The organism is Enterobacter sp. 120016, assembly GCF_018383635.1.
Classification (GTDB): Bacteria; Pseudomonadota; Gammaproteobacteria; order Enterobacterales; family Enterobacteriaceae; genus Enterobacter; species Enterobacter asburiae_D.
Genome location: NZ_JAHAWC010000025.1, coordinates 1 through 44,381 on the forward strand (window position 1 = coordinate 1; position 44,381 = coordinate 44,381).

The following is a 44,381-nucleotide window of genomic DNA, read 5'->3' on the forward strand; positions in this document are numbered from 1 at the left end:
AGGTGCATCATGCTGATACTGCAGGGATAAATCAGCCGCTGCGCTTTCAGGGGCAGTATCATGACGGGGAAAGTGGGTTATACTACAACAGGCACGGTATTACGATCCGGGCGTGGGGCGGTACCTGAGTCCGGACCCGGTGGGGCTGGATGGTGGGCTGAATCTGTATGCGTACGTGCCGGACCCGCTGGGTTGGATCGATCCGTTAGGGCTTACTGGATGTAGTGCTCTATTTAAGTCGAGAAATGAAGCGTTCAGGGCTGCGAAAAGGGATACCGGTATTCCAATGAGCCAGCAACCGATAACCATAAAAAAAGCTCCACTAACTGATAGAGACGGACATGCAATAAAAGACAGCGATTTTAATATACTAGAATCAAGAGAATATCATTATACACGACCAGACGGTTCCAGAGTCGTTATTCAGGAACATTCAGCCGGGCACACGTACGGTCCTGTAGGTACTCAGGGAAATCAAGGGCCGCATTTTAACTTAAGACCATTAAACTCTGAAACCGGGAACGGTTCGAAAAATGGTTCTGTCAGTGGTTCATATGACCATTATAACTTTCCCAGAGGATTATAATTATGTGGTTTGATTTTGCTCATGGAAAAGAAAAAATTAAATACATGTTTAATAATGAATTATCCCTTGATAATTCTGAACTTGAGAGCTTTCTATTTTATGACATCTCAAAAATAAATATATGTTTTAATACGAAATCCATACCAAAAAAAACACCAGACAAATGGAGAGACATAGAGTTTAATGGGTTGTCTATAACGTTAACACTTGTCGGGGTAAATAAGTTGAATTTACGAGGTGAGCGAGTAGGTTTTATATGCTCACCAGTCATTAAAAGAATAGGTAATGAAATAATGATTTCTATTGATAACGGAGAAAAATATCATTTATCCTGTACCGCGGAAATAATTGTTATTGATTCAATCGAACCATATTTAGACCAACGCTGGAAATGATATAAATACTTTAATTACGGGAAGAATTTAAACTTCCCGTCTTTTGTTATTCAACTCTCGTTCAGTACACTAACCACCCTCCCACTAAAGCAGCTGTTTATCCTTACACAGCTGCTCGCGTAATTCCTGCACCTCGTTACACTTTGTCCGATCACAAACTCATTGTAGCCAATATAAAAAAGCAATCCAGTTAGCAATAAAAAGAAAAAATCTAAAAACGCCTAAATAAATTAAAATTTACTGTTAATTTCAGCATCCCATTTACAACAGCATGTAACGGTCGAGCAACATATATCAGGCACAATTCTGAATTTACATGCAATCTCTTTTTTGACGTTATTCCCCCAATATCATTGGCGTATACAGGATTAATCTCCACAGTCTTCGGTAGCTATCCCGCTATCAGGTACCCGTTGACCGCGGGCCTTGGTGGGAGTCCTTCACGCACGATGCCGCCGGCAACCTGACCGGCTACCGCTGCCGGGTACGGGGTCAGGAGACCGCGCATTATCGTTATCAGTACGATGCCCTGGGGCGCCGTATTCTGAAGGAGGATGTACTTGCCCGCACTGCCCGCCGCTTTTTCTGGCAGGGAGAGCGCCTGCTCGGCGAGTGTGATGCCGGACGCTTCTGGCCCGGCAGGCTGCCGGATAATCCGCAACTGCAGGAGGCACTCCGCGATGCGTCCTGCCGGGTGTGGCTGTATGAGGATGAACATGACTTCCGCCCGCTGCTCATGCTCTGCGGACGGGAGGCGAACGCCGGGGTGTATCACTACGTCTGCGACCACCTCGGCACGCCGCTTGAGCTGCGCGATGTCCGGGGCGGCGTCGTGTGGTCAGCCATGCTGCGCAGCTACGGTCAGGTGCATCATGCTGATACTGCAGGGATAAATCAGCCGCTGCGCTTTCAGGGGCAGTATCATGACGCGGAAAGTGGGTTATACTACAACAGGCACCGGTATTACGATCCGGGCGTGGGGCGGTACCTGAGTCCGGACCCGGTGGGGCTGGCGGGGGGAACTAACCCGTATGCGTATGTGCCGAATCCACTGAAATACACCGATCCGCTTGGGTTGTGTAAAACAAATATAAATAATTCTTACCCCGGGCCTAAACTGCCTGATAATATAGCAGAGACGTTTGAGGGTGGAATATATAAAAATAGAAAACTTACACAAGATGATTTTCTTTATAAATATCATGGCGTAGATAATAGAACAGGCAGAAAATACTCCTAGCTGTCTAATGAAAATTTCTCATCTGAAAATGCCTTGAGACAAGGTCTTGCCATTCGACATGACTGGGGGATAAATATTACAGATGTATCTAAATTCAAGGTTCCTCAAGGTACATGGCTAAGTGAAGGACCCGCAGCGGCTCAAGGTCCAGGTTATCCTGGTGGAGGGTATCAGGCTGTTATATTAAATGTGCCTAAAGTTTGGGTAACAAACACAACAAGGGTACTTTGGAAATGAAAATAGAAAACTTATTAAATGCTATAAATGAACTGATAGTTGAATTAAATAATAGTAGCAAGAAAGCATCGGCTGATTTTTTCATGTTGAAATATGAGGCTATAAAAAAACAAAATGATGCACTGGAATCTATTAAAGAATTATCTATGTGTCGAGCAATGGCTCAGTATGCAAATTTCTCTCTGGCTGAAGAAAGTAAACTTGATACAGTCGTGGAGTGCGCCATAGATATTTTAAAAAAACATAAGCCTTAATGTTCAAAACAAAAGCTGGGAAAGAAATTAAATCTTCCCGGCTTTTTATTATTTAACCACCGTTGAGTACACTAAACACCCCGTCCTTAATTCCATTAACCAATTGTTTAGCCTGATAAAACTGCTCGCGCAGCACCTGCAACTAGCCACCGTCCACCATCAACCGTCAACCGTCAACCGTCAACCGTCAACCGTCAACATAATACCCACTCCGAAATCTTCACACTCACGCCCGTTCAGATCTCAAATCCCGCGTCCGGCAGCGAGTTGTCCATAAGGGACATACTGGGCATGCTTGAGCATTCAGTTGGAATTTTGGAAAAAATCACATCTGAAACAATATCCATTAACATTCAAAAATAATTTTATTCATGTCCTCTCAGTAAATTAAAATAATCTGTAACAGGTTGCCTGATATATATCAGGCACAATTCTGAATTTGCGTGCTCTTCTTTTTCTGATCGCGCCCACCTAATAATATCAACATATGCAGGGATCATTTCCACAGCCTGCGGTAGCTATCACCAGGTTCTCAGTTCGTTCTGATTTTCCACTACCGTTGTCTTATTACTTGCGGGGTGACGGCAAAAAATTCAGTGTCGGGCGGCTGATTAGCGCTGGCGTTGGTGGATAGCCAGTGTCATGGAACTATGACTGGCGTCCCCGGAATCTGCTGTCGCGCATCACCGACACCGCCACCGGGGAATGGCACTTCAGCCATGACGAACGGGAGCGTCTGACCGCCATTGCTTTCACGCCGCGCCGGGTGTGGCTGTATGAGGATGAACATAAGTCGAGAAATGAAGTATTCAGGGCTGCGAAAATTGATGAAATATATCAGGCACAATTGAGAGTTTATGGGCAACAGCATCTTTACGATCCTTAACCGATATCTAAATTAATCATTAAGCAATTTCCTCTCAGGAAATCACCATTGTCCAAATGGCAACTCGCCTAATCCCTTTTCACCCCCTATCCTGCATGCCTGCATCTATGGGGGGTTTATGGCGCGTTTTCTGTTTTGTAGTTTCGCATTAGTTCTGCTTTATCCGTCTGGTATTGATATGTATCTGGTGGGATTGCCCCATATCGCCCGCGATCTGGGTGCCAGCGAAGCGCAGCTGCACATCGCGTTTTCGGCCTACCTTGCGGGGATGGCGTCGTCGATGGTGTTTGCCGGGAAGATCGCGGATAAGGCAGGCCGTCAGCCTGTCGCCATAACGGGTGCCATCATTTTTGCCCTGGCCTCTCTTCTCTGCTCACAGGCGCAGAACAGCACCGTGTTCCTGTCAGGCCGCTTCATTCAGGGCATTGGAGCCGGTGGCTGTTACGTCGTCGCTTTTGCCATTTTGCGAGACACCCTAAGCGCCCAGCGTCGCGCTAAGGTGCTGTCGATGCTGAACGGTATTACCTGCATCATCCCGGTGCTGGCCCCGGTCGTGGGTTATCTGATCATGCTGAAATTCCCGTGGCAGAGCCTGTTCTGGACCATGGCGGCAATGGGCGCGCTGGTGTTTATCCTGTCCATCACTGTGCTGAAAGAGACCCACCCGGGCTCGCAGAATACCGGTCATACTCCAACGATTCACCCCGCCGAGAAGCTGCTTAACCGCTTTTTCCTCAGTCGTCTGGCCGTGACCACCTTAAGCGTGGCGGTGATCCTGACCTATGTAAACGTTTCCCCGGTTTTACTGATGGAAACCATGGGCTTCGATCGCGGCGAGTATTCAACGGTGATGGCATTAACCGCCATGGTCAGTATGGCGGTCTCGTTCTCTACCCCGTTTGCACTAAATGTTTTCAGCCAGCGCACATTGATGCTGACCTCACAGGTTTTATTCCTCACGGCGGGCGTGCTCCTGGCGACCGCCAGCTCACATGCGGTAATGCTGGTGGGTATTACCCTCATTTGTGCCGGGTTCTCGGTTGGCTTTGGCGTGGCGATGAGCCAGGCGCTTGGCCCCTTCTCGCTGCGGGCAGGCGTGGCAAGCTCGGTGCTGGGGATCGCGCAGGTCTGCGGCTCGTCGCTGTGGATTTGGCTGGCGGCGGTCATCGGGCTTAACGCGCTGAATATGCTGATCGGGGTTCTGATTGGCTGTAGCATACTGTGCATTACCTTACTTATGGTCATCCGGCCCGCGGCGCATTATGAAGAAGCCCATCAGCAGTCTCGATCTTAATCTCTTGCTTTGCCTGCAGCTTTTGCTGCAGGAGCGCAGCGTCACCAAAGCGGCGAAGCGGATGAACGTGACGCCGTCGGCGGTGAGTAAATCACTGGCCAAGCTGCGCGACTGGTTTGACGACCCGCTGTTTGTCAAAACGCCGTTAGGGCTGCTGCCAACCCCGCTGACGGTAAGCCTGGAGCAGGATCTGGCCGAGTGGATGCAGATCGGCAACCAGATCCTCGATAAATTTCACCATGATTCGCCAGGCGGGCTGACGTTCGTGCTGGCCGCCGAAACGCCGCTGATGCTGATCCGCTTTAACGCCCTGCTGGAGCAGGTGAACCAGCGCTATCCGCAGGCGACGGTGAAGATGCGCCACTGGGATTACGATTCGCTGGATGCCATAACGCGTGGAGAGGTAGACCTTGGCTTTACCGGCCGAGAAACGCATCCGCGCTCCCGCGAGCTGCTGAAGCTGTTGCCATGGTTTATCGACTACGAGATCCTGTTCAGCGACCGTCCGTGCGTGTATCTGCGCGAGGACCACCCCGCGCTTCAGGATGAGTGGAACCTCGAAACCTTCCTGCGCTATCCGCATATCAGCATCTTCTGGGAACGCAGCGACACCTGGGCGCTGGACGAAGTGCTAAAGGAGATGGGTCGAGAGAGAAATATTGCCATGTGCGTGCCGGGCTTTGAGCAGTCGATGTTTATGGCAGCCCAGCCCGGGCATAGCTATATCGCCACGGCTCCGTACTACTGTCATCACTACAATCAACTCCACCAGCGGAAGCTGATCGCGCTGCCTATTCCCATTGATGAAGCGCAGGCTGAAAAGCTTACCGTTCCCTTCACGCTGATCTGGCATAAACGGAACAGCCATAATCCGAAAATCCTCTGGCTGCGGGAGACCATCAAGGCGCTGTACGGTGCCAGCGATCCAATTTTTGCCTAAGAAAATGTAAAGTTCGGTCCTAAGGCTTCTCTTACTCCCATTTACTGATTAAAACAGGAGTCAAGTTAAGCGATAATCATGTAACCGTTTAACCGATTACGACCATTATCAAGGAGCGAAAAATGGCTACGCACTTTGCAAGAGGGATACTTACGGAAGGACGTCTCGTATCGGCAAGAATTTCTTCGGCCTGTCACAGTGAAGCACTCACTCTCCCGGAGCACCGCAGAACGCGGTTTTTAGCGTCCAGAGCGCTTCTCGCAGAACTGCTGTTTATGCTGTACGGCACCAGCGAGCTGCCGGACATCATTACCCAACCCGAAGGCCGCCCGGTCTTTGCCGACCCGGATCTCCCTCGTTTTTCGATTGCCTACGCGGGCAATATCATTGGCGTCGCGCTGACCACCGAAGGGGATTGTGGGCTCGACATGGAACTTCAGCGCGCGACGCGCAGCTTCCATGGCGGTAATGCGCATGAAGACTATCCGCTATCCAGCAATGAGAAGCTGTGGGTCCGCAACCAGAACGATCCTGTCGAAGCCAGAGCCCAGCTCATTACCTTGCGCCAGAGCATTCGCAAGCTCTGTGGATGCGCCTCAGACGACGCCAGCCTGCTGCAGCTGCTGCCAGGCTCCGGACGTCTTCGTGCCACTCAGGCCACGCTGGTAGAGGCGCTCAGTGACGCAGAGGATGTGCTCATTTGGTCCATTGCGGTTACCCCCGCCATCGAACGCATGAAAATCTGGGAATTTGACAGTCAACAGGGATGGCGTAGCCTTCCTGATGTGCCCGAGCGCGCCAACGAGCCCGCCGCGCGCCTGATGCGTTTAACCAGTTTACCGGCAGAAAAAGCATTCACCCTTAGCTGATCCAATCAGGGTCATCATGATGAAACAGGAGTAATCATGTCTGATACGTTGAAAGTAGTTACGTTACTGGGAAGCCTGCGCAAAGGTTCATTTAACGGGATGGTTGCCCGCACGCTGCCACAGCTGGCACCGGCAGGAATGGAAGTTAGCGCCCTGCCGTCTATTGGCGATATTCCGCTGTATGATGCGGATGTCCAGCAGGAAGAAGGGTTCCCGCAGAGCGTTGAGGCGCTGGCAGAGCAGATCCGCCAGGCCGACGGGGTGGTCATCGTCACGCCGGAGTATAACTACTCGGTTCCGGGTGGCCTGAAGAATGCCATTGACTGGCTGTCCCGTTTACCCGAGCAGCCGCTGTCAGGCAAACCGGTGCTGATCCAGACCAGCTCAATGGGCGCGATTGGCGGCGCGCGCTGCCAGTATCATCTGCGCCAGATCCTGGTATTCCTGGATGCGATGGTCATGAACAAGCCGGAATTTATGGGTGGTGTGATTCAGAACAAGGTCGACCCGCAAACGGGTGAAGTGGTGGATCAGAGCACGCGCGATCATCTGTCTGGCCAGCTGACGGCGTTTGGGGATTACATTAAGCGGGTTAAAGCCTGATAAAAAAGCCCGGTGGCGCTAGCGCTTACCGGGCCTACACTCGTCAGTAGGTCAGGTAAGCGAAGCGCCACCTGACACCACAAACCGCACCTTAGTGCGCGTCAATAAACACAATCTTCAGCACAAACAGCAGCGCCACAACAATCACGCATGGGCTGAGGTCGCGGAAGCGGCCGGTACCGATCTTCATTACGCAGTAAGAGATAAAGCCCAGCGCAATACCTTCGGTAATCGAGAAGCTGAACGGCATCATCACGGCGGTAATAAACGCCGGCACCGCTTCGGTTAAATCATCCCACTTCACGCGTGACAGGCTGGAGGTCATCAGCACACCCACATAAATCAGCGCGCCGGCTGCCGCATACGGTGGAACCATACCCGCCAGCGGAGAGAGGAAGATCACCAGCAGGAACAGAATACCCACGACCACCGCCGTCAGGCCGGTACGGCCGCCCACGGACACGCCGGAAGAAGATTCAATGTACGCGGTAACAGACGAGGTTCCGATAAAAGCACCGGTCACAGAGGAGACGCTGTCCACAAACAGCGCCTGCTTCATGCGCGGGAATTTCCCTTTTTCATCCGCCAGACCCGCTTTATCGGTCACGCCAATCAGCGTGCCGGAGGAGTCAAACAGGTTGACCAGCATGAAGGAGAAAATCACGCCCGCCAGGCCCAGGTTCAGGGAACCCGCCAGATCGACGTGACCAATCACGGTAGAGACGCTCGGTGGCGCGGAGACGATACCGTTATAGTGAACGTCGCCCAGCATCCAGCCCAGCAGGGTGGTCACCACGATGGACACCAGCACCGCCGCGTGAATATTGCGGGAAGCCAGGATCGCGATGATAAAGAAGCCCAGCACGCCCAGCAGCACGTTATGAGAGGTCAGGTGACCGATGCTCACCAGCGTATCCGGGTTAGCGACGATAACGCCGGCGTTTTTCAGCCCCATCATACCGATAAACAGACCAATACCGCTGGTGATGCCCACGCGCAGGCTCACAGGAATGTTAGCAATCATCCAGTAACGCACGCGGAAAATGGTCAGCAGCAGCAGGCCAACCGCGCCCCAGAAGATGGCACCCATGCCAACCTGCCACGGCAGACCCATCGCCTGAACGACCACGAACGCGAAGAACGCATTCAGGCCCATCGCCGGTGCCAGCGCAACCGGCAGGTTCGCGAACACACCCATCAGAATGCTGCCAAGGGCCGCAATCAGGCAGGTGGTTACAAAGACGGCGCTGGTATCCATGCCAGCAACGCCCAGAATTTGAGGGTTCACAAAAACGATATAGACCATCGTCAGGAAGGTGGTGAAACCAGCGATCACTTCGGTGCGTGCCGTTGTGCCGTGCTCGCGCAGTTTGAAAACGCGCTCAAGCAGACCCTGACCAGATGTCTGGGTAGTGTGTTGTTGACTCATCATCAATTTCCGAACAAGGAGGGAAAATTCGTCGCTATCCTATACCAAAATGCGACAATAGTGGCGGTTACGTGATACTTTTTTCATTGATTTTGCTTATACGGCAACGATTGCGTCCCGGTGAACTGCCGTACGTAAACGTTAAACCTGTTAAAAGGGAAAGGCATGTCCGGAATTGAAGCGGTATTTTTCGACTGCGACGGAACGCTGGTCGACAGTGAGGTCATTTGTTCCCGCGCGTATGTCACTATGTTCCAGGAATTTGGCATTACGCTGGAACTCGAAGAGGTGTTTAAACGCTTTAAGGGCGTGAAGCTCTACGAGATCATCGACATCATTAACGAAGAACACGGTGTGGATCTGGCGAAAGCGGATCTGGAACCGGTGTACCGCGCCGAGGTCGCACGCCTGTTTGACTCCGAGTTGGAGGTTATCTCCGGGGCTAACGCGCTGCTGGATGCGATGACGGTGCCAATCTGCGTCGTCTCTAACGGCCCGGTCAGCAAAATGCAGCACTCGCTGGGCAAGCTTGAGATGTTGCACCATTTCCCGGAAAATCTGTTCAGCGGCTACGATATCCAGCGCTGGAAGCCAGACCCGGCGCTGATGTTCCATGCGGCAAAAGCGATGAACGTTAACGTAGAGAACTGCATTCTGGTGGATGACTCATCTGCGGGCGCGCAGTCGGGGATTGATGCGGGGATGGAGGTGTTTTACTTCTGCGCCGATCCCCACAACAAGCCGATCGATCATCCCAACGTGACGACCTTTACCGATCTGGCGCAGTTGCCTGAATTGTGGAAGGCACGCGGGTGGAATATTACTCGCTGAAAAAACAAAGCCGGATGGCGCTAGTGCTTATCCGGCCTACAAGACTCGTAGGGCGGGTAAGTGTTAGCGCCACCCGCCACAAACATCACTCTTTCGGATCTTTACCCGCCAGCAGCTTGTCCAGCTCGTCGCCGCCCACGTGACGGAAGTCCTGACCTTTCACGAAGTAGAAAATGTATTCGCAAATGTTCTGGCAGCGGTCGCCGATACGCTCGATGGAGCGCGCGCAGAACAGGGCAGTCAGTACGCTTGGGATCGTACGTGAATCTTCCATCATGTAGGTCATCAGCTGACGCACGATGCCTTCATACTCCTGGTCGACCTTCTTGTCTTCACGGTAGATACGCACCGCTTCGTCCAAATCCATACGCGCAAAGGCATCCAGCACGTCGTGCAGCATCTGCACGGTGTGGCGGCCTAGCGACTCCAGGCTCACCAGCAGCGGCTGGTGCTGCTGAGAGAATTTCTCCAGCGCGGTGCGGCAGATTTTATCCGCAACGTCACCAATACGCTCCAGCTCGGCGATGGTTTTGATGATCGCCATCACCAGACGCAGGTCGCTCGCCGTCGGCTGACGTTTCGCGATAATGCGCACGCAGGCCTCGTCGATAGCGACTTCCATCATGTTGACGTTTTTGTCGCCTTCAATGACGCGCTTCGCCAGCTCGCTGTCCTGGTTGTGCATTGCCGTAATCGCATCAGAAAGCTGCTGCTCAACCATGCCGCCCATGGTCATCACCTGCGTGCGAATGCTTTCCAGCTCTGCGTTGAACTGGCCTGAAATGTGTTTATTAAGATTGAGGTTGTCCATGGTTTCTCCACATGCACTAAGGCAAATCAACCGTAGCGGCCAGTAATATAATCTTCGGTTTGTTTCTTCGCGGGCCTGGTGAACAGCGCGTCCGTATCGCTGAACTCAATCAACTCGCCCAGGTACATAAACGCCGTGTGATCGGAACAACGTGCAGCCTGCTGCATGTTATGGGTCACGATAACCACGGTGTAATCCTGCTTCAGCTCGGTAATCAGCTCTTCAATACGGCCAGTTGAGATCGGGTCCAGCGCTGAACACGGCTCATCCAGCAGCAACACTTCCGGGCGAATAGCAATACCGCGCGCAATGCACAGACGCTGCTGCTGGCCACCGGAGAGAGAGTAACCGCTCTGGTGCAACTTATCTTTGGTTTCGTTCCATAATGCGGCCTTGGTCAAAGCCCACTGTACGCGCTCGTCCATATCGGCACGGGAGAGCTTTTCGAACAGGCGAACGCCAAAGGCGATGTTGTCATAAATGGACATCGGGAACGGCGTTGGTTTCTGGAACACCATCCCCACTTTGGCGCGCAGCAGGGCGATATCCTGAGCCTGGGTCAGAATGTTTTCGCCGTCCAGGATGATTTCACCTTCAGCGCGCTGCTCCGGATAGAGCGAATACATTTTGTTAAAGGTACGCAGCAGCGTGGATTTTCCACAGCCGGACGGACCGATAAATGCCGTGACCTGGTTCTTTGCGATATCCAGGTTGATGTTCTTCAGGGCATGGAATTTGCCGTAGTAGAAGTTCAAATCACGAACCTGAATCTTACCCGGGGCAGTATCAACCATACTCATTGACTCATTTCCTCATTCGGCGCCACGAGCTGCCGCGCCGTAAAAAATTAACCGTGTTTCTTCTTCGCGAAAATGACGCGCGCCAGAATGTTCAGCAACAGTACGCAAAGGGTAATGATCAGCACCCCGGCCCAGGCCAGCTGCTGCCATTCCGCGAATGGGCTCATCGCAAATTTAAAGATCGTCACCGGCAGGTTGGCGATCGGCTGCATCATGTCCGTGCTCCAGAACTGATTGGAGAGGGACGTAAACAGCAGCGGCGCCGTTTCACCCGCGATACGCGCAACCGCCAGCAGGATACCGGTCATGATCCCGGAGACGGACGCCTTCAGCGTAATCGCAGAGATCATCTTCCATTTCGGCGTACCCAGCGCATAAGCCGCTTCACGCAGGCTGTCCGGCACCAGTTTCAGCATGTTCTCGGTGGTACGAATAACAATCGGCACCTGCAGCAGCGCCAGTGCAATCACACCCGCCCAGCCGGAGAAGTGCTCCATCTGCGCCACCACCACGGTGTAAACAAACAGACCCACGACGATAGACGGGGCTGACAGCAGAATGTCGTTGATGAAGCGAATCACTTCCGCCAGCCAGGATTTACGACCGTACTCTGCCAGGTAGATGCCCGCCATGATGCCCAGCGGCGTGCCGAAGACCGTCGCCCAGAGGATCAGCAGGCCGCTTCCCGCCAGGGCGTTCGCCAGGCCACCACCCGCCGTGTTCGGCGGCGGCGTCATTTCGGTGAACAGCGACAGTGACATCCCGTCAATCCCGCGAACGACCGTCGAGAAGAGGATCCAGACCAGCCAGAACAGGCCGAATGCCATCGTCGCCATAGAGAGCGACAGGGCAATACGGTTTTTCATGCGGCGTCTGGCCTGCATTTTACGGCGGGATTCCGCCAGTTCAGCGGTAGCTTGCATTTCGAGAGTGGCCATTAGCGTGCTCCCTCATTTTTAGCGAGGCGCATAATCATCAGCTTGGAAATCGCCAGAACAATGAAGGTGATAACGAACAGAATCAGACCCAGTTCCATCAGCGCCGCCACGTGCAGCCCTGATTCCGCTTCCGCAAATTCATTCGCCAGCGCCGAGGTAATACTGTTACCCGGCATGTAGAGCGACACGCTGTCGAGCTGGTAGGTGTTACCGATGATAAAGGTGACAGCCATGGTTTCACCCAGCGCGCGACCTAAGCCCAGCATCACACCCCCGATCACCCCATTTTTGGTGAACGGAAGGACAATGCGCCAGATAACTTCCCAGGTGGTGCAGCCGATCCCGTAGGCCGACTCTTTCATCATCACCGGTGTTTGTTCGAAGACATCGCGCATAACCGCCGCAATGTACGGAATAATCATGATGGCGAGGATCACACCTGCCGCCAGAATGCCGATACCGAAAGCCGGGCCAGAGAACAGGGCACCCACAAACGGAATGGCAGAAAGAACGTTACCGACCGGTTCCTGGAAGTATGTGGCAAACAGCGGAGCAAAGATGAACAGGCCCCACATGCCGTAAACGATACTCGGAATGGCCGCCAGCAGTTCGATGGCAATACCCAGCGGGCGTCGCAGCCAGCCCGGCGCCAGCTCCGTCAGGAACAGGGCAATACCAAAGCTCACCGGAACCGCAATCAGCAGGGCGATGAACGAGGTCACCAGCGTGCCGTAAATCGGCACCAGGGCACCGTAGATGTCGTTCGGTGCGTCCCACTCTTTGGTCCACAGGAAGGAGAAACCGAATTTCTGGATGCTCGGCCATGAGGAGAAAATCAGAGACACGATAATGCCGCCCAGCAGCAATAGCACAATCAGCGCAGCCAGTTTTACCAGCGCGCTGAAAATCATGTCACCTTTTTTACCCGGAGGGTTAAATGCAGGCTTGGTTGCAGCCATAAATTACTCTTCTGTTTGAGACGTTTTTACGAATATGCCCGGTGGCGCTGACGCTTACCGGGCCTACAGCTTAAACCGTAGGGCGGGTAAGCGTCAGCGCCACCCGCCATCTTCGTTAAATATATCCTGTTAGTACAGCGCTTTACCGCTGCTGTCTTTCACGTTGGTTTTCCATGCAGCACGAATCTGCTCAACCACGCTGTCCGGCAGGGTGGCGTAATCCAGGGCGTTAGCCTGTTTGCCGCCGTTTTTGTACGCCCAGTCGAAGAACTTCAGCACTTCGGTGCCCTGCTCAGGTTTCTTCTGCTCTTTGTGAACCAGGATGAAGGTGGTAGAGGTGATTGGCCATGCACCTTCGCCTTTCTGGTTAGTCAGATCCTGCGCGAACGATTTGCTCCAGTCAGCGCCTTTAGCAGCGTTAGCAAAGTTCTCTTCGGTCGGGCTAACCGGTTTGCCGTCGGCTGAAACCAGTTTGGTGTAGGACAGGTTGTTCTGCTTAGCGTACGCATACTCTACGTAACCAATTGAGCCAGGCAGACGCTGTACGAACGCGGCGATACCGTCGTTACCTTTACCGCCCAGACCGGTTGGCCAGTTAACGGTAGAGCCGGAGCCGACTTTAGACTTCCACTCTTCGTTCACTTTTGCCAGGTAGCTGGTGAACACGAAAGAGGTACCGGAACCATCCGCGCGGCGAACCACGGCGATGTTCTGAGAAGGCAGCTTCAGGCCTGGGTTGAGTTTAGCGATCGCTTCGTCATCCCATTTTTTGATTTTGCCCAGGTAGATGTCACCCAGGGTTTTGCCGTCCAGCACCAGCTCACCCGACTTCACGCCCGGCAGGTTGATGGCCAGGACCACGCCACCGATCACGGTCGGGAACTGGAACAGGCCTTCCTGAGCCAGTTTGTCGTCAGACAGCGGAGCGTCTGATGCGCCGAAATCAACCGTGTTCGCGGTAATTTGTTTAACGCCACCGGAGGAGCCGATACCCTGATAGTTAACCTTGTTACCGGTTTCTTTCTGGTAGGTATCCGCCCATTTGGCATACACCGGCGCAGGGAAGGTTGCACCAGCGCCAGTCAGGCTTGCTTCTGCAAATACAGAGAACGCGCTCAGAGATAAGGTCGCGGCGACAACAGTTGCGACAGTGGTACGCATAACTTTCATAATGTCTCCTGCAAGATTTTCGTAAATCGTTGTTTAGTGGCTACGATGAGCAAAATAGGACAAACAAGTGACAGATAAATGTACGAATTATGACAGTTTTATGACAACGAAAATTTCACTTAAAAACCAGCAAAAGAAAGCTTAATTTTCATCGTGTTAGCCACTTTTATGACAAGACGTTTTCAGAAATATTTTCTTTATGTGACACTGAAAAAAGTAGCTGAAGATGACAAATTGTCATTATTAAAAATGAGAAAGGATTGATGAAAAACAAACCGGGCGGGATAAAAAAGCTCCACCCGAAGGTGGAGCCTGAAGGGATTATTCTACGGTAACCGATTTCGCCAGGTTACGCGGCTGGTCAACGTCGGTGCCTTTGATCAGCGCAACGTGATAGGCCAGCAGCTGCAGCGGAACGGTGTAGAAGATTGGTGCAATCACCTCTTCCACATGCGGCATCTCGATGATGTGCATGTTGTCATTGCTGACAAAACCGGCATCTTTGTCGGCGAAGACGTACAGGACACCACCGCGGGCGCGGACTTCTTCGATGTTAGATTTCAGTTTTTCCAGCAGTTCGTTGTTTGGTGCCACAACGATGACCGGCATATCCGCGTCAATCAGCGCCAGCGGGCCGTGTTTCAGCTCGCCTGCCGCATAGGCTTCAGCGTGAATGTAGGAGATCTCTTTCAGCTTCAGCGCGCCTTCCAGCGCAATCGGATACTGATCGCCACGACCCAGGAACAGGGCGTGATGTTTGTCAGAGAAATCTTCCGCCAGCGCTTCAATGCGTTTGTCCTGAGACAGCATCTGCTCAATACGGCTCGGCAGCGCCTGCAGGCCGTGAACGATATCGTGCTCAACGGAAGCATCTTCGCCTTTCAGGCGCGCCAGCTTCGCCACCAGCATCAGCAGAACGGTCAGCTGAGTGGTAAACGCTTTGGTGGAGGCCACGCCGATTTCGGTACCCGCTTTGGTCATCAGCGCCAGATCGGATTCACGCACCAGCGAGGAGCCAGGGACGTTACAGATGGCCAGCGAGCCCAGGTAACCCAGCTCTTTAGAGAGACGCAGCGCGGCCAGCGTGTCCGCCGTTTCGCCGGACTGGGAAAGGGTGATCATCAGGCTGTTACGACGCACAGCGGATTTGCGATAGCGGAATTCAGATGCGATTTCCACATCGCACGGCACGCCCGCCAGGGATTCAAACCAGTAGCGAGAAACCATACCGGAGTTGTAGGAGGTGCCGCAGGCCACGATCTGAATATGCTCGACCTTGCCAAGCAGTTCGTTCGCGTTTGCGCCCAGCTCGCTCAGGTCAACCTCACCGTGGCTGATGCGCCCGGTCAGGGTGTTTTTGATGGCGTTTGGCTGCTCGTAAATCTCTTTCTGCATGTAGTGACGGTAAGCGCCTTTGTCGCCCGCGTCGTACTGCAGATTCGATTCGATCTCCTGACGTTTCACCTGCTCGCCTTTGGTATCGAATACGGTCACGCTGCGGCGAGTTACTTCCGCGATATCACCCTCTTCGAGGAAGATAAAGCGACGGGTAACCGGCAGGAGCGCCAGCTGGTCAGAAGCGATGAAGTTTTCGCCCATGCCCAGACCGATAACCATCGGGCTACCGGAACGCGCGGCCAGCAGCGTGGACGGGTCGCGGGAATCCATGATTACCGTACCGTACGCACCGCGCAGCTGAGGGATAGCACGCAGCACCGCATCACGCAGTGTGCCGCCCTGCTCCAGCTCCCAGTGCACCAGGTGAGCAATCACTTCGGTGTCAGTTTCAGAGACGAAGGTGTAGCCGCGCGCTTTCAGTTCTTCGCGCAGCGGTTCGTGGTTTTCGATAATGCCGTTGTGCACGACCACGATGTGTTCAGACACATGCGGGTGCGCGTTACCTTCAGACGGTTCGCCGTGCGTCGCCCAGCGGGTGTGCGCAATACCGGTACCACCGTGCAGCGGATGTTCTTCCGCGGCCTGGGCCAGCATCTGCACTTTACCGAGACGACGCAGACGGGTCATATGACCTTCTGCATCGACGACAGCCAGACCGGCTGAGTCGTAACCACGGTATTCCAGACGACGTAAACCTTCGAGAAGGATTTCAGCAATATCACGCTGCGCAACTGCGCCAACAATTCCACACATAATTTTAGATTCCGAATTTAGGCATTATGCCTGCGTTGTCGCTGACCTGTATTTGCCCTTTCCGGGCGCCCCGAGCCTTGTAGAGAGTGGGGTTATTTTTATGGGTACTGCTTGTGGGGGGAGGATTATATTATCCCCTCACCCCGGCCCTCTCCCCAAAGGGGCGAGGGAGAAAAACACCGCACCGAACGATCCCCTCTCCCCTATGGGGAGAGGGTTAGGGTGAGGGGTAAATCCGTTACTTTTTCTTCACCGGGCGTTTCCAGCCCTGCTTGCTGACCTGCGGAACGCGGCTTAACACCAGCTCGTTCTCGGCCACATCGCGCGTAACGGTTGTTCCGGCGGCAATGGTCACCCCGTTACCCACGGTAACAGGCGCCACCAGCTGCGTATCGGAGCCAACGAACACGTCGTCACCGATGATGGTTTTAAACTTATTCGCGCCGTCATAGTTACAGGTAATAGTCCCTGCACCAATATTCACGTTATTGCCAATTTCCGCGTCGCCCAGGTAGGTCAGATGACCGGCTTTCGAGCCTTTACCCAGACGCGCTTTTTTCATTTCCACGAAATTACCCACGTGAGCGCCTTCCAGCAGCTCAGCGCCCGGGCGCAGACGCGCAAACGGGCCGATGGTACAGGCGGCATCCAGACGGGCATCTTCCACCACGCTGTACGGGCTGATTTCGCAGTCGTCACCGATGACGCTGTTTTTAATCACGCAGCCGGCGCCAATTTTGACGCGATTGCCCAGCGTGACGTGACCTTCGAGGATAACGTTAGTATCAATTTCAACGTCACGCCCGTGAGATAACGAACCACGCAGATCGAAACGTGCCGGATCGCGCAGCATCACGCCCGCCAGCAGCAGTTTTTCGGCCTGCTCGGACTGATAAATACGCTCAAGACGGGAAAGCTGCAGGCGGTTGTTCACGCCGTCCGTTTCGCTAATGCGCGCCGGATGAACGGCGGCAATTTCACGCCCTTCGTGGTACGCCATCGCAATGATGTCGGTGATGTAGTATTCACCCTGCGCGTTGTTGTTGTTGAGTTTGGACAGCCAGCGCTTCATATCCGCGCCATTGGCAATCAGGATACCGGTGTTGATCTCCTGAATCTGGCGCTGTTCGTCGCTGGCATCTTTATGCTCAACAATACCCGTGACGTTGCCGTTTTCACGGGTGATGCGGCCATAACCGCTTGGATCGTCCAGCACGACGGTCAACAAACCGATGCCACCCTGCGGTTTGGCTTCACGCAGGCGAGTCAGGGTTTCAACGGAGATCAGCGGAACATCGCCGTAGAGCATCAAAATGTCTTCGTCATCCGCAAAGAAGGGCGCTGCCTGCTGCATCGCATGGCCTGTACCCAACTGTTCGGCCTGAAGCACCCAGTTGAGCTTGTCATCGCTCAGCGTCTTTTTAAGCAGATCGCCGCCGTGGCCGTAAACCAGGTGGACCTGACTGGCACCCAGTTCATTCGCTGCATCAATGACATGCTGCACCATTGGCTTTCCTGCAAGCGTGTGGAGCACCTTAGGCAGATCGGAATACATGCGGGTCCCTTTGCCAGCGGCAAGGATCACCACGCTCATCGCACTGTTTGACATACGCATCCTGACGGTAGTTTGAGTGTGAAGTAAAAACGTTTGATGCTTAAAATTCTACATCTTTTTCATCATGAATTAAGGCCGAAAAAAAAAGCCAGCCTGGTATCCAGACTGGCTTTTGTGCTTTTCAAGCCGGTGTTACATCGCTTTTTTGGTCAACTCGATAACGCGCAGTTTCGCGATCGCTTTGGCCAGCTCCGCAGACGCCTGAGCGTAATCCACGTCACCATGAGAGCTGCTAATGTGCTCTTCAGCCTTACGCTTCGATTCCAGGGCTCGCGCTTCGTCGAGATCCTGGCCACGGATAGCGGTATCGGCCAGAACGGTCACACTGCCAGGCTGCACTTCAAGAATGCCGCCGGACAGATAGATAAACTCTTCGTGACCGAACTGTTTAACGATGCGGATCATACCAGGCTTAATGGCGGTGAGCAGCGGTGCGTGACCCGGGAAAATACCCAGTTCACCTTCACTACCCGTTACCTGGATTTTCTCGACCAGACCAGAGAACATTTGTTGCTCTGCGCTGACGACGTCCAGGTGGTAAGTCATTGCCATATCACCCTCCGATTAAGGCGTTAAAGTTTTTTGGCTTTTTCCACGGCTTCGTCGATGGAACCAACCATGTAGAACGCCTGCTCCGGCAGGTGATCGTATTCGCCTTCCATGATGCCTTTAAAGCCACGGATGGTGTCTTTCAGGGAAACGTATTTACCCGGAGAACCGGTGAATACTTCCGCAACGAAGAATGGCTGGGACAGGAAGCGCTGGATCTTACGCGCACGTGCTACCACCAGTTTGTCTTCTTCAGACAGTTCATCCATACCCAGGATGGCGATGATGTCTTTCAGTTCCTGGTAACGCTGCAGCAGGGACTGTACGCCACGCGCGGTGTCGTAGTGTTCCTGACCCACAACCAGTGGATCCAGCTGACGGCTGGTGGAGTCCAGCGGGTCAACGGCTGGGTAGATACCCAGAGACGCGATCTGACGGCTCAGTACCACGGTTGCATCTAAGTGCGCAAAGGTGGTTGCTGGAGATGGGTCAGTCAAGTCATCCGCAGGTACGTATACCGCCTGAACGGAGGTGATAGAACCGGTTTTGGTAGAGGTGATACGTTCCTGAAGAACACCCATCTCTTCCGCCAGCGTAGGCTGATAACCTACCGCTGAAGGCATACGACCCAGCAGTGCAGATACTTCCGTACCGGCCAGGGTGTAACGATAGATGTTATCAACGAACAGCAGAACGTCACGGCCTTCGTCACGGAACTTCTCAGCCATAGTCAGACCGGTCAGCGCAACGCGCAGACGGTTTCCTGGTGGCTCGTTCATCTGGCCGTAAACCAGGGAAACTTTGTCCAGAACGTTGGAGTCGGTCATTTCGTGGTAGAAGTCGTTACCCTCACGAGTACGTTCACCTACGCCCGCAAACACAGAGTAACCGGAGTGCTCGATCGCGATGTTACGGATCAGCTCCATCATGTTTACAGTTTTACCAACACCCGCACCACCGAACAGACCGACTTTACCGCCCTTCGCGAACGGACACATCAGGTCGATAACTTTGATACCGGTTTCCAGCAGTTCCTGAGAGCTGGACAGCTCTTCGTAGGAAGGTGCCGCGCGGTGGATAGCCCAACGCTCTTCTTCACCGATGTCGCCTTTCATGTCGATTGGTTGACCCAATACGTTCATGATACGACCCAGTGTTGCTTTACCTACCGGGACTTCGATCGGGTGCTCAAGGTCTTTGACTTCCAGACCACGACGCAGACCGTCGGAAGAACCCATCGCGATGGTACGCACGATACCGCCGCCGAGCTGCTGCTGAACTTCCAGCACCAGGCTCTCGTTACCATTCTGTACCTCAAGCGCGTCGTACACGCGTGGTACGGCGTCCTGAGGGAACTCGACGTCCACCACGGCGCCGATTACCTGGACAATCTTTCCAGTAGCCATCTTGAATCCTCTACGTAATTCGTAAACCTGGTTAAACCGCGGCGGCCCCCGAGACGATCTCGGTGAGTTCCTGAGTAATGCTGGCCTGACGAGCTTTGTTGTAAACCAACTGCAGCTCTTTAATCAGGCTGCCGCCATTATCGGTCGCGGCTTTCATCGCCACCATTCGTGCGGCCTGCTCGCTGGCCAGGTTTTCTACAACGCCCTGATAAACCTGAGATTCAACGTAACGACGCAGCAGGGTATCCAGCAGCGGTTTCGGATCGGGTTCATACAGGTAATCCCAGGCTTTTTGCTTCAGCTCGTCATCTTCTGATGCCGGTAACGGCAGCATCTGAGTGAGCGTTGGAACCTGAGACATGGTGTTAATGAATTTGTTGCTGACAACGTACAGTCTGTCCAGACGGCCTTCATCATAGGCCTGCAACATCACTTTAACCGGGCCGATCAGTTCGGACAGGGACGGGTTATCACCCATACCGGTCACCTGAGCGACAATGTTGCCACCAACGGAGTTAAAGAAAGAGACGCCTTTAGAGCCGATCATTGCGATATCGCACTGAACGCCTTTTTCAGACCATGCTTTCATATCCGCCAGCAGTTTTTTGAACAGGTTAATGTTCAAGCCGCCACACAGACCACGGTCGGTCGACACCACCAGGTAGCCCACGCGCTTAACATCGCGTTCTTCCAGGTAAGGGTGCTTATATTCCAGATTACCGTTTGCAAGGTGACCAATCACTTTGCGCATGGTTTCTGCATAAGGACGGCTGGCCGCCATGCGATCCTGCGATTTACGCATTTTGGAAGCGGCGACCATCTCCATCGCTTTAGTGATCTTTTGCGTGTTCTGGACGCTTGCGATCTTACTACGTATCTCTTTTGCGCCGGCCATGAGCTTCTCCTCAATGCCAGGCGGCTTGTCCTGAGACAAGCCGCCGGACGATTACCAGGATTGGGTTGCTTTGAAGGAATCGAGGATAGCTTTCAGCTTGCCTTCGATTTCGTCGTTATAGCCACCGGTCTGGTTGATCTCTTGCATCAGCGGAGCGTGATCACGGTCGACGTAAGCCAGCAGAGCGGCTTCGAAGCTACCGATTTTCGCCAGTTCCACATCTTCGAGGTAACCGCGTTCAGCCGCGAACAGTACCAGGCCCTGCTGAGCAACAGACATTGGTGCGTACTGTTTCTGCTTCAGCAGCTCGGTCACTTTCTGACCGTGGCTCAGCTGTTTACGGGTTGCTTCGTCCAGATCGGATGCGAACTGAGAGAACGCAGCCAGTTCACGATACTGTGCCAACGCGGTACGGATACCACCGGACAGTTTCTTGATGATCTTGGTCTGAGCAGCACCACCAACACGGGATACGGAGATACCCGGGTTAACCGCCGGACGAATACCGGAGTTAAACAGGTTGGTTTCCAGGAAGATCTGACCATCGGTAATAGAGATTACGTTGGTCGGAACGAACGCAGAAACGTCACCCGCCTGGGTTTCAATGATCGGCAGAGCGGTCAGAGAGCCCGTTTTACCCTTCACTTCACCTTTGGTGAAGTTCTCGACGTATTCCGCGTTAACGCGGGAAGCACGCTCCAGCAGACGAGAGTGGAGGTAGAATACGTCGCCAGGGAACGCTTCACGTCCAGGTGGACGACGGAGCAGCAGGGAAACCTGACGATAAGCAACAGCCTGTTTAGACAGGTCATCGTATACGATCAGCGCATCTTCACCGCGGTCACGGAAGTATTCGCCCATTGCGCAACCGGCGTATGGCGCCAGGTATTGCAGTGCAGCGGATTCAGACGCAGTTGCTACCACAACGATGGTGTTAGACAGTGCACCGTGCTCTTCCAGTTTACGGACCACGTTGGAAATGGTGGACGCTTTCTGGCCGATGGCCACGTACACACATTTGATACCGGAGTCACGCTGGTTGATGATGGCGTCGATTGCCATCGCGGTTTTACCGGTCTGACGGTCACCGATGATCAGTTCACGCTGACCACGACCGATTGGGATCATGGCATCAACGGACTTATAACCTGTCTGAACAGGCTGATCTACGGACTGACGGTCGATAACGCCTGGTGCGATAACTTCGATTGGGGAGAAGCCATCGTGCTCAACCGGACCTTTACCGTCGATTGGCGCACCCAGGGTGTTAACAACGCGACCCAGCAGGCCACGGCCAACCGGCACTTCCAGAATACGGCCAGTACACTTAACCTTCATGCCTTCGGCGAGGTCAGCGTATGGACCCATCACAACTGCACCTACGGAGTCGCGCTCCAGGTTCAGTGCGATAGCGTAACGGTTACCCGGCAGGGAAATCATCTCACCCTGCATACAATCGGCCAGGCCGTGGATGCGGATAACACCGTCACTTACAGAAACAATAGTACCTTCGTTGTGAGCTTCACTCACAACACTGAACTGAGCAATGCGCTGCTTGATCAGTTCGCTGATTTCGGTGGAATTCAGTTGCATGCTCCAGTCCCCTTAAGACTGCAAGACGTCTGCAAGGCGTTCAAGACGGCCGCGTACGCTGCCATCAATGACCATATCACCCGAGCGGATGATTACGCCTGCCATTACAGACTTATCGATTTTGCAATTCAGCTTAACTTTGCGTGACAGACGTTTTTCCATCGCGGCGGTGATTTTCGCAAGCTGTTCGTTACTCAGTTCAGTCGCAGAAGTCACTTCAACTTCCGCGGTTGCTTCACTAAGGGCACGTAAGTGCTCAAACTGCTCGAGAACATCCGGGAGCACACGGAGACGACCATTTTCTGCCATGACCTTAATCAGGTTCTGGCCGTTGGCATCCAGTTGCTCTCCGCACACGGCGATAAACGACGCGGCGAGAGTTTCAGGTGCTAACGCACCGGAAAGCAACTCAGCCATTTGTTCGTTTTTCGTCACCTCAGCGGCAAACGCCAGCATATCCTGCCAGCGATCGACATTTTGGTGTTCGACAGCAAAGTCAAAAGCTGCTTTGGCGTAGGGGCGAGCTACCGTAACAAATTCAGACATCAGCCCCTCCCTCCTTACAGTTCAGCGACAAGTTTGTCCACGATGTCGCTGTTAGCAGCTTCATCCACGGAACGTTCGATGATCTTCTCGGCGCCAGCAACAGCCAGAATCGCAACCTGCTTACGCAGTTCTTCACGAGCACGTTTACGCTCAGCATCAATTTCTGCCTGAGCCTGTGTCACGATCTTAGTACGTTCCTGTTCTGCTTCAGCTTTGGCTTCGTCCAGGATCTGCGAACGGCGTTTGTTAGCCTGTTCGATGATTACCTGAGCTTCCGCTTTCGCTTTTTTCAGCTGGTCTGTCGCGTTGGCCTGTGCAAGGTCCAAATCTTTCTTAGCGCGTTCTGCAGAAGCCAGACCGTCAGCAATTTCTTTCTGACGTTTTTCGATGGCAGCCATTAAAGGCGGCCATACATACTTCATGCAGAACCAGACAAAGAGAATAAACGCGATGGCCTGGCCGAGGATTGTTGCGTTCATGTTCACAGCACAATACCTCTTTAATTTCTGTGGCTTAGGGTTTTAAAACTACTACTACGCGACAGCAAACATCACGTACAGACCCAGACCTACAGCGATCATTGGGATAGCATCCACCAGACCCATAACGATAAAGAACTGAGTACGCAGCAGAGGAATCAGATCAGGTTGACGCGCTGCGCCTTCCAGGAATTTGCCCCCGAGGATGCCGATACCGATCGCAGCACCGATAGCCGCCAGACCCATCATCACAGCGGCAGCCATGTACAGCAGATCCATATTCAGGTTTTCCATGACAGTCTCCAGTTTGTTTCAATTAAAACGTAGTAGTGTTGGTAAAAAATCAGTGCTCTTCAGACGCCATCGACAGATAGACGATCGTCAGAACCATGAAGATAAAGGCTTGCAGCGTAATGATCAGGATGTGGAAAATGGCCCATGGCACATTAAGAATCCACTGTGACCACCACGGCAGAAGACCCGCGATCAGAATGAAAATCAGCTCACCCGCATACATGTTGCCGAACAGTCGCAGACCCAGTGAAACAGGTTTGGACAGCAGGCTAACGCCTTCCAGGATCAGGTTGACCGGAATAAACGCCCAGTGGTTGAACGGCTGCAAGGTAAGCTCTTTCACAAAGCCGCTTACGCCTTTCATTTTGATGCTGTAGAAAAGAATCAGGATAAATACGCCCAGCGCCATCGACAGGGTGATGTTCACGTCCGCAGACGGTACAACACGCAGCGCAGGCAGGCCGAAGATGTGCTCGCCGATAAACGGCAGCAGATCGATTGGCAGCAGGTCCATCAGGTTCATCAGGAAGACCCAAACGAACACGGTCAGGGCCAGCGGAGCAATCAGCTTGCTCTTGCCATGGTACATGTCTTTGACGCTGCCATGGACGAAGCCGATGATCATTTCGATGAAGGTCTGGAATTTCCCTGGTACACCGCTGGTCGCTCGTTTAGCAACACCGCGGAACATGGCCAGGAACAGAAGACCCAAAACCACCGAGAAGAACATGGAGTCGATGTTGATCGTCCAGAAGGTGGCCGGGGGGTTATGTGGATCCACCAGCGAGAATGTACGCAGGTCCAACTGAAGGTTATTCAGATGGTGACCTATGTAATCCTGCGGCGTCATATTTTCTGAAGCCATGATGCCTTTTACCCTTTGTTATTGATTACAGCTGGAGCCAGAACTTGTACCACCAGCACCAAAACCCACGTTGCTATCAGCGGCATGAAGACCACTTTCAAAACCGCCAGCGCCATCACCAGTAGAGCAAAGGTCAGCAACACCTTACACACTTCGCCGAGGGCGAAGGACCAGGCCACGCGGCCTTTGGCGGGTGTATGCGCCTGATGACGCCAGGCAAAAATCATAAACAACACGTTTGGCAGCACAACCGCCAAACCCCCGCACACGGCGGAGATGCCCCAGAAGGGGTCTTTGAGGCTAAACAGCAGTCCACTTGCTATCACAGCCAGAAACTGAACGAACAGAAGCTTACGAGCAACGTTTCTACTCAAGAGCGACACAGACATCACGTTTTTACTCCTGCTCCCTTCGAGGTATGCCGCGTGTCGTATAAAACGTCCTTTAAGGCTCAGAGTCAAGCATCAAAAAGCGGTCAAATTATACGGTGCGCACCCGTGATTTCAAACATTAAGTAGCGAAAAGGTGAATAAATGTTTAAATATTTTTCCCCACCGCTATTTTTTAACTTTCGCTGAAAGCGTCAACCTTCGACCAAAACTGCAAACAGCGCGAAAACGTTGACGATAAAGCGTGCACGAGATCACAAAACACACATTTGCGATAAGGTTGTATTTATCAAAGACGCAAATCGCATAAATTTATCTTTATGAAATTAAAAGCAAAACGTCGTAACTATTTTCAAAACAGCCCAGTACACAATAAAAACCTTTTATTGACATTCTTAATAAATATTTAACATTGCGTTCTGGTTACTGCCTTCCACTTTTAGCAGACTTATATTTTCACAGATGACTATCTTCTCGGTGAATAATAGGCGCTACGTTAACCGGAAGAAAAACCTTAGTGAAAAAGAGGTTAAATGCTCACCGGTAAATCCCCGGTAGTTGTGCTGTTTTTTAACATGCTAAGAACAGCACAAATTCCACATTTTTTATTAATTTTTTAAAAATTGTTTGGCTTAATTATCACCAGATGACGTTCCCCATCGAGCTGAGGAATGTTTAATTTCTCGATGGATTCAACAGCAAATCCATCCGGAAGCTGTTCAATCTCATCGCCTGGCAACTGCCCTTTCAGCGCATAGAAGCGGCCATTCTCTGCGGGCAAGTGCTTACACCAGCTAACCATGTCATTGAGCGAAGCAAACGCGCGGCTGATAACACCGTCAAACGGAGGCTCCGCCGGGAACTCCTCTACCCTGCTCTGCACGGGCGTGATGTTCTCAAGCTTCAGCTCATGCTGTACCTGACGTAAAAAGCGCACGCGCTTGCCGAGGCTGTCCAGCAGCGTGAAGTGGCTCTCAGGGCGAACAATGGACAGCGGAACGCCCGGTAAACCTGGTCCTGTCCCCACGTCGATGAAACGCTCACCTTTCAGCCAGGGGGCAACCACAATGCTATCGAGAATATGGCGTACCAGCATCTCGTTGGGGTCACGTACTGAGGTCAGGTTGTACGCTTTGTTCCATTTGTTCAGCATATCGACATAGGCCACCAGCTGATTTTTCTGGTGATCGGTGAGCGAAATACCTGCCTGATCCAGCAGACGAGAGAGTTTGTTGAGCACGGTGAATACCTGTTTAGAGATTTTTCGCCCGGTGGCGCTGCCGCTTACCGGGCCTACGAATAAGTAGGGCGGGTAAGCGAAGCGCCACCCGCCAAAAGCAATGTCAATTACGCGCTGCGGCGCAACATACCTTGCTTTTTCAGCCAGACCAGCAGGATCGAAATCGCCGCAGGGGTAACCCCCGAGATGCGTGATGCCTGGCCGATCGACACCGGTTTGTGATCGTTTAGCTTGGCGATCACTTCGTTGGAGAGACCCGTCACCTGGCGGTAGTCCAGCATTTCCGGCAGCAGCGTGTTTTCGTTACGCTGCTGTTTTTCGATCTCATCCTGCTGACGCGCGATGTAACCTTCGTACTTCACCTGGATCTCAACCTGCTCTGCCGCTTCAGCATCTTCCAGTCCCGGCGCGAACGCGGTCAGTTTGACTAGGTTCTCGTAGGTGACTTCAGGACGGCGCAGCAGATCTTCCCCGCTGGCTTCACGCGACAGCGGCGCTGTTAATTGAGCGTTTACTTCGGCAGCGGTTTCCGCCTGCGGATTCACCCAGGTGGTTTTCAGGCGCTGGCGTTCCTGTTCAATGCGCTCCAGCTTCTCGTTAAAGCGCGCCCAGCGTTCGTCATCCACCAGACCCAGCTCGCGGCCCATTTCGGTCAGACGCAGGTCGGCGTTATCTTCGCGCAGCATCAGGCGATATTCCGCGCGAGAGGTAAACATACGGTACGGTTCTTTGGTACCCAGCGTGCAGAGATCGTCAACCAGCACGCCCAGATACGCCTGAGAACGGCCTGGCGCCCAGCCCTCTTTCTCAGCGGAGAAGCGTGCGGCGTTCAGACCGGCAAGCAGACCCTGTGCTGCCGCTTCTTCGTAGCCGGTGGTGCCGTTAATCTGACCCGCGAAGAACAGACCGTGGATGAATTTGCTTTCCAGGGTTGGCTTCAGGTCACGCGGATCGAAGAAATCGTACTCAATAGCGTAGCCAGGGCGAACGATTTTCGCATTCTCCATCCCCTGCATTGAGCGAACAATTTGCATCTGCACATCGAACGGCAGGCTGGTGGAGATGCCGTTCGGGTAAATTTCGTTTGAGGTCAGCCCTTCCGGCTCCAGGAAGATCTGGTGCTGGTTACGATCGGCAAAGCGCATCACTTTGTCTTCGATCGACGGACAGTAGCGTGGGCCGATCCCTTCGATCACGCCAGCATACATGGGGCTGCGATCGAGGTTATTGCGGATCACGTCATGGGTTTTCTCGTTGGTATGCGTGATGTAGCACGGTACCTGCTGCGGATGTTGCGCCGCATTGCCCATGAACGAGAAGACCGGCATTGGGTTATCACCGTGCTGTTGCGCCAGCACGCTGAAATCAATGGTGCGCGCATCAATACGCGGCGGCGTACCGGTTTTCAGGCGGCTGACGCGCAGCGGCAGTTCACGCAGACGACGAGACAGGGGAATAGACGGCGGATCGCCGGCACGGCCACCGCTGTAGTTATCCAGACCGATATGAATTTTACCGTCAAGGAATGTGCCCACGGTCAGCACCACGGCTTTCGCACGGAATTTGAGGCCCATCTGGGTCACGGCACCCACGACGCGATCGTTCTCAACGATAAGATCTTCAACAGCCTGCTGGAAGATCATCAGGTTAGGCTGGTTCTCCAGCGCGGTGCGCACAGCCTGACGGTAAAGCACGCGGTCTGCCTGGGCACGGGTCGCACGCACAGCGGGACCTTTACTCGCGTTTAGTATCCTAAACTGGATTCCTGCATGATCGATCGCTTTCGCCATCAGGCCGCCAAGTGCATCCACTTCTTTTACCAGGTGTCCTTTCCCAATGCCGCCAATCGCCGGATTACAGGACATTTGTCCCAGCGTGTCGATATTGTGTGTCAAAAGCAGGGTCTGCTGACCCATACGCGCTGCGGCCATTGCGGCCTCAGTGCCTGCATGACCCCCGCCAATGATGATGACGTCAAAAGGATCCTGATAAAACATGGTGGTCTGCCTCGCGTAAAGCGGTATGAAAATGGATTGAAGCCCGGGCCGTGGATTCTACTCAACTTTAGTCTTTCGAGAAAGCATTGGGATCCTGGGCTATTAAAAAGAAGATCTTTTTATTTAGAGATCTGTTCTATTGTGATCTCTTATTAGGATCGCGAACTTGTGTGGATAAGTCCGATCTCATAAAGAAGATCATGCGGTTAGAAAGGATCGTTTGCTGTGAATGAGCGGTGATCCTGGACAGTATAAGCTGGGATCAGATCGCGACTTTATGCACAGGTCAAAAACAACACAACAGTTGTTCTTTGGATAACTACGGGTTAATACGAGCTTTTAACCAGAGTTATCCACATCTGTTCGCGCGATCTTTAATCGTTTTTGAGTAAATTTTTCCATTCCGCGAGCCAGATCTCGGCTGGATCCTCCGGAATGTCATGATCGAGGATGTTGATCTTGAGCGTTTCACCCAGTTGTTTTGCTCCGCAGGAGGTTACAGCTGCTTCAACTTTCTCTATTGCCCCGCAAAAGGTGTCATATTCACGACTGCCGATCCCCACCGCGCCAAAACGGACGTTTGACAGGTCGGGCTGCTGTTCCAGCAGTTCGTCATATAAAGGTTGCAGGTTATCCGGTAGATCGCCCGCGCCGTGCGTGGAGGTGATCAGCAGCCAGACCCCGTCAGCCGGGAGATCTTCAAGCAACGGGCCGTGCAGGGTTTCCGTGGAAAATCCCGCATCTTCCAGCTTTTCAGCCAGGTGTTCCGCTACGTATTCCGCACCACCAAGGGTGCTGCCGCTGATAAGGGTAATGTCCGCCATTGATCGCTCGCCCAGATAAAGAGACGGCCATTGTACGCTGTGAACGAGCTGGGATCTACCTGTGGAAAATGTGGGAATGGATTTGCCCGATCACGGGCGGATGGTACGCATGATCGGGTTTTGCAGGGAGATCAGTGTCTCGGTGGACTGAATTTCATCGATTGTTTGGATCTTGTTGATAAGTACCTGCTGGAGGGCGTCGATGGATCGGCACATTACCTTTATAAAGATGCTGTAGTGACCTGTGGTGTAATACGCCTCGGTGACCTCATCCAGCGCGTTCAGCCTCGCCAGGGCGGAAGGATAGTCTTTGGCGCTTTTAAGAATGATGCCGATGAAGCAGCAGACGTCGTAACCCAGATGTTTAGGACTGACGTCAATGCGTGCGCCGGTAATGATCCCCGCCTGTTTCATCTTCTCTACGCGAACGTGAATGGTCCCCGGGCTGACGCCAAACTGTTTCGCCAGCTCGGCGTAGGCGGTACGGGCATTGGCCATTAAGGCCTCCAGGATGCCGCGGTCGAGATTGTCGATCTGATAATTTTCCATAGCTTTTTCTTATGAAGATTAATGATTCACTCTATTCTAGCGTTTAATTTTATCGAATCAAAAGTGAAGGTGGCTTTTTGTTGATGAGTTATTGAATCTGATGCCATTTCTGTTGCTTAATCAATATCAACAGGACGCAGGAGTATAAATAATGAAAACCGCTTACATCGCAAAACAACGCCAGATCAGTTTCGTTAAATCCCATTTTTCCCGCCAGCTGGAAGATAAACTTGGGCTAATTGAAGTCCAGGCGCCGATTCTGAGCCGCGTGGGTGACGGGACCCAGGATAACCTGTCTGGATGCGAAAAAGCGGTACAGGTGAAAGTGAAAACACTGCCAGACGCCCAGTTCGAAGTGGTTCATTCCCTGGCGAAGTGGAAGCGTCAAACCCTGGGACAACACGACTTCAGCGCGGGCGAAGGGCTCTACACGCACATGAAAGCTCTTCGCCCCGATGAAGACCGCCTCACCCCAATTCACTCTGTCTATGTTGACCAGTGGGACTGGGAGCGCGTGATGGGTGACGGCGAGCGCCACGTAGGCACGCTGAAATCTACCGTTGAAGCGATCTACGCCGGGATCAAAGCAACCGAAGCGGCCGTGAGCAAAGAGTTTGGTCTGGCACCGTTCCTGCCGGATACGATCCACTTTGTTCACAGTCAGGAATTGCTGAGCCGCTTCCCGGGTCTGGATGCCAAAGGCCGTGAGCGTGCGATTGCCAAAGAGCTGGGCGCGGTATTTCTGATTGGGATCGGCGGCAAGCTATCTGATGGCAAACGCCACGACGTTCGCGCGCCGGATTATGATGACTGGAGCACAGCGGGTGAGGGCGAGTTTGCCGGGCTGAACGGTGATATTCTGGTGTGGAACCCGGTTCTGGAAGACGCATTCGAGCTTTCTTCTATGGGGATCCGCGTGGATGCTGACGCGCTGAAGCGCCAGCTGGCGGTCACCGGCGATGAAGATCGTCTCAAACTCGAGTGGCACCAGGCGCTGCTGCGCGGTGAAATGCCTCAGACGATCGGCGGCGGTATCGGCCAGTCCCGTCTGACCATGCTGCTGCTTCAGTTGCCACATATCGGTCAGGTCCAGTGTGGCGTATGGCCGCAGCAGGTACGTGAAAGCGTCGGTTCTCTTCTTTAATTAACGCCGCCAGCGTCTGAGCAGGCGGCTACGCAGCCCGGTATCAAAGCGCCAGATATGATCGAAGATGCGCATGATGCCGGGTTTCCCATGGGCGGACATCGCCACCGCGTGAAAACGGTGCTGATGCACCCGCTGTAACTCCTTCACCTTATTCACCACGTCATCCGGCAGCCGCTGGGCAATAAAATCGGAAATCACCACCGCGTCAGCGTCGTACCAGTCGCCGCCCTGCATACGCTCCACAATGCTGCGAAAGCAGCTGGCCAGATCCGTGCCGCCGCGAAAACGCTGGCTCAGGAAGCGGATTGCCTGCTCGATCCCCTGCTGGTTCGTCAGCTCATAGCCCACAACCTCGCTGGAGAACAACATGATGAAGCAGCGACGGCGATCGGCGAGCGCCACGCGCATCAGCGCCAGACAGAATGCCTTCGCACACTGCTCGTTAAACCCGCCCATCGATCCGGACGTATCCACGCAAACAATGAATGGCCCGCGCGGCTGTTCATCAAAATCCTGATGGACCACCGGCCGTTGGCTGATTTTCTCGCGCCAGGCTTCGCCGTGCAGTCGGTAGGTGAGAAGCTGTTTTTCCACCAGCCGACGATAGAACTCATACTCCAGCTCGGTCATCCCCAGCGTGCTCAGCTCGGTCGGCAGCAGACGTAAGATGTCGTCGCTTTGCTGCAATCCATCTACCTGCTCCGGCACGGTGGCCGGTTCGCGGACCAGCGTGCGGAAGGTTTCCATCGGCGCATCTTTCTTTGGGACCGATTTTGCCTCCCGCGAGCGCCCCAGCTGTTCTGCAAGCTTCATCAGCTCCGGCTGCTGCGTTAGAAAGTCGCCGTACTTGACGATCAGCTGGTAGTCACCGCGCTTCAACTGCCCGGCGCTCATGTCCCACAGACGTCCGGCGGCGTTTTCATTTTCTACCAGCACCTCTTCAAGCTGGCCGCTCAGCGTCATACGCTCCTGAACTTCGCTGAGCAGCTGTTCACGCTCTTCATCCAGCAGCTGCTGGTTCAGCGTTGTGGCCTGAACGACCAGGCTGAGGCGCCAGCGCTGTAGGAACAGGGTATGCAGCGCCGGGGTAAAGGTGGCGTTATCCGTGACCAGCGCCCGCGCCTGGCTGGCAAACGGAGAGTGGACTTTATCAAGCAGCGTAAGGGTTTGCGGCAGCTGGACGATAAACTGCGGTGTCGACAGCCGTTGGCACTGCTGATAGCTGGCGACCTCCTCCGTCAATTCAGGCGGGACTTCCGTCTCCTTAAACCGCTGGCGAAGGTTATCGCGCCAGCGCGGGAGATCGTCGGTCATCGCTTTTTTGAGCTTCGGGAATTTTTCGAAGAAGGCCGCTAGCTGCGGCGACGCCAGGAGGGTAATAACCACCTCCTCGATCAGACCTTCCTCACTGACCGCCAGCATGACGTTGAGCGTATCCAGCGTTAGCATTGACGCGCCTGTTTGATCTGCGCGCTGACGTCCTGCAGGCTGGCTTCGATGCGACCTAACCAGTCGCTATGAATAAAGAGGCATTTTTGCTGCTCGCTAAAGCGGGTGTGCTGCTGGTGCCATTCGGTATCCAGCGCTTCCAGCTGCTGCTTGATCTCTTCCGGCACGCTATCGGAAGCGGCGCCCGGCAGCGCCAGGCGCGATCCCTGCAGGCTGACGTCGCGGATCACCAGATGCTGGCTGCTGTCCACTTCCATCGTCAGCGGCTGGGCAAAACCAATACCGTTAAGCTTGCCGCGGATCTCACCGCCCTTATCCAGCCACTGCGCCAGCGCTTCGCGCTCAATCGTAATGTGTACCACCTGCATATCATGCAGTTTGAGCGGCTGCTGGAGCAGCAGCGTGAGCGTCGTACCAGTCAGATCGGCAGGAAGCTCGTAGTGCGGTTTGCGGGCGAACATGCCCCCCAGGCGGTTCACTTTCAGCGCGGTTTTATCACTTTGCTGCTGCTGAAGCTGGATGCGCCGCTGGGCAATCGCCCCCAGCTGATTGAGCATCGCCTGCTGCCCCCAGGCGTGCCCGGTCATCAAAACGTCAAGCTGCTGCTGCATCAGGTTCATGCCTTCTGCATCATGCCAGAGGCAGTCTTTGAGCAGGATCAGGTCGATTGGCGCAACGGCGTCACGCCCGCTGAACAGGGCGCTGGCCTGCAGCAGACGGATCGCTTTTTTCCAGCGGCGATCGGAAACATAGGGCGCAGAAGGGAGGAGATCGAGCTGCTGACGCAGCAGATAGATCAGCTCAAATACGGCGTCAGGCAGTTTGATTTTGCTGATATCCTGCTGCCACTGGTGATACTCCTCATCGGTGACCTGTAGCGAAGCAGACACCGGATTTTCGTTCTCATCCTGCTGGCTTATCAGCAGGGAGCGGAAATTGGATTTATCCTGCACTTTATCCAGCCACAGGCGGATCAGCATACGGTCATAAAGCGCTTCCAGACTGCTGTCGGCTTCAGGCAGTTCGTTAGAGGCGGCCACCAGCAGGCGCATCGGGATTTTCTCTTCACTGGCGCCGTTACGGAACCGACGTTCGTTTATTGCCGTGAGCAGGGTGTTCAGAATAGCCGGTCCCGCTTTCCAGATCTCATCAAGAAAAACAATCTCAGCCTCAGGCAGATACCCCGCCGTCAAACGCTCATAGCGCCCTTCATCTTTCAGCGCCTGAATGGAAAGCGGGCCAAAAACTTCTTCTGGGGTGGAAAACCGGGTCATGAGATATTCGAAGGCGCGGGCGTTCTGAAAAGCAAATTTTAGCCTGCGGGCGATCAGGCTTTTGGCAATGCCCGGTGGTCCCAGCAAAAACACGCTTTCACCGCTCAGCGCCGCCAGCAAACAGAGGCGAATGGCGTGGCTACGCTCGAAAAGGCCTTTCTCCAGTGCGCTGCTGAGGCGGGAAATTCTTTCTGCTAATAAATGTGAGTGAGCCATAATAGTTTTGCATCCTTTCGCCGTCGTGGCGGCCAATTGAAGCGAGTATAGACGTTTCAGTCAGGGCTGGTAATAGACTGAAGTGCGGCGCAATTTTCTTTGCGCTACATTAATGCGGTTGCATTTAGGGGTACGATTTTGCAATGAATCGTGCATACTGTGCGCTTTTTGTGGGCCAAGGGACCAGGAACACATTTGTTATTTAAACGAAAAGACTAGTCTATGAGCACTGATAATAAGCAATCATTACCCGCAATAACGCTTGCGGCGATCGGGGTTGTCTACGGTGATATCGGCACCAGCCCGCTTTATACGCTTCGTGAATGTCTGTCCGGCCAGTTTGGCTTTGGTGTTGAACGCGATGCCGTGTTTGGCTTCCTGTCCCTCATTTTCTGGCTGCTGATTCTGGTGGTTTCCGTTAAATATCTCTCCTTCGTTATGCGTGCAGATAACGCAGGTGAAGGTGGGATCCTGACCCTGATGTCCCTTGCCGGGCGCAATACCTCGGCCAGAATGACCTCAGTGCTGGTCATTATCGGCCTGATTGGCGGCAGTTTCTTCTACGGGGAAGTGGTGATAACACCGGCTATCTCGGTGCTGTCGGCGATAGAGGGGCTGGAGATTATCGCACCACAGCTGGATACGTGGGTGGTTCCGCTCGCTATCATTGTCCTGACGCTGCTTTTCGCTATTCAAAAGCACGGCACCGGGCTGGTGGGCAAACTGTTTGCTCCGATTATGCTGGCCTGGTTCCTGATCCTGGCGGCGCTTGGCTTGCGGAGCATTATCGCGAACCCGGAAGTGCTGCATGCGCTGAACCCTTACTGGGCCGTGCATTTCTTCCTCGAATACAAAGTGGTTTCCTTCGTGGCGCTGGGTGCCGTCGTGCTCTCCATCACCGGTGTGGAAGCGCTGTATGCTGACATGGGCCACTTCGGGAAACTGCCTATCCGCGTGGCATGGTTTATTGTGGTGCTCCCGTCGCTGGTGCTGAACTACTTCGGTCAGGGTGCGCTGCTGCTTAAAAACCCGGAAGCGATCAAGAACCCGTTCTTCCTGCTGGCCCCTGACTGGGCGCTGGTGCCGATGCTGATCCTGGCGACGCTGGCGACCGTCATTGCCTCTCAGGCGGTGATTTCCGGCGTGTTTTCTCTGACGCGCCAGGCCGTGCGTCTGGGGTATCTCTCGCCGATGCGCATCATCCATACCTCAGAGATGGAGTCGGGTCAGATCTACATCCCGTTCATTAACTGGCTGCTCTATTTCGCTGTTGTCATTGTTATCGTCAGCTTCGAGCACTCCAGTAACCTGGCGGCGGCGTACGGTATTGCCGTAACCGGTACGATGGTGCTGACATCGCTGCTCTCCACCACGGTGGCGTACCGAAACTGGCACTGGAATAAATTCCTCGTGGCGATGATTCTGGTGGGCTTCCTGTGCATCGACGTGCCGCTGTTCTCTGCGAACCTCGACAAAATTGTCTCCGGTGGCTGGCTGCCGCTGACGCTGGGTCTGGTGATGTTTATTGTCATGACCACCTGGAAAAGCGAGCGTTTCCGCCTGCTGCGCCGCATGCATGAGCACGGGAACTCTCTGGAGGCGATGATCGCCTCTTTGGAGAAATCCCCGCCGGTCCGCGTGCCGGGGACCGCGGTATATATGTCTCGCGCGCTGAACGTCATTCCGTTCGCGCTGATGCATAACCTCAAGCACAACAAAGTGTTGCACGAGCGCGTGATCCTGCTGACGCTGCGCACCGAAGATGCGCCGTATGTTCATAACGTCCGTCGCGTGCAGATTGAGCAGCTGTCGCCGACCTTCTGGCGCGTGGTGGCAAGCTACGGCTGGCGTGAAACGCCAAACGTGGAAGAAGTATTCCACCGCTGCGGCCTGGAAGGGCTGAGCTGTCGGATGATGGAGACGTCGTTCTTTATGTCGCACGAGTCGCTGATCATCGGCAAGCGCCCATGGTATCTGCGCCTGCGCGGCAAGCTGTACCTCATCCTGCAGCGTAACGCCCTGCGTGCGCCAGACCAGTTTGAGATCCCGCCTAACCGCGTGATTGAGCTGGGAACGCAGGTCGAGATTTAAGTCTTTGTGCGGCCTGATGCCCTCACCCCGACCCTCTCCCACAGGGAGAGGGCGCAAACATAAAAAACGGTAACCTTGGGGTTACCGTTTTGCATTTACCTCCACTCCATTTCACTTAGCGAAACGTTTCGACGTCGATCACAAATCTGTTACGTCATGATGGTTTTCTGAACATTTCTGGGGCTACACTACATTTAGCGAAACGTTTCGCTAGTGGAGCAAGAAAATGAAGAAAGGCACTGTACTCAACTCAGAAATCTCATCGGTTATTTCCCGTCTTGGGCATACCGATACGCTGGTGGTTTGCGATGCAGGCTTACCGGTTCCGCGCAGCACAACCCGTATCGATATGGCGTTAACGCAGGGCGTTCCTTCGTTTCTGCAGGTACTGGAAGTCGTGACCGCGGAGATGCAGGTTGAGGCGGCCATTCTCGCGGCGGAAATCAAACAACATAATCCGCAACTCCACGAAACGTTGCTCAGCCACATTGAGCAACTGCAACAACACCAGGGAAACACCATAGAAATTCGTTACACAACGCACGAGCAGTTCAAACAACAAACCGCAGACAGTCAGGCGGTGATTCGCAGCGGGGAGTGTTCCCCGTATGCGAATATCATTCTCTGTGCTGGCGTCACCTTCTGAGGCCATCATGGACGCATTACTGCAACTCAAAGGGATCGATAAGTCGTTCCCGGGCGTAAAAGCCCTCTCCGGCGCGGCGCTGAACGTCTACCCCGGGCGCGTGATGGCGCTGGTGGGCGAAAACGGTGCCGGCAAATCCACCATGATGAAAGTGCTGACCGGTATCTACCAACGCGATGCCGGTTCACTCGTCTGGCTGGGCAAAGAGACCACCTTCACCGGCCCGAAATCCTCTCAGGAAGCGGGCATCGGTATTATTCACCAGGAGCTGAACCTCATCCCTCAGCTCACCATTGCGGAAAACATCTTCCTCGGCCGCGAGTTTGTTAACCGGTTCGGCAAAATCGACTGGAAAACCATGTATGCCGAAGCGGACAAGCTCCTGGCGAAGCTGAACCTGCGCTTTAAGAGCGACCGTCTGGTGGGCGATCTCTCCATTGGCGATCAGCAGATGGTGGAAATTGCCAAGGTGCTGAGCTTTGAGTCGAAGGTAATCATTATGGATGAACCGACCGATGCCCTGACCGATACCGAAACCGAATCCCTGTTCCGCGTGATCCGCGAGCTGAAGTCGCAGGGGCGCGGGATTGTCTATATCTCTCACCGCATGAAAGAGATCTTCGAAATCTGCGATGACGTCACCGTCTTCCGCGACGGGCAGTTTATTGCCGAGCGCGAAGTCGCCACGCTGACCGAAGATACGCTTATCGAAATGATGGTGGGACGTAAGCTCGAAGATCAGTATCCGCATCTGGATAAAGCGCCGGGTGAGATCCGCCTGAAGGTGGATAACCTCTGCGGCCCTGGCGTGAACGACGTGACCTTTACCCTGCGCCAGGGCGAGATCCTGGGCGTGGCGGGCCTGATGGGTGCCGGACGTACCGAGCTGATGAAAGTGCTTTACGGCGCGCTGCCGCGCACCAGCGGTTATGTCACTCTCGACGGCCATGAAGTGGTCACCCGCTCTCCGCAGGATGGTCTGGCGAACGGCATCGTCTATATCTCCGAAGACCGCAAACGCGACGGTCTGGTGCTGGGGATGTCGGTAAAAGAGAACATGTCCCTGACCGCGCTGCGCTATTTCAGCCGCAGCGGCGGTAGCCTGAAGCATAAAGATGAGCAGCAGGCGGTGAGCGATTTTATCCGCCTCTTTAACGTTAAAACTCCGTCGATGGAGCAGGCGATTGGCCTCTTATCCGGCGGTAATCAGCAGAAAGTGGCGATTGCGCGCGGGCTGATGACGCGCCCGAAAGTGTTGATCCTCGACGAGCCAACCCGCGGCGTGGACGTGGGCGCGAAGAAAGAGATCTATCAGCTGATTAACCAGTTTAAGGCCGACGGTCTGAGCATCATTCTGGTCTCTTCCGAGATGCCAGAAGTATTAGGCATGAGCGATCGCATTATCGTCATGCATGAAGGGCATCTCGGCGGTGAATTCACTCGCGAGCAGGCCACCCAGGAAGTTCTGATGGCTGCCGCTGTGGGCAAGCTTAATCGCGTGAATCAGGAGTAAGAAGATGACTACCCAGGCTGTTTCTGGTCGCCGCTATTTCACAAAGGCATGGCTGATGGAACAAAAATCGCTGATTGCCCTGCTGGTGCTGATCGCGATTGTGTCCACTATGAGCCCGAACTTTTTCACCGTTAATAACCTATTCAACATCCTGCAGCAGACGTCGGTGAACGCCATTATGGCGGTCGGCATGACGCTGGTGATTTTGACCTCGGGTATCGATCTGTCCGTCGGTTCCCTGCTGGCGCTCACCGGCGCGATCGCCGCTTCGATTGTCGGTATTGAAGTCAACGCCCTGGTGGCCGTGGCCGCTGCCCTGGCGGCAGGCGCGGCGATTGGTGCCGTAACCGGCGTGATTGTGGCAAAAGGCCGCGTTCAGGCGTTCATCGCCACGCTGGTGATGATGCTGCTGCTGCGCGGTGTGACCATGGTTTACACCAACGGCAGCCCGGTTAATACCGGCTTCACTGATAACGCGGATCTGTTTGGCTGGTTCGGTATCGGTCGCCCGCTGGGTGTCCCGACGCCGGTCTGGATCATGGCTATCGTCTTCCTGGCGGCGTGGTACATGCTGCACCACACCCGTCTGGGCCGTTATATCTATGCGCTGGGCGGTAACGAAGCGGCAACGCGCCTGTCCGGTATCAGCGTTAATAAAGTCAAAATTATCGTTTACTCCCTGTGCGGTCTGCTGGCGTCACTGGCAGGCATCATCGAAGTGGCGCGCCTCTCCTCCGCGCAGCCGACGGCGGGTACGGGATATGAGCTGGATGCTATCGCGGCAGTGGTTCTGGGCGGTACGAGTCTTGCGGGCGGTAAAGGTCGCATTGTTGGGACATTGATCGGCGCACTGATTCTCGGTTTCCTGAATAATGGTTTGAATTTGTTAGGTGTTTCCTCCTATTACCAGATGATCGTTAAGGCAGTGGTGATTTTGCTGGCGGTACTGGTAGACAACAAAAAACAGTAACTGACGACACTACAGGACATCTTAGATATGAACATGAAAAAACTGGCTACCCTGGTTTCTGCTGTCGCGCTGAGCGCAACCGTAAGTGCTAACGCCATGGCGAAAGACACCATCGCGCTGGTTGTCTCTACCCTGAACAACCCGTTCTTCGTCTCCCTGAAGGACGGTGCGCAGAAAGAAGCGGACAAGCTGGGCTACAACCTGGTGGTTCTGGATTCACAGAACAACCCGGCGAAAGAGCTGGCTAACGTTCAGGACTTAACCGTTCGTGGCACCAAAATTCTGCTGATCAACCCAACCGATTCCGATGCCGTAGGTAACGCCGTGAAGATGGCAAACCAGGCGAAGATCCCGGTAATTACCCTGGACCGTCAGGCGTCTAAAGGTGAAGTGGTCAGCCACATTGCCTCTGATAACGTGCTGGGCGGCAAAATCGCGGGTGATTACATCGCGAAGAAAGCCGGCGAAGGCGCGAAGGTTATCGAACTGCAGGGGATTGCCGGGACTTCCGCAGCCCGCGAGCGTGGTGAAGGCTTCCAGCAGGCTGTGGCTGCACACAAATTCAACGTGCTGGCCAGCCAGCCGGCAGACTTCGATCGTACTAAAGGTCTGAACGTTATGCAGAACCTGCTGACCGCGCACCCTGACGTGCAGGCGGTATTCGCGCAGAACGACGAAATGGCGCTGGGCGCGCTGCGTGCCCTGCAGACCGCAGGTAAATCTGATGTGATGGTTGTCGGATTTGACGGCACGCCGGATGGTGAAAAAGCAGTAAACGATGGCAAACTGGCTGCGACCATCGCTCAGCTGCCTGAGCAGATTGGCGCCACTGGCGTTGAAACTGCCGACAAAGTGCTGAAGGGCGAAAAAGTTCAGGCCAAATACCCGGTTGACCTGAAGCTGGTCATCAAGCAGTAAAAGGCGAATCAGGCAGTCGCTGGCTGCCTGAGGGACACCAATAAAGAAAAGTGTGGCATACGCCACCGGGTAACACCGGTGGCGCTCTCAGATGGACAACCCAACCATGAAAACCGCAGGCAACCTCGTCGTCCTTGGCAGTATCAATGCCGATCACATTCTTAACCTTGAATCATTCCCTACACCGGGCGAAACCGTCACGGGTAACCAGTATCAGGTGGCATTTGGCGGTAAAGGTGCCAACCAGGCCGTCGCCGCCGGTCGCAGCGGTGCAAACATTGCGTTTATCGCCTGCACGGGTGATGACGATACCGGTGAGCGCGTACGCAAGCAGCTGGCGAGCGACAACATTGATATCGCACCGGTCAGCATTGTTGCAGGGGAAGCGACCGGCGTGGCGCTGATTTTCGTCAACGCTGAAGGTGAGAATGTTATCGGTATTCATGCTGGCGCTAACGCTGCGCTGACGACGGAACGCGTAGAAGCGCAACGTGCAATCATCGGCGGAGCCGAAGCCCTGCTGATGCAGCTGGAGTCACCGGTTGAAAGCGTGCTGGCCGCTGCCAAAATTGCGCATGAAAATCATACCACTGTCGTACTTAACCCTGCCCCAGCCCGTGTATTATCAGACGAGCTGCTGGCGCTGGTGGACATCATTACGCCGAACGAAACCGAAGCCGAAAAGCTGACGGGCATTCGCGTTGAAAATGATGACGATGCCGCGCGCGCCGCGCGTGCGCTGCACGATAAGGGCATCGGCACCGTGATTATCACCCTGGGTAGCCGTGGGGTGTGGGCAAGCGTCAATGGCGAAGGCCGCCGCGTGCCGGGCTTTAAGGTCAAAGCGATTGATACCATCGCGGCGGGAGATACCTTCAATGGTGCACTGGTGACCGCGCTGCTGGAAGGCAAGAGAATGGATGACGCTATCCGCTTCGCACACGCTGCTGCCGCGATTGCGGTGACGCGCAAGGGCGCACAGCCTTCCGTTCCGTGGCGTAAAGAGATCGATGAATTCTTAAGTCAGCAGGGGTAACGCTTGGCCACAATGAAAGATGTCGCCCGCATGGCGGGCGTTTCTACCTCGACGGTCTCTCACGTTATAAACAACGATCGCTTCGTCAGCGAGGCGATTCGGGAGAAAGTTGAAGCTGCGGTAAAAGATCTCAACTATGCGCCGTCTGCGCTGGCGCGCAGCCTTAAGCTCAACCAGACGCGCACCATCGGTATGCTGATCACCGCCAGTACCAACCCCTTTTATTCAGAACTGGTTCGCGGCGTGGAGCGCAGCTGCTTCGAGCGTGGCTACAGCCTTGTGCTGTGCAATACCGAGGGTGACGAGCAGCGCATGAATCGTAACCTGGAGACGCTGATGCAAAAACGCGTCGACGGTCTACTCCTGCTCTGCACCGAAACGCACCAGCCCTCGAAAGAGATCATCCAGCGCTATCCCTCGATTCCCACCGTGATGATGGACTGGGCGCCGTTCGACGGAACCAGCGATCTCATTCAGGATAACTCCCTGCTGGGCGGTGATATGGCGACTCAGCATCTGATTGATAAAGGCCACACTCGCATTGCCTGTATTACGGGGCCGCTGGATAAAACCCCGGCGCGTTTGCGTCTGGAAGGGTATCTCTCTGCCATGAAACGGGCGGGGCTCGCCATTCCAGATGGCTATAGGATCACCGGCGACTTTGAATTTAACGGCGGTTTCGAGGCGATGCAGAAACTGCTGGCGCAAAAGCCGCGTCCGCAGGCGGTGTTTATTGGTAATGACGCGATGGCGTTTGGTGCCTACCAGGCGTTGTATCAGGCGGGGCTACGCGTGCCTGATGATATGGCGGTGATTGGCTACGACGATATCGAACTGGCCAGCTACATGACGCCGCCGCTGACCACGATCCATCAGCCAAAAGATGAACTGGGCGAGCTGGCCATCGATGTGTTGATCCACCGTATGGCGCAGCCCACGCTGCAGCAGCAACGCCTGCAGCTTACTCCTGTTCTGATGGAACGCGGTTCGGTTTAGCTTTCTCTTTGTGACGCTCTTTAATCAGGTTTCGGCCGTCTTTCGGTTTTAACAGCATAAAGACCAGCGCCGATACCACGGTAAGAGCGCCCATGGTGATAAAGGTATAGTGGAACTGCTCAACGGTATTTGCGCTGTCAAAACCTTCATAAAACCTCAGCACCGCTGCACTCACGGCAACCCCTAAACTGATCGACAGCTGTTGCGTTACCGCCAGCACGCTGTTGCCGCTGCTGGCGTTCTCATCAGTCAGATCGGCGAGGGTGATGGTGTTCATCGATGTGAACTGCGTCGACATCGCCATGCCCAACACAAACAGCGGCAGGATCAGCATCCAGACGGGCAACGCGGCGGATTGCAGCGAGAACTGCGCAATCATCAGCCCGATAAAGACCGTCACGCCAACCAGCGTCTTACGATAGCCAAACCAGCGCAGCACCTGCGTCACGGTTGATTTTGCCAGGATCGAGCCCATCGCCGTGGGCGCCATCATGCAGCCGGCAATCAGGGCCGGATAGCCGAAACCCACCTGCAGCATCAATGGCATCAGGAACGGTACGCAACCCGTCCCCAGACGAGACGCAATGTTGCCCGCAATCCCTACGGAAAACGTTCGGGTGTTAAAGAGTCCCAGGGAGATTAACGGCGTCGGGTGACGGCGCGCGTGACGTATATAAAGAAGGAATAGCAGAATACCGCCGAGGATAACGGAGAGCGCTAACCACGTTGCGACGATCTTCTCGCCAAACAGCTCCATCCCGCTGGAGAATAAGACCAGGCTCAGGCCAAACAGGAAAAAGCCCCCCATGTCGAAGCTGCGCCTTGGCGTGGTGAAGTTCGGCATATATTTGCGGGCATACAGCAGCCCCGCAACGCCAATCGGTATATTAATCAGGAAGATCCAGTGCCAGCTTGCCCAGGTGACAAACACGCCACCGAGTACCGGGCCAAGAATCGGGCCGACCAGGCCCGGCATGGTGACGAAGTTGAGTACGGGAAGCAGTTCGCTCCTGGGGTAGGCTCGCAGCAAGGCAAGGCGCGCCACCGGCATCATCATCGCGCCGCCAATGCCCTGTAGTACACGAAAGATAACCAGCTCCGTTAAGGATGAGGAGAGCGCACAGGCCAGCGAACCGAGCGTAAAGAGCGTGACGGCCAGCATGAAAACTTTGCGGGTGCCAAAGCGGTCGGCCAGCCAGCCGCTGACCGGAATTAACATCGCGACCGTCAGGGTGTAGCTGATGATGGCGGACTGCATCGCCAGCGGGGAGCGGTTAAGGCTTTGCGCAATAGCGGGAAGCGCTGTGTTGAGGATGGTGGCATCCAGTGCCTGCATAAAAAACGCCATGGCTGCAATCCACGGCAATCCGGCCATGCTGCGCGCTTTTTTCTTTGTCATTTATTTACCTGCTGGTGGGTTGGCGCGGCCAGCAATGCCTGGCACGCACTCAGGGCTCGCTGCCCGTCGCTTTCCTGAATGGCATCCACTATCGCCTGATGCAAATCCAGTTTTACCACTTCGTTTTGTGTAATAGAGGTAAAGTAGGTGTGATACACCGAATGAAATAAAGAGGCAAAAGAGGTGAGGAACGGATTGGCGCTCATCATATAGATGTGTTCATGCCAGGCCATATCGACCTCAACCCAGCGTTCGCGGTTGAAGTGCTTTTTCAGGAACACCATCTCTTCCATCAGCGCGTTAAGCTGTGCTTTCTGTTCTGCTGTTCCTAGCGTGGCGGCAAGCAGACATGCCTGAGGTTCAAGGCTGCTGCGCATCACCAGAAAGTGATCGACGACCTGATGAAAGTTATCTTCCGTCATCCACCAGGAGAGCAGCTCCTGATCGAGAAAATTCCAGTTACTCTGTGGCATCACGCGTGTGCCAATACGAGGACGTGGAAGCACCATACCTTTTGCCGTCAGGGTTTTCACCGCTTCGCGCACGGCGGTACGGCTCACCCCAAACTGCTCACCCAGCTCCATTTCACCCGGCAGAATGCTACCCGGGGCATATTTACCCGCTAAAATCCGCTGGGCCAGCTTTTCTGCCAGCACGTACGATAGGTTTTTTTGGGCGGCCAGCTGTTGTGCGCTTAATGGCATCGCTTTTATTCCTTAAAGATTCATGCTGATAATTATGCCACCTCGAATGTGATTGTGGTTGCAGATACATCAAATAGAACAATTTGTAGCTTGATTTCACCTCTGTTGGTGAAAAAAAACGCGGATGGAAACTTTTTTTAAATTTCCTCTTGTCACGTCGGAATAACTCCCTATAATGCGCCTCCACTGACACGGAACAACGGCACACACGCCGCCGGGTCAGCAGAGAAAAGCGAAAATAAACGCTTGACTCTGAAGCGGGAAAGCGTAATATGCACACCCCGCGCCGCTGAGAAAAGCGAAGCGGCACTGCTCTTTAACAATTTATCAGACAATCTGTGTGGGCACTCAAAGTGACATGGATTCTTAATGTCTTCGGACAATAAAT

The 44,381-nt window shown here is 54.1% G+C and carries 44 protein-coding genes and 1 pseudogene; 19 read left to right on the plus strand and 26 right to left on the minus strand.

The annotated features are described in order from the left end of the window. The 10 genes and pseudogenes from KIF87_RS23630 to KIF87_RS21765 form a co-directional block, all read left to right on the plus strand. Nucleotides 1-214, plus strand: a pseudogene (locus tag KIF87_RS23630) (RHS repeat-associated core domain-containing protein); the annotation flags it as partial. Then, the gene (locus KIF87_RS23340) at nt 197-586 is read left to right on the plus strand and encodes an HNH/endonuclease VII fold putative polymorphic toxin (RefSeq protein ID WP_502757632.1); all 390 of its coding nucleotides are present in this window, start codon (nt 197-199) and stop codon (nt 584-586) included. The pseudogene KIF87_RS23630 and the gene KIF87_RS23340, both read left to right, overlap by 18 nt. A 2-nt stretch (nt 587-588) precedes the next feature. Beyond that, nucleotides 589-981, plus strand: a complete 393-nt coding sequence (locus KIF87_RS21730; protein ID WP_213330661.1) for an Imm50 family immunity protein — start codon at nt 589-591, stop codon at nt 979-981. Between the two features lie 766 nt (nt 982-1,747). Continuing rightward, the gene (locus tag KIF87_RS21735) at nt 1,748-2,221 is read left to right on the plus strand and encodes an RHS repeat-associated core domain-containing protein (RefSeq protein WP_213330663.1); all 474 of its coding nucleotides are present in this window, start codon (nt 1,748-1,750) and stop codon (nt 2,219-2,221) included. 233 nt (nt 2,222-2,454) lie between these two features. After that, a complete protein-coding gene (locus tag KIF87_RS21740; RefSeq protein WP_213330665.1) occupies nt 2,455-2,712 on the plus strand; it encodes a hypothetical protein in 258 nt (85 codons plus the stop codon). A 637-nt stretch (nt 2,713-3,349) separates the two neighbouring features. Beyond that, the gene (locus KIF87_RS21745; RefSeq protein ID WP_213330667.1) at nt 3,350-3,598 is read left to right on the plus strand and encodes a hypothetical protein; all 249 of its coding nucleotides are present in this window, start codon (nt 3,350-3,352) and stop codon (nt 3,596-3,598) included. 118 nt (nt 3,599-3,716) lie between these two features. Continuing rightward, nucleotides 3,717-4,892 (plus strand): MFS transporter, encoded by a 1,176-nt coding sequence (locus KIF87_RS21750; protein WP_213330669.1) that lies wholly within the window; start codon nt 3,717-3,719, stop codon nt 4,890-4,892. After that, nucleotides 4,861-5,832, plus strand: a complete 972-nt coding sequence (gene yidZ, locus KIF87_RS21755) for an HTH-type transcriptional regulator YidZ (RefSeq protein WP_213330671.1) — start codon at nt 4,861-4,863, stop codon at nt 5,830-5,832. The genes KIF87_RS21750 and yidZ overlap by 32 nt, the downstream gene beginning before the upstream one ends. 122 nt (nt 5,833-5,954) lie before the next feature. Then, nucleotides 5,955-6,701 (plus strand): 4'-phosphopantetheinyl transferase family protein, encoded by a 747-nt coding sequence (locus KIF87_RS21760; protein WP_063145549.1) that lies wholly within the window; start codon nt 5,955-5,957, stop codon nt 6,699-6,701. Between the two features lie 36 nt (nt 6,702-6,737). Continuing rightward, a complete protein-coding gene (locus tag KIF87_RS21765; protein ID WP_121423352.1) occupies nt 6,738-7,304 on the plus strand; it encodes an NADPH-dependent FMN reductase in 567 nt (188 codons plus the stop codon). Between the two features lie 91 nt (nt 7,305-7,395). Here KIF87_RS21765 and adeP read toward each other — a convergent pair whose 3' ends face one another. Continuing rightward, entirely contained in the window at nt 7,396-8,733 is a 1,338-nt protein-coding gene (adeP, locus tag KIF87_RS21770) for an adenine permease AdeP (RefSeq protein WP_147429993.1), read from the minus strand. Nucleotides 8,734-8,898: 165 nt separating this feature from the next. Between adeP and yieH the strand changes: the two genes are divergently transcribed. Next, on the plus strand, nt 8,899-9,564 hold the full coding sequence (yieH, locus tag KIF87_RS21775) for a 6-phosphogluconate phosphatase (protein WP_213330673.1): 666 nt from the start codon (nt 8,899-8,901) through the stop codon (nt 9,562-9,564). Between the two features lie 85 nt (nt 9,565-9,649). Here the strand turns inward: yieH and phoU are convergent, their stop codons facing one another. The 20 genes from phoU to asnC form a co-directional block, all read right to left on the minus strand. Further along, on the minus strand, nt 9,650-10,375 hold the full coding sequence (phoU, locus tag KIF87_RS21780; protein WP_008500182.1) for a phosphate signaling complex protein PhoU: 726 nt from the start codon (nt 10,373-10,375) through the stop codon (nt 9,650-9,652). A 26-nt stretch (nt 10,376-10,401) separates the two neighbouring features. After that, on the minus strand, nt 10,402-11,175 hold the full coding sequence (pstB, locus tag KIF87_RS21785) for a phosphate ABC transporter ATP-binding protein PstB (protein WP_010426574.1): 774 nt from the start codon (nt 11,173-11,175) through the stop codon (nt 10,402-10,404). Nucleotides 11,176-11,222: 47 nt separating this feature from the next. After that, nucleotides 11,223-12,113, minus strand: a complete 891-nt coding sequence (gene pstA / locus KIF87_RS21790; RefSeq protein ID WP_023309794.1) for a phosphate ABC transporter permease PstA — start codon at nt 12,111-12,113, stop codon at nt 11,223-11,225. Next, on the minus strand, nt 12,113-13,072 hold the full coding sequence (gene pstC / locus KIF87_RS21795; protein WP_023333924.1) for a phosphate ABC transporter permease PstC: 960 nt from the start codon (nt 13,070-13,072) through the stop codon (nt 12,113-12,115). Before pstC ends, pstA begins: the two co-directional genes overlap by 1 nt. A gap of 129 nt (nt 13,073-13,201) precedes the next feature. Beyond that, nucleotides 13,202-14,242: a phosphate ABC transporter substrate-binding protein PstS gene (pstS, locus tag KIF87_RS21800; RefSeq protein ID WP_063145553.1), complete on the minus strand. Its 1,041-nt coding sequence runs from the start codon at nt 14,240-14,242 to the stop codon at nt 13,202-13,204. 321 nt (nt 14,243-14,563) lie between these two features. Continuing rightward, complete coding sequence (gene glmS, locus KIF87_RS21805; protein WP_023309792.1) at nt 14,564-16,393, minus strand: glutamine--fructose-6-phosphate transaminase (isomerizing); 1,830 nt, start codon at nt 16,391-16,393, stop codon at nt 14,564-14,566. Nucleotides 16,394-16,631: 238 nt separating this feature from the next. Next, entirely contained in the window at nt 16,632-18,002 is a 1,371-nt protein-coding gene (gene glmU / locus KIF87_RS21810; protein WP_213330674.1) for a bifunctional UDP-N-acetylglucosamine diphosphorylase/glucosamine-1-phosphate N-acetyltransferase GlmU, read from the minus strand. A 138-nt stretch (nt 18,003-18,140) separates the two neighbouring features. Further along, nucleotides 18,141-18,560 (minus strand): F0F1 ATP synthase subunit epsilon, encoded by a 420-nt coding sequence (locus KIF87_RS21815; protein ID WP_006177560.1) that lies wholly within the window; start codon nt 18,558-18,560, stop codon nt 18,141-18,143. 20 nt (nt 18,561-18,580) lie between these two features. Beyond that, on the minus strand, nt 18,581-19,963 hold the full coding sequence (gene atpD, locus KIF87_RS21820) for a F0F1 ATP synthase subunit beta (RefSeq protein ID WP_006177559.1): 1,383 nt from the start codon (nt 19,961-19,963) through the stop codon (nt 18,581-18,583). A 31-nt stretch (nt 19,964-19,994) separates the two neighbouring features. Then, nucleotides 19,995-20,858, minus strand: coding sequence for a F0F1 ATP synthase subunit gamma (gene atpG / locus KIF87_RS21825; RefSeq protein WP_008500191.1), 864 nt, complete (start codon nt 20,856-20,858; stop codon nt 19,995-19,997). Nucleotides 20,859-20,909: 51 nt separating this feature from the next. Beyond that, nucleotides 20,910-22,451: a F0F1 ATP synthase subunit alpha gene (atpA, locus tag KIF87_RS21830; RefSeq protein ID WP_006808751.1), complete on the minus strand. Its 1,542-nt coding sequence runs from the start codon at nt 22,449-22,451 to the stop codon at nt 20,910-20,912. 12 nt (nt 22,452-22,463) lie between these two features. Then, nucleotides 22,464-22,997 (minus strand): F0F1 ATP synthase subunit delta, encoded by a 534-nt coding sequence (atpH, locus tag KIF87_RS21835; protein ID WP_023309790.1) that lies wholly within the window; start codon nt 22,995-22,997, stop codon nt 22,464-22,466. A 14-nt stretch (nt 22,998-23,011) separates the two neighbouring features. Further along, nucleotides 23,012-23,482 carry a F0F1 ATP synthase subunit B gene (atpF, locus tag KIF87_RS21840; protein ID WP_014072436.1) on the minus strand — a complete coding sequence of 157 codons (471 nt, stop codon included), beginning with the start codon at nt 23,480-23,482 and terminating at the stop codon, nt 23,012-23,014. A 48-nt stretch (nt 23,483-23,530) separates the two neighbouring features. Beyond that, the gene (gene atpE, locus KIF87_RS21845; RefSeq protein ID WP_000429386.1) at nt 23,531-23,770 is read right to left on the minus strand and encodes a F0F1 ATP synthase subunit C; all 240 of its coding nucleotides are present in this window, start codon (nt 23,768-23,770) and stop codon (nt 23,531-23,533) included. Nucleotides 23,771-23,819: 49 nt separating this feature from the next. Next, nucleotides 23,820-24,635 carry a F0F1 ATP synthase subunit A gene (atpB, locus tag KIF87_RS21850; RefSeq protein ID WP_023309789.1) on the minus strand — a complete coding sequence of 272 codons (816 nt, stop codon included), beginning with the start codon at nt 24,633-24,635 and terminating at the stop codon, nt 23,820-23,822. A gap of 8 nt (nt 24,636-24,643) precedes the next feature. Further along, the gene (gene atpI / locus KIF87_RS21855) at nt 24,644-25,024 is read right to left on the minus strand and encodes a F0F1 ATP synthase subunit I (protein WP_023333920.1); all 381 of its coding nucleotides are present in this window, start codon (nt 25,022-25,024) and stop codon (nt 24,644-24,646) included. Between the two features lie 616 nt (nt 25,025-25,640). Beyond that, entirely contained in the window at nt 25,641-26,264 is a 624-nt protein-coding gene (gene rsmG / locus KIF87_RS21860) for a 16S rRNA (guanine(527)-N(7))-methyltransferase RsmG (protein ID WP_121423348.1), read from the minus strand. Nucleotides 26,265-26,371: 107 nt separating this feature from the next. After that, nucleotides 26,372-28,261, minus strand: a complete 1,890-nt coding sequence (mnmG, locus tag KIF87_RS21865; RefSeq protein ID WP_213330676.1) for a tRNA uridine-5-carboxymethylaminomethyl(34) synthesis enzyme MnmG — start codon at nt 28,259-28,261, stop codon at nt 26,372-26,374. 374 nt (nt 28,262-28,635) lie between these two features. After that, nucleotides 28,636-29,085 carry an FMN-binding protein MioC gene (gene mioC, locus KIF87_RS21870; protein ID WP_063145557.1) on the minus strand — a complete coding sequence of 150 codons (450 nt, stop codon included), beginning with the start codon at nt 29,083-29,085 and terminating at the stop codon, nt 28,636-28,638. A 90-nt stretch (nt 29,086-29,175) separates the two neighbouring features. Next, the gene (gene asnC, locus KIF87_RS21875) at nt 29,176-29,634 is read right to left on the minus strand and encodes a transcriptional regulator AsnC (protein WP_024907891.1); all 459 of its coding nucleotides are present in this window, start codon (nt 29,632-29,634) and stop codon (nt 29,176-29,178) included. Between the two features lie 151 nt (nt 29,635-29,785). On the opposite strand from asnC, the gene asnA reads away from it, so the two are divergent. Next, nucleotides 29,786-30,778, plus strand: coding sequence for an aspartate--ammonia ligase (gene asnA / locus KIF87_RS21880; protein WP_213330677.1), 993 nt, complete (start codon nt 29,786-29,788; stop codon nt 30,776-30,778). Here the strand turns inward: asnA and viaA are convergent, their stop codons facing one another. Together viaA and ravA are read right to left on the minus strand one after the other, a co-directional pair. Next, complete coding sequence (viaA, locus tag KIF87_RS21885) at nt 30,779-32,230, minus strand: ATPase RavA stimulator ViaA (RefSeq protein WP_213330678.1); 1,452 nt, start codon at nt 32,228-32,230, stop codon at nt 30,779-30,781. Continuing rightward, nucleotides 32,224-33,720 carry an ATPase RavA gene (gene ravA / locus KIF87_RS21890; protein ID WP_121423345.1) on the minus strand — a complete coding sequence of 499 codons (1,497 nt, stop codon included), beginning with the start codon at nt 33,718-33,720 and terminating at the stop codon, nt 32,224-32,226. The genes viaA and ravA overlap by 7 nt, the downstream gene beginning before the upstream one ends. A 222-nt stretch (nt 33,721-33,942) precedes the next feature. Between ravA and kup the strand changes: the two genes are divergently transcribed. The 7 genes from kup (at nt 33,943) to rbsR (ending at nt 41,890) form a co-directional block, all read left to right on the plus strand. After that, nucleotides 33,943-35,811, plus strand: coding sequence for a low affinity potassium transporter Kup (kup, locus tag KIF87_RS21895; protein ID WP_213330679.1), 1,869 nt, complete (start codon nt 33,943-33,945; stop codon nt 35,809-35,811). A gap of 226 nt (nt 35,812-36,037) precedes the next feature. Then, nucleotides 36,038-36,457 (plus strand): D-ribose pyranase, encoded by a 420-nt coding sequence (rbsD, locus tag KIF87_RS21900; RefSeq protein ID WP_213330680.1) that lies wholly within the window; start codon nt 36,038-36,040, stop codon nt 36,455-36,457. Nucleotides 36,458-36,464: 7 nt separating this feature from the next. Beyond that, a complete protein-coding gene (rbsA, locus tag KIF87_RS21905) occupies nt 36,465-37,970 on the plus strand; it encodes a ribose ABC transporter ATP-binding protein RbsA (protein ID WP_023333912.1) in 1,506 nt (501 codons plus the stop codon). A 4-nt stretch (nt 37,971-37,974) separates the two neighbouring features. Continuing rightward, the gene (gene rbsC, locus KIF87_RS21910) at nt 37,975-38,940 is read left to right on the plus strand and encodes a ribose ABC transporter permease (protein WP_006808742.1); all 966 of its coding nucleotides are present in this window, start codon (nt 37,975-37,977) and stop codon (nt 38,938-38,940) included. A gap of 27 nt (nt 38,941-38,967) precedes the next feature. Continuing rightward, entirely contained in the window at nt 38,968-39,858 is an 891-nt protein-coding gene (rbsB, locus tag KIF87_RS21915; RefSeq protein WP_023333911.1) for a ribose ABC transporter substrate-binding protein RbsB, read from the plus strand. 106 nt (nt 39,859-39,964) lie between these two features. After that, nucleotides 39,965-40,894: a ribokinase gene (gene rbsK / locus KIF87_RS21920; RefSeq protein WP_213330684.1), complete on the plus strand. Its 930-nt coding sequence runs from the start codon at nt 39,965-39,967 to the stop codon at nt 40,892-40,894. Between the two features lie 3 nt (nt 40,895-40,897). After that, nucleotides 40,898-41,890 carry a ribose operon transcriptional repressor RbsR gene (rbsR, locus tag KIF87_RS21925; protein WP_213330681.1) on the plus strand — a complete coding sequence of 331 codons (993 nt, stop codon included), beginning with the start codon at nt 40,898-40,900 and terminating at the stop codon, nt 41,888-41,890. Here the strand turns inward: rbsR and mdtD are convergent. The 3 genes from mdtD to KIF87_RS21940 all read right to left on the minus strand — a co-directional run. Beyond that, nucleotides 41,856-43,289 (minus strand): multidrug transporter subunit MdtD, encoded by a 1,434-nt coding sequence (mdtD, locus tag KIF87_RS21930; protein ID WP_196367183.1) that lies wholly within the window; start codon nt 43,287-43,289, stop codon nt 41,856-41,858. The genes rbsR and mdtD overlap by 35 nt on opposite strands. Further along, nucleotides 43,286-43,993 (minus strand): FadR/GntR family transcriptional regulator, encoded by a 708-nt coding sequence (locus KIF87_RS21935; protein WP_023309775.1) that lies wholly within the window; start codon nt 43,991-43,993, stop codon nt 43,286-43,288. The genes mdtD and KIF87_RS21935 overlap by 4 nt, the downstream gene beginning before the upstream one ends. Before the next feature lie 170 nt (nt 43,994-44,163). Then, a partial coding sequence (locus tag KIF87_RS21940) for a hypothetical protein (protein ID WP_213330682.1) occupies nt 44,164-44,381 on the minus strand: 218 nt, incomplete at its 5' end.

Coding starts and splice junctions, on each gene's coding strand:
- KIF87_RS21730 (WP_213330661.1), top strand. CDS start 589: ATGTGGTTTGATTTTGCTCATGGAAAAGAAAAAATTAAATACATGTTT.
- KIF87_RS21740 (WP_213330665.1), top strand. CDS start 2,455: ATGAAAATAGAAAACTTATTAAATGCTATAAATGAACTGATAGTTGAA.
- KIF87_RS21750 (WP_213330669.1), top strand. CDS start 3,717: ATGGCGCGTTTTCTGTTTTGTAGTTTCGCATTAGTTCTGCTTTATCCG.
- yidZ (WP_213330671.1), top strand. CDS start 4,861: ATGAAGAAGCCCATCAGCAGTCTCGATCTTAATCTCTTGCTTTGCCTG.
- KIF87_RS21760 (WP_063145549.1), top strand. CDS start 5,955: ATGGCTACGCACTTTGCAAGAGGGATACTTACGGAAGGACGTCTCGTA.
- KIF87_RS21765 (WP_121423352.1), top strand. CDS start 6,738: ATGTCTGATACGTTGAAAGTAGTTACGTTACTGGGAAGCCTGCGCAAA.
- adeP (WP_147429993.1), bottom strand. CDS start 8,733: ATGAGTCAACAACACACTACCCAGACATCTGGTCAGGGTCTGCTTGAG.
- yieH (WP_213330673.1), top strand. CDS start 8,899: ATGTCCGGAATTGAAGCGGTATTTTTCGACTGCGACGGAACGCTGGTC.
- phoU (WP_008500182.1), bottom strand. CDS start 10,375: ATGGACAACCTCAATCTTAATAAACACATTTCAGGCCAGTTCAACGCA.
- pstB (WP_010426574.1), bottom strand. CDS start 11,175: ATGAGTATGGTTGATACTGCCCCGGGTAAGATTCAGGTTCGTGATTTG.
- pstA (WP_023309794.1), bottom strand. CDS start 12,113: ATGGCCACTCTCGAAATGCAAGCTACCGCTGAACTGGCGGAATCCCGC.
- pstC (WP_023333924.1), bottom strand. CDS start 13,072: ATGGCTGCAACCAAGCCTGCATTTAACCCTCCGGGTAAAAAAGGTGAC.
- pstS (WP_063145553.1), bottom strand. CDS start 14,242: ATGAAAGTTATGCGTACCACTGTCGCAACTGTTGTCGCCGCGACCTTA.
- glmS (WP_023309792.1), bottom strand. CDS start 16,393: ATGTGTGGAATTGTTGGCGCAGTTGCGCAGCGTGATATTGCTGAAATC.
- glmU (WP_213330674.1), bottom strand. CDS start 18,002: ATGTCAAACAGTGCGATGAGCGTGGTGATCCTTGCCGCTGGCAAAGGG.
- KIF87_RS21815 (WP_006177560.1), bottom strand. CDS start 18,560: ATGGCAATGACTTACCACCTGGACGTCGTCAGCGCAGAGCAACAAATG.
- atpD (WP_006177559.1), bottom strand. CDS start 19,963: ATGGCTACTGGAAAGATTGTCCAGGTAATCGGCGCCGTGGTGGACGTC.
- atpG (WP_008500191.1), bottom strand. CDS start 20,858: ATGGCCGGCGCAAAAGAGATACGTAGTAAGATCGCAAGCGTCCAGAAC.
- atpA (WP_006808751.1), bottom strand. CDS start 22,451: ATGCAACTGAATTCCACCGAAATCAGCGAACTGATCAAGCAGCGCATT.
- atpH (WP_023309790.1), bottom strand. CDS start 22,997: ATGTCTGAATTTGTTACGGTAGCTCGCCCCTACGCCAAAGCAGCTTTT.
- atpE (WP_000429386.1), bottom strand. CDS start 23,770: ATGGAAAACCTGAATATGGATCTGCTGTACATGGCTGCCGCTGTGATG.
- atpB (WP_023309789.1), bottom strand. CDS start 24,635: ATGGCTTCAGAAAATATGACGCCGCAGGATTACATAGGTCACCATCTG.
- atpI (WP_023333920.1), bottom strand. CDS start 25,024: ATGTCTGTGTCGCTCTTGAGTAGAAACGTTGCTCGTAAGCTTCTGTTC.
- mnmG (WP_213330676.1), bottom strand. CDS start 28,261: ATGTTTTATCAGGATCCTTTTGACGTCATCATCATTGGCGGGGGTCAT.
- mioC (WP_063145557.1), bottom strand. CDS start 29,085: ATGGCGGACATTACCCTTATCAGCGGCAGCACCCTTGGTGGTGCGGAA.
- asnC (WP_024907891.1), bottom strand. CDS start 29,634: ATGGAAAATTATCAGATCGACAATCTCGACCGCGGCATCCTGGAGGCC.
- asnA (WP_213330677.1), top strand. CDS start 29,786: ATGAAAACCGCTTACATCGCAAAACAACGCCAGATCAGTTTCGTTAAA.
- viaA (WP_213330678.1), bottom strand. CDS start 32,230: ATGCTAACGCTGGATACGCTCAACGTCATGCTGGCGGTCAGTGAGGAA.
- ravA (WP_121423345.1), bottom strand. CDS start 33,720: ATGGCTCACTCACATTTATTAGCAGAAAGAATTTCCCGCCTCAGCAGC.
- kup (WP_213330679.1), top strand. CDS start 33,943: ATGAGCACTGATAATAAGCAATCATTACCCGCAATAACGCTTGCGGCG.
- rbsD (WP_213330680.1), top strand. CDS start 36,038: ATGAAGAAAGGCACTGTACTCAACTCAGAAATCTCATCGGTTATTTCC.
- rbsA (WP_023333912.1), top strand. CDS start 36,465: ATGGACGCATTACTGCAACTCAAAGGGATCGATAAGTCGTTCCCGGGC.
- rbsC (WP_006808742.1), top strand. CDS start 37,975: ATGACTACCCAGGCTGTTTCTGGTCGCCGCTATTTCACAAAGGCATGG.
- rbsB (WP_023333911.1), top strand. CDS start 38,968: ATGAACATGAAAAAACTGGCTACCCTGGTTTCTGCTGTCGCGCTGAGC.
- rbsK (WP_213330684.1), top strand. CDS start 39,965: ATGAAAACCGCAGGCAACCTCGTCGTCCTTGGCAGTATCAATGCCGAT.
- mdtD (WP_196367183.1), bottom strand. CDS start 43,289: ATGACAAAGAAAAAAGCGCGCAGCATGGCCGGATTGCCGTGGATTGCA.
- KIF87_RS21935 (WP_023309775.1), bottom strand. CDS start 43,993: ATGCCATTAAGCGCACAACAGCTGGCCGCCCAAAAAAACCTATCGTAC.